Origin of the sequence: Pedobacter psychrotolerans (genome assembly GCF_004340665.1) — a bacterium.
Lineage (GTDB): Bacteria > Bacteroidota > Bacteroidia > Sphingobacteriales > Sphingobacteriaceae > Pedobacter > Pedobacter psychrotolerans.
The window spans coordinates 219,616-277,286 of sequence record NZ_SLWO01000001.1 but is presented as its reverse complement, the minus strand read 5'-3'; the positions used below and the strand labels follow the sequence as shown (position 1 = coordinate 277,286).

The following is a 57,671-nucleotide window of genomic DNA, read 5'->3' as shown; positions in this document are numbered from 1 at the left end:
AGTTCAATTCCTCAGAAGGAACAAAATTTCGTGAAACTGCAAACCAACTTTGAAGTTAACAACAAAGTCCGTTCCTATCTGTCAGAGAAAAAGTTGGAAGCAGAAATGAATGCAGCAGCTATTGTACCAGGGGCCTCTATTGTAAACCCAGCTTACCCCTCTTACTATGTCATCTCGCCAAACAGCAGCAAAGCCTATAGCATGGCTTTGATGATGGGATTAGCTTCCGGATTTGGTTTGATTTTATTGGTTCGCTTTCTTAACCCTTACATTTACGATAAGGAAACCGTTGAAGGTTTAACCCACACCCCTATTATTGGCGTTATTCGCAAATTCCCTGATTACATTGATCAGGATAGCAGACAGGCTTTATCAATATCGAAGCCAAAGTCGGTATTTGCCGAATCCGTTCGCTCTGTGCGAACAAACCTCAGTTTTTTAGCCAGTCATAAAGAAAGTAAAGTAATTTGTATCACCTCAGAAGTATCTGGGGAAGGAAAATCATTTGTAACCATTAACCTGGCCAGTACACTTGCGCTGATCGAAAAGCGGGTGATTCTAGTTGCCGCCGATTTAAGAAAATCTAAATTACACAAGGCTTTTGGCAGTGAAAACAAAAAAGGACTTAGTTCCTTATTATCAGGACAAGCTACTTTGGATCAGGTGAGGATTCATGATGATGTGCACCATATTGATTTTATTCCATCCGGGCCAGTGCCACCTAATCCTTCAGAACTCCTGCATACTGCAGCAATGAAAGACCTTTTGGCTACGCTGGAGCAAGAATATGATTATGTTTTAGTGGATACCGCACCTGTTGGACTCGTATCGGATGCAATTCCGCTGATTAGAACTGCAGATATAAACTTATTTGTCATCCGTTCAGGTGTTTCACAGCAAAGAGCTGCAAACATCCCCGAACGTTTATCAAGAGAATACGGTTTAAGTAATCTGGCCATCATCCTGAATGCATTTGGCGACGATGCCCTTCATGCAAATTACTATACCACAGATTATTCTCGCGGAGGCGGTAATAGCACTTATTACTATTCCGATTACAGTGGTTATTCAGGATCAGGATATTATGATGATGAAAACCGCAAGTGGTGGATGTTCTGGAAAAAGAAATAATAGAATGATCAGGCTTTAAGCTAAACATCCAGCCTCAAAAAATCCTTATTACAAACCCTTTCCCTTACTCGGAAAAGGAGCCGACAGGCATACTGATAGGGGATTTACGTCTTTACATATTGTTCTGTCATTCAGAGCGCAGCGAAGAATCCCTGCGTTTCTAACCACTTCCATATGCCAGGAACCAACTCTTTTTCAATCACCAGACTCAATAAATCCTTATTACAAGCCCTTTCCCTTACTCGGAAAAGGTGCCGACAGGCAAACGAATAGGAGCTTTACGTCTTTACATATTGTTCTGTCATTCAGAGCGCAGCGAAGAATCCCTGCGTTTCTAACCACTTCCATCTGCCATACCCCAACTCTTTTTCAATCACCAGCCTCAAAAAATCCTTATTACAAACCCTTTCCCTTACTCGGAAAAGGTGCCGACATGCGGATAGGGGCTTTACATATTGTTCTGTCATTCAGAGCGCAGCGAAGAATCCCTGCGTTTCTAACCATTTCCATCTGCCAGGCACCAACTCTTTTTCAATCACCAGCCTCAAAAAAACCCTTATTACAAACCCTTTCCCTTACTCAGAAAAGGCACCGCCAGGCAAACGAATAGGGGCTTTACGACTTTACATATTGTCCTGTCATTCAGAGCGCAGCGAAGAATCCCCTGCGTTTCTAACCACTTCCATCTGCCAGGCACCAACTCTTTTTCAATCACCAGCCTCAAAAAATCCTTATTACAAAACCTTTCCCTTACTCGGAAAAGGTGCCGACAGGCGGATAGGGGGCTCTTGACTTATCGCAATAAAAAACCATAAAAAATCATACCAGAATACCGTTAATTGAGTATTTTTGCAGGCATCCCCGCTGCTAACTATATTATATAAGATGACGTGCTTTAAAAGCTATGCCCTTTATTTTATTAAAAAGATCAATAGGAAAATTGATATAACATCCCCTGAATCAACTCCTTAAAGATTAATTAACAATATGATCGACAATAGTTATCGTTGGTATCCTGTTTACACACGTTCTCGGGCGGAGAAGAAAGCTTTTGATGAATTAAACAGAAAAGGAATCACGGCCTATCTACCACTCCACAAAACCCTCAAACAATGGAGCGACCGCAAGAAATTTATTGAAGAACCTCTGCTTAAATCATATCTGTTTGTGTATATTTCAAGCAAAGAATATGCAGAAGTACTAATGACGAACGGCATCGCCAGATTTCTGTACTTTTCAGGAAAGGTAGCATCAATGCCTGAGCAACAAATTGAGCATTTAAAAAGATTATTGGCTACCGAGCATGATTTAGAAGTTTTTGATTATGATATTAAACCAGGTCAGAAGGTTTTGGTAAAGGCCGGTCCCTTTAAAGATATGGTGGCAGAACTGATTTCCTTACAAAATAAACAGCGCATTATTTTGCGTTTGGCTAATATCGGCTATTCTATAGATATTAATACTTCCATCGCATTTGTAGAACCGATATAGAAAAGATACTGATATTTTAAAATAACAGCCTTAATTCTAAAATAAAGAATAACAACCAGTTGAAATACTTCTTTCCTATCGCTAGGTTTACATATGGATTTAGCATATTTGAAAGAATAGCAAATGGAAATGATCAGTAACATTTTCAACATGCACAATAGATAAGGATTAATAGTTAACAGCCTTATTGTTTATTTTGTAAATTGAACATCCTGGAATTGAAACGCCAGGTATATATTTTAAAACCACATATCAGCTCATTTTTTAAAAATAAAATGTGACTGAAGGGGCGAAGCTGTGCCACACCAACATTCAAATGACTTCCATAAACATCATTTATCTTCAAAATATTGGATAGCTTCCTTAAAACCGGCTACATTTAAACAATCGGTAAGTGTGTAGAATCGCAGGAATTCTTGATAAAAAAGCTCATCCGGAACAACTTCGGCAGGATGTACAGTACATGTGCGATGCCATGCAGCATGGGGGGCCTGATGATGAAGGTTTTCATGCTGATGAAACACTCGGTTTACAATTTGGCCACCGCAGACTGGCATTGATAGACCTCTCCGCTGGTGGACATCAGCCAATGTTAGGATGGGAAGATAAACTCGCCATTACCTTTAACGGGGAAATTTATAATTTCCAAGAATTAAAAAAAGAATTATCAGCAATTGGCTACCCCTTCCGCACACAAAGTGATACTGAGGTGATCTTGGCTGCCTACCATACCTGGGGCGTAAGTAGTTTCCAGAAACTTAATGGAATGTTTGCTTTTGCCCTGCATGATCAATCTCAACAGCTTACCTACCTCGTTCGTGATCAAGCGGGCATTAAACCCCTATACTATTCCATTCAGGATCAACAGCTAATCTTTTCTTCAGAAGTTAAGGCGTTTAAAAAAACCAGTTACACTTTTGTAGAAAACAAAAACTGGAAAACGTATTTCCTGGCTTTTGGACATATCCCCCAACCTTTTACCACATTGCAGGATGTATTTTCGTTGAAACCCGGGCATTACCTGAAATGGAATCATGAGCATCACGCTCATGAAATTATCTCATTTGAACCATTACCACCTTCAGCTTTAATTACATCTCCGTTGCAAGCTGCCGAAAACTTAGGTAAAAGCCTGGAAGATGCCGTTAAATGCCATTTAATTGCCGATGCCCCTATTGGCGTGTTTTTAAGCGGTGGGATAGATTCCAGCATTATCACCTTACTCGCCGATCAACACACTGGCAAAAACCTGAAAAGTTTATCCATAAATTTTACTGATCAGACTTTCTCTGAAGAAAAATATCAAAAACTGGTTACCGAGAAAACAAGCGGCATTCACCACACCTATCTGGTAGATGAACAAGATTTTAATGACAGTTTCGAGAAAATCATGACTGCCATGGATCAGCCCACCAACGATGGAATAAATTCCTGGTTTGTAAACAAATATGCAAAGGAAAATGGCTTAAAGGCTGTTTTATCTGGAATTGGGGCTGATGAATTACTTGGTGGATATCCATCATTCAGCCGAATGGGATTGATCAGGACACTTCAAAAATTGCCTGCTTTTATCTTAAGGTTTTGTGAACGATTGCCTTCAGAAAAACTGAAAAGAATTTACTACCTCAGCTATAAAAACCCAATTGGAGAATACCTTTTTCTAAGAGGATTCTTCATTCCGGAAACCATCGCCAAAATATTAAATATCAGTAAAAAAGAAATCGATTTATTATTTGAGGCTTTTCCCATTGATGAAAAAATAAATAATTTAAATGGTGCAGAAAGAGCTTCCTGGTTGGAAACTTCTATTTATATGCAAAACCAATTGCTTAAAGATACCGACTTTATGAGCATGAGTCACGGCATAGAAGTCCGCGTCCCATTTCTAGATCAGCATTTTTTAAAGACAATCAATGGTATAGCACCTCCTCAGCGCTTTCCAGCAGAGAAAAAAGGATTACTGATCCAGGCCTTTAAAAAGATCCTTCCCGAAGCGGTTTGGAATAGGCCTAAAATGGGCTTTAGTTTCCCCCTTGAACAGTGGTTTATGAAAGGTGGCCAAATTACAAAGGAGGAAATTTACAGTAAAAATCAAACAGCTCAAAAACTAATTGATCAGTTTAAAAAGGGGCAATTACATTGGTCTAAAGCTTTTGCTTTGTATCAGGTTTACACCTCAGCTCAAACGCCTATCCTCAAGGTGGAGTTAAAAAATCATAATAATGGTGCATAAAACATTAATACTTAAAATAGTTTCAACATAATGGTGGCCTATAACTTGTTCGTCTCTTGTTCGTCTTTCCTTCGTCTTCAATACCACCTTTAGCATATGAGATACATGTTAGAGAGATACCATATAAACATTAATTATTTCCCTGCTATAGTTAACGGTAATCCTATACTTAATGTTAAAGTAAAACAGGTGTTAAAAAAATGTTCCATCAATTTTAATTAATTTGAAACCCAGAAAGATACTTTTTTTAACCCTATATACTTTTAGCTTAACAGGTGGTATTGAAAAAGTTTGCAGCACTTTTATCAAAGTTTTAGCTGGCCTAAAAAAAAACAAAATAATTGGCAATAGTTTAACACTAGCCATGCATGATAAAGCCGATGAGATTTCTGATTATCTTGCTTTCAGCGGAAACAAGATTGGGTTTGGACTATCTGCAATTAGAAATGGTGCACAGGCAGACATCATCATTTTAAGCCATATCAATTTGCTAATCTTCGCCAAATTAGTTAGAACAATCAATCCATCTAAAAGAATTATTCTTTTTGCACATGGTATTGAAATATGGAAGCCTTTAGCAACATGGAAAAAAAAAATGCTCGCTACTGTAGAAATTTGGGCAGTAAGTAATTATACGGCGGTACAGATACATCAAAAACATCAAGTGCCTCAATCGTGCATCAAAGTATTAAATAATAGTTTAGCGAGCGATTTTCAATTCCAGGAAAAAGCAAAACCATTAATTCTTTTAGAAAAATATAGCATTAATGTACAACAAAAAGTACTGCTAACCATTTGCAGGCTCTCTTCTACTGAACAATATAAAGGTTACGACCTTGTATTACTTGCTTTGAAAGATTTAATAAAAATTAAACCAGACTTCATTTATTTCATTGTTGGCAAAGCTGATCAAACAGAACAAAAAAGAGTGGATGACTTGATCGCTGAATATGGATTACAAAAAAAGGTAATCTGTACAGGTTATGTATCTGAGGAAGAATTAAATAAGTACTATCAGCTGGCAGATATTTTTATAATGCCTAGTAAAGGAGAAGGTTTTGGATTGGTTTTTATCGAGGCTGCTGCAAATGGTTGCGATGTAATAGCTGGTAACGCAGATGGTTCTGATGATGCCCTTTTAAGCGGCGAATTGGGTTTATTGGTAAACCCAGATAATATTGAAGAAATTTATCATGGATTGGTTTGTCTTTTAAGTAAACCCCTTCGTCTGGATGAAATTAAATCGAGACAAAAAAAAGTAAAAGAACATTTTGGGTTTGAGCATTACAGCAGAAAGGTAGAAGAATTGTTAAAACACTGATTCTCCTTCTAAAAAAAAGTTAAGGATGAAAGACAAATTAAAATATGAGCATGAATCATAATGAGCAAGAGTGGACAATCGAATCCAAGTCTTCATTATTAGATCTAAAATTGAATGAAATTTGGGCCTACCGGGATTTGTTAGGTTTACTGGTTCGTCGCGATTTTGTATCCTTTTATAAACAGACAATTTTAGGTCCCTTGTGGTTTTTCATTCAACCCTTATTTACCACCATCATTTTCACTTTCATATTTGGTAATCTGGCAGGTATTTCTACCGATGGCTTGCCTAAACCCTTGTTTTATATGGCAGGCATTACGGCCTGGAATTACTTTGCAGATTGTCTGACTAAAACATCTACCGTTTTTAAAGATAATGCAGGCATCTTCGGGAAAGTATATTTTCCACGACTCATCATGCCTTTAAGCATTGTGGTCAGTAATCTTGTTCGTTTCGGTGTGCAGATGTTGCTCTTTATTTTGATGATGGCTTATTATTATTTTACAGATGCTCCTTTCCACATCACTTGGGCCATTTCACTGTTCCCCATCATTGTGGTGCTCATGGCTTTACTAGGTTTAGGTGCCGGAATGATCATTTCTGCCATGACCACAAAATACCGTGATCTGGCCTTTCTGGTTACTTTTGGCGTTCAGCTTTTAATGTATGCCACTACGGTGATTTATCCTCTATCTGAAGCCTTAAAAAAATATCCTGCTTATGCCTGGATCATTCAATATAATCCTATGACGCCTATTATGGAAACCTTCAGGTATGGTTTTTTAGGTGAAGGAACTTTTAGCTGGGGAAGTTTAAGCTATGCTATTGCCATTACCACTGCCCTACTCTTCTTCGGAGTTATCATTTTCAATAAAGTGGAACGAAATTTTGTGGATACGGTTTAGGAAAGAAGGTTAGATGAGGTTATGGGGTTAGAGAAGGGGTTAGAAAATTAGATGAATAAAATTGTATATTTAAATAATCATCCTTTATTTATTAATTCACTATTAAATAAAGATTATGCACATTTATTCATTCGAGAAACTGGAAGTATGGAAATTGTCTATGTCTTTTAGAAAAGACATCTACCGTTTAACCACAAAATTTCCAAAAGACGAAACTTTCGGATTAATCAGTCAAATTAAAAGGTCAGTGAGTAGCATTGGAGCTTGTTTGGCTGAAGGATCAGGAAAGATTACTTCAAAAGATAAAGCTCACTATACCAACATGGCTTACTCCACTACGCTTGAAACATTGAATCATTTGATTGCAGCTGTAGATTTGAACTATATCAACCAGGAAGATTATCTTTCTTGCCGAAATCAAATAGAAACCATCACGATTAAACTTACCAATCTTAGGAATACACAAATCAATAATAAAAGCCAGGTATTACCTTATAATCATACCAACACTAACCCCTAAACAATACTAACCCTATAACCTACAATAACCCCCTACCACTTGTCAAACAACGTTGCTATAAAAGTAGAAAACCTCTCAAAAGCCTACCAACTAGGCCAAATCGGCACCGGAACCATTAGTCGGGATTTAGAGCGCTGGTATGCACGGATGCGTGGAAAAGAAGATCCCTTTTTACGCATCGGAGAAAGCAATAATCAAAATACCCGCAGTAAAAGTGATGTGGTATGGAGCTTAAAAGACATCAATTTTGAGATTGAACAAGGTGATGCAGTGGGCATTATTGGCCGCAATGGGGCAGGTAAAAGTACACTTCTCAAAATTTTAAGCAAAGTTACCGCTCCTACTACGGGTAAAATTTCGGGTAAAGGCAGAATAGCCAGTTTGTTAGAAGTGGGTACAGGTTTTCACCCTGAATTAAGCGGTCGTGAAAATATCTTCCTAAATGGTGCCATCCTGGGCATGCGAAAAAGGGAAATCCAGCGTAAATTGGAAGAAATTGTAGATTTCGCAGGAATTGAACGCTATCTGGACACGCCTGTTAAACGTTATTCTTCTGGTATGTACGTTCGCCTGGCTTTTGCTGTAGCAGCACATTTAGAATCCGAAATCTTAATCGTTGATGAAGTATTAGCCGTAGGCGATGCTGAATTTCAGAAAAAGTGTTTAGGTAAAATGGGCGAAGTGAGTAAAGGCGAAGGCCGGACGGTGTTGTTTGTGAGCCATAATATGGATGCTGTTGCTACGCTTACAGATAAATCAATCTACTTAAAAAATGGGAAATTAGAATCCTATTTAGACACAGAAACAGTTATTCAATCCTATTTACAAACTGATGTTAATGAAGTGGGTGTCTATATTAAAGAACCTAAAGCTGATCGTCCTTCGATTACACGAGCTCAGGTAGTAACGTCAGAACTTAATGGTTTTCATATGAATGGTAAAGATTTATTGATAGATATTGATATCAACATGCCTGAAATTATTGAAGGGATGGCAATATCATTACAAATTAGCAATCCAAAAGAATTACCTATTATTTATACGTACATATTTGATACAGATACCAAAATATTACGAAAAGCAGGTATTAATCGGGTACGATGTACTATTCCAAATTGTAAGCTTTATGCTGATAAATATTATTTAGTTCTACATTTAGCGGAAAGCAAAGGCAGAACTAAGTTTGAGGAAATTCATAGAGTCTGTGAATTCGAAGTGATTATGCCTAATAAAATAATCGAATGGGGATGGCAGAAAAATGTCTGTGTATATACAGAAGATTTCGTATGGGCAAATTTATAATAGATGAGAACCAAAAGCCTTAGTCGTTTAAACAGTACAGATATTAAAATTGATAATTTATATTATCTTCATTATAAATACTATCACGCCGATTTATTTAGTGCCTTTGAAAAGTATGCATATGGTAGTTTATTAGATATTGGATGTGGCAACAAACCATATCAAGATAAATTAGCTGATAAGATTGTAAATTATATTGGAGTAGATATCATTCAGTCAAGTGAAAATAAAGTTGATTATTTATGCCCGGCAAATGAGATTCCTTTAGCTAATAATCTATTTGATACGATAATATCAACACAAACTATTGAACATGTTGAAGATCACCAAGGCCTGGTTAATGAAGCATATAGATTACTGAAACCTGATGGGGTATTTATTTTGAGCGGACCACTATATTGGCCCTTACACGAAGAGCCATACGACTTCTTTAGATTCACTAAACATGGTTTTAGATACATTTTAGAGAAAGCAGGATTCGAAATTTTAGAAATCAAATCAAATGGTGGTAAATGGTCAGTAGCAGGACAAGCATTACTACACGCAATTTTTCCACAAATTTATTCTATTTCAGGCTTGAAAGGAAAACTCATAAGGGCAACATTAAAGATCATTGGTGGTATCAAATCTTTAAATAAGTTTTTTGTGTTTCTGGATAATAATGGCACCATAGACTACTCTAATACCATGAATTACGTTATCGTAGCAAAAAAGGCAAAATGATATTATCAGTTGTAATTCCTTGCTATAATCACGGCCAATATATCCAAGATGCGATCGATAGTGTGCTTAGTTATAAGGATCAGCCAATCGAGATAATCATAGTCGACGATGGATCTACAGATATTTACACCATTAATAAAATGATGGAGTTAAAGTCACTTGGTTATCATGTAATTCAACAGAAGAATTCAGGGTTAGCAAAGTCAAGAAATATTGGCATTATGCAAGCAAAAGGTAAGTACATATTACCACTTGATGCTGATAATAAAATTAGGGAAGATTATATCAGAAAAGCGCTTCCTTTATTGGAAGCAAATAAATGTGATATCGTTTACGCCAAACCATTCTTTTTTGGAGATGACATCAAATCAAGGGAATTTGAAACCAAGAGTTTCAGTGGACCAGAGTTACTATTAGGCAATTATATAGATGCTTGCGCAATTTATCGGAAAGAAATATGGATAAAAAACGAAGGTTATGATTATAATATGCCTTTTCAGGGATTCGAAGATTGGGAATTTTGGATTAACAGTTACTTAAAGGACTTTAGGTTTCACTTTATTGAAGAAGAACTCTATGAATATAGAATTCTGGAAAACTCTATGATTTCAGATATATCGATTATCGGAAAATTTGATGATACATTTCGCTTTTTGCTAAAAAAACACGGAACAAATATTGTAAATGCCTTAGTAGATGCAAATGTGATAAATCAAATTTATTGGAATGATAGAAGGCATCCGTTTAGATCATCTATTAAATACCTTTATATAGGATTAAAAAAGATTCTAGGTTTTGAAAAAGATTCTTGACCATATTAAACGCCCTAAAGTATCTATTATAGTACCAAACTATAATCATGCGCCCTATCTAAGCCAAAGAATAGATTCTATACTAAACCAAACCTATCAAGATTTTGAACTTATCATACTGGATGATTACTCCACAGATGATAGCAGAGAAATAATTGAAAATTATCGCCATAACGTACAGATAGCCCAGGTTATTTATAACCAAAACAACAGTGGTAGCCCATTTAAACAATGGCAAAAAGGTCTTGAATTGGCTTCAGGTGAATATATTTGGATAGCAGAAAGTGATGACTGGTGTGATCCAAATTTCCTTTCCACTGCTCTGATTGGCATGGATGCCAAGTATGACCTTTTTTACAGCAAAAGTATATTTATTGATGAACATAATAAAAAAGTGAATTTATTTGATGATTGGCTTAATAAATCCAAGTTTACTAAATGGAATGAATCATTTATATGTGATACGAGGCACATAGCGTCACAATATCTTATTTATCATAATATTATTTTGAATACAAGTTCAGTCGTTTTTAAGAAATCTCTTCTTACCACTGATATGTTAACAAATCTCGCTTCATTTCGATATTGTGGCGATTGGTATTTATGGATATCTATTTTTTATAATAAGTGGAGGGTATGTTATAGCATTGAAACAAATAATTATTTTAGAATAACGAAGTCATCAACAGTTTCTTCAAATAAAGATAATTTTCAATGGAATCTAGAGATGATAAAAATTATTAAGGTCATTTTTCTTAATAATGAAAAGTCAAGTAAATCTTTCCATAATAAAATATATAATTTCTATAAAGAAAATTATTTTATGGATGTTCCTAGAAAAAAGATAATGCTTTATTTACAGCAATCGATAAGAATATTATCACTAAAAATGAATATTTCTAAATGGATATTGTAATTACAATTGACAATAATTATATTGAGTATTGTGCTACAATGTTAGTCTCTCTGATAGAGAAAAATCCTGACACAAATATTCGGTGTTTTGTAATTCATGAAGAAATAAAAGAAAGGTTATTATATAAATTCAATAAAACTTTTGAAAATTGTAGTTCAATTACTTTTATATTTGAATTAGTAGAACCTTCAATTTTACAGGCAGCGCCTATTAGTCATCATATCTCCATTGCTACCTACTTCAGGTTGCTCATTCCAGATATTTTACCATTATATGTTGAAAAAGTACTTTTTCTTGATTCAGATATATTAATTCAATCCTCTTTACAAGAATTATGGGACACCGATATTAAAGAACATTATTTAGCTGCAACTATTGCTGCAGGAATGGATGATTATCCTCAAGAAATTGGGTTAGATAAGAATTCGCTCTATTTTAATGCTGGTGTAATGCTATTAAATTTAAAAAAAATTAGAAATTTTAAATTATTTTCAAAAAGCCTTCATTTAATTCAAAATGAAAGTCATCGCATTAAATGGTGGGATCAAGATATTCTAAATATATTATTTCTAGATTCTTGGTTACCTATCAAATTAAAGTGGAATGTTCAGCCTTTTATTTTCAATAAAGAACTTAAAAATTCAGATAATCAAAACCTTATTGAGCGTTATGATAAGTTCGGGTATGAAGAGGCGATTAAGTTTCCAATAGTAATTCATTTCGCAGGTGGAAATAAGCCCTGGCTTATAGGTTATAATGGATTTAGCGAAAAAGTTTATAAACATTATCAATCAAAAACTGCTTGGAAACCAAATTTTATCAAAAAAATTTATGGCCAAATGATTTGGATGATTACAATTGTAAAAGCTAAAATTTAGGTTTATATCATGTGGATTAAAAAATTAGTTCAAAATACAAAAATATTATACTTGAGAGTTTTAGGAATTTCAATTAATTCTGATTGTAACTTACATTCAAATATCATCCTACAATTAAACAAATTGAATAATCGAAGTGGAGAAATCATCATTGATGAGAAATGCGAAATAGGTTATGGTTGCATTATAAAATCCTACGGAGGAAAAGTTCAATTAAAGCATAATGTTTTCTTAGGAGAATATGTAATAATATACGGTCATGCAGGTGTTTTAATAGGTGAAAATACATTAATTGCTATGCACACATGTATAGTTTCGTCAAATCATACTATACCGTTTAAAAATGAATTAATCAGAAACCAGCCAGATATTTTACTACCAGTGCAAATTGGTTCAGATGTTTGGATTGGTGCAAATTGTACCATTTTAGGAGGAGTATCTATTGGAAACGGCGCAGTCATTGGCGCAGGTACTATTGTGAATAAAGATATACCGGCTTATACCATAGCTGTTGGTAACCCAGCAAAAGTTATCAAATATCGCAAATGATAAAAATTTCTGTCGTTATCTCTACCTTCAACCCTAATATGCAGAGGCTTAATCAAACATTAGTTGGGTTAAAAAATCAAACATTTATAATTTATAATTGGGAATTATTAATAATTGATAACAACTCTGACAATCCTTTTACTGATCGTATAGATATTAGTTGGCATCCAAATGGAAAGATAACTAAAGAGCCTAAAGCAGGTTTAACGTATGCCCGCTTAAAAGGCTTCCAAGAGAGTCAAGGGAATTTAATTATAATGGTTGATGATGACAATATACTTTCCACAGATTATTTAGCCAATGCTTACAGCATATTTGAAAATGATAGTAAGCTAGGCGCTATTGGTGGTAAATCCTTACCCTTATTTGATTTTGAACCACCCTCCTGGTTAAAGAATTTCTATGGAAATTTAGCTCTAAGGGATTTAGGTGAAGAAATTATTATAGAAAAATGGCAAAATTGCTATCCAGAAAGCGCACCTATTGGAGCCGGAATGGTGATAAAAAAATCAACATTAGGCAATTATATCGATAAAGTCACAAATAAAAAATCCATTATTAAAGATAGAACAGGAAAATCATTAAGTTCTGGAGGGGATAACGATATTATTTTAGAGATACTAAAAGCTGGATTGAAAGTTGGATATTTCCCATCTCTCACTTTAAAACATATTATCCCTTTAGAGCGAACAACGAAAACCTATTTAGGTAGATTGAATAAGGACTCTACAAGATCCTGGATAGTTCTACTTAATGAACATAAAATCAATCCGTGGTATAAAATTTCCAGGTGGTCAGTTCCTTTAAGGAAAATAAAGGCTTGGTTTATTTACCGACCATGGAGTAATGAATCAAATTTTATTCGTTTCTGTGGTGCTTGCGGCTTGTATGATGCATTGTCAGAATTGAAATCTAATAAAAAGTAAATAAAGAAATTGATGCAATACCTAATCAATCATTTATATAGATACCCTGTTTCCAAATGGAAAACCATCCAACGTTTCGGTGGAATAATCAGTTATAGAAAAATGTTGGCTGGGAAGCAAGAAATGATCAAAGCTAGCACATTGCTTCCTCCTATTATCTCTAACCAAAAGGGTTATAAAATTTATTTCTTAACTGGCCAAAATTATCTTTACCAAACCCTATTTTGTGCATTTTCATTAAAAAAAGTTTCAAAAATACCATTTCAGTTTATACTAATAGATGATGGGAGCTTTGATCAAAAATTAATTAATCAGGCCAATGAACAAATGCCAGATGTAAAAATTATAACTAAACAAGAAGTAGAAGCTAACCTAGAATCGAAATTGCCAATTAAGGATTTTCCATATCTGCATTATAAAAGGAAAGTATATCCACACATTAAAAAACTGACTGACATCCACACTATTGGAGATGAAACTTACAAACTTGTTTTAGATTCTGATATGTTATTTTGGAATGAACCTTTAGAAATGATTAATTGGTTAAAAGATCCTGAAGGCTGTTTATATATGCTAGACACAGTTGAATCTTATGGATATGATAAAAAATTAATGCATGATCTATGTGGTTTTGAAATACCTAAACTATTGAATGTGGGCGTATTTGGTTCAAATTCTAAAAATATTAATTGGAGTAATTTAGAAAATTGGAGTCAAGAATTAGAGTATAAACAAGGAGGCTCTTATTTTTTGGAACAAGCACTATCTGCAATGCTTATTGCAAATGAACAAAAAACAATATTAAATAAAAAACAATATATTGTTAATCCTGAAGATAGCAAATCTGATGATGAAATTGCTAAACTAAAGCATTATGTAGATCTTTCAAAAAAATATTACTTTGAAAAAGCATGGAAAAATATTTAAATGAAATTAATTTCTTTTGGATAGGTAATAATATTTCGCCAACGGAACAGCTTGCATTTGCATCTTGTATTGCAAACCAAATGACACCAGTTTTATGGTGTTATAATGAAATCGACGGTGTTACAGATTATGTAATAAAAAAAGATGCAAGAGTAATTATGTCTAAAGATGAGTTGAATTATTATATTAATGACTTACGGCTACAATTACCTAATGTAAGTGATATTTTTAGATACAAACTCCTCGCTAAAGTTGGTGGAATATATTCAGATACAGATGTTATATTTATAAAAAACGTATACGAAATAGATATTGATGAATATTTTTGCTCTACTTTTGAATATAATTATGGATCGTGTGCGAGTAATTGCTTTATGAAGATTAAGAAAAATTCACTAACAGCAACCTATTTAATCGACGAACTCGAGAAGCGACTTGATAACTTTATTAATTTCAAAACAGAAAGTTTGAATTACTGTGAGTTTGGGCCATTCTTGGTACAAAAATGTGCTAGTAAAATACCAATAACAGTACTTTCTTATAATATAATTAATCCTATCTCCTGGAGATGGACAAATAAAATTATCGCTTTTGAAAAGTTAGACTACAAATTTTTGATCAAAAATGCATTAAGAAAAATCCTTAGCTTTAAATTAGAAAAACGTGGTTATTTCTTAACTGACCAAACCTATGCCATTCATCTTTGCAGTGAAATGTGGAAACGATATAACATTGACCCTCATGGAAAAATGCATAAAAGTTCTTTATTTCAAAAATTAAAAACAAAGTATAAGGCTTATTTACCTTAAAGAAACCGTGAAAGATTTCCCGCTAGTCTCTATATGTATCCCTGCATATAATGCTGCCAAATACATAGCCGAAACCTTAAACTCAGTCTTTCTTCAAACTTACGAGAATATAGAAGTCATAATAGTAAACGATGGTTCGGAAGATGATACATTAGAAATTTTAAATAATTATACCTCTAACAAGGTCATAGTCATTAACCAAGAAAATAGAGGGCAATGTGCTGCTGCAAACAGGGCATTTGAACAATCAAATGGCGATTATATTAAATTCTTAGATGCTGATGATTTGTTATCTGCTAATTTTATAGAGGACCAAGTAATTGCACTTCGAAATACCTCCAATGTTATTGCTTCTGCTTCTTGGGGCAGATTCTACAATAATGATGTAAATACTTTTAAATTGAGTACGGAGGAAGTTTGGAAAGATATGAAATCAATAGAATGGTTAAAAACTTCATTAGCATCTGGAAATAATATGATGCAATGTGGCTTGTGGCTAATTCCTAGGAATATACTTTTAATATCTGGTTTATGGGATGAGCGACTAAACTTAATTAATGATTTCGAATTTTTTATTCGAGTTCTATTAAAAAGTAAAGAAATCAGGTTTGTAAAAGATGCTATATTATATTACCGATCGGGCATTGAAAATTCGCTCTCAAATCAAAAAACCAAAAAAGCTTATGAGTCAGCTTATCTTTCAATTTCACTGGGTCTGGAATATTTGCTAAACTATGAAAATTCTAATCTGATCAGAAAAATAGCAGCAGATATCTATCAAAATTTGAGTTATGATTTATATCTCAACCATCCAAAATTATATACCTTAGTTACTCAGAAAATTAAACAGCTTGGTGGTTCACGCCTACCATTCCCTGCAGGAGATAAAACAAGGATACTTGTTAATATTTTCGGATGGAAATTAGTAAAATTCACAAAAAATTTGATGGGATTAAAATGACATCAAAATCTACTAAAATTCCAATTTTGGTTCCAACATTTCACAAAATGGAATCTTTGCTAACATTTTCACTAGAGTTATTATCCTACACCTGGCCCAATCACGGAAATATTTATATCATTAGTGACAGAAATAGAAAAAGTCAAAACCTTGATGCTTTCGCAACAAAGATTTATAGATTCCCTTCTGACTATTCCTGGGTAAAAATATTACATGAAGGAGTTCTATCATTTCAAAAAAACAACCCAACAATTGAGCATGTTTATTTGATATTAGATGATCTTTTACCACTTACAAAAATTGATGAACAAAGAATAAATAAAATTGAATTTGCTTTTCAAGCTGAGAATTGGAAATATTTATATTTCCCTCATTATGATAATGTATGTAATTATAATTTAAACATCGACTCAGAACTCTTCAGCAAAACAGAAAGAGATTATAAATATTTCACTCAAATAGGTGCAGGATTAATTAATGTAGTTTATCTTATAGAACTTTGCCAATTGGCTACCGATATGCTAATTAATTCACCTTGGCAATTCGAATTTTTAAAACCTCAATCTGAGCATATTATTGCGAAATACAGATGGCCAAGCGTAAGGGATGGCTATTCCAAAAGTAAGTTTATAAACCCACAGGCAATCAAGGCACTTAATTATCCAGAAGGTGTGTTCTTTAGAAAAAAATTGCAACGTACATTAGTTAATCAAATACCAAAAAAAATTCTTGCTTTTCTAAATCAGAAAATTAAGAATTTTAAGCATAAATATCTATAAGATAATTTCACCAACGGTTGAAACCTGCTAACCATAAAAAAGATTTAAATGAAGTTCATTTAATGCGTGCTTTTGCGGCAGTTTCTGTTACTATTTTTCATTTATCTCTTGGTAACCGGGCTTTATTTACTGATAAATCGATATTTACAACGACAACTGGTTTTGGGTATTTAGGTGTAGAAATTTTTTTCATATTGTCAGGATATGTAATTTGTTATTCCCTACCAGCCAATTATAATTATTCTAATACAACATCTTTTTTAGCGAAGAGGATAGTAAGAATTTATCCAGCATATCTTATTTCGATATTATTGGTGATTATTCTTAATTCACTTTCACATTATATTACCAATATCGAAAATCACTTAAGCATAATTGATCTGCTATCAAATATTTTTTTTCTCACAAATCTAGGTTTTGGCAATTATTTGAATGTAGTTTATTGGACACTGGGATTGGAAATACAATTTTATTTATTAATTGCATTAAGTTTCATGTTTATCAATAATAGCTACAAAGTTATGCTTTACCTGATCATATTATTGATTTTGAGTTCATTACCAAAAATCCATAATATGGATCTTGTTTTCCCAAATTTATCAGTATTTAGTATAGGTATATTAACCTTCTTTTATAAGATAAAACGGACGATAAATTTAAAAATCTTTCTTATACTTAGTGTGATTACCTTGATTCATATTTATTTTTTCTTAGGAATAGCAGTATTATTAGCAAGTTGTATTTGCCTTTTAATCCTACTTTTCTGGACTAAAACAAATGGGTTTATAAAGTTTTTCTCTAATATTTCATTTTCATTATACCTTATACACGTTACTATTGGAGGGAAGGTTATTAATCTAGGTTTAAGGTACGTTAGTACGCTGCAGGAAAGATACCTGTTGTTCATGAGTTCCTTTATAATCTCTATATTTCTATCTTACATCTTTTATTTGCTAATTGAAAAACCTACTCTTTTATGGTCGAAGAAAATAACCTATAAAAAAAATGTCACAACTTAAAATCGCTGTTATTGCTGATCCCTTTATTCCGGTTCCTCCTACCAATTATGGTGGAATAGAACGTATTGTTGATTTTTTAGTTACTGGATTAACAGAAAAAGGACATGAAGTTATTTTATTGGCACATGAAGATTCTAAGGTAGATGTTAAGTTAATCCCTTATGGGAAACAAGATGGTAAGCTTAAACATTTCAATAATATACTCAGGGTTAACGACATCAAAAAATTTAAACCAGATGTAATTCATAGTTTTGGTCGTTTAGCTTACTTAATTCCCTTTCTATATAGCACAATACCAAAAATCATGTCTTATCAGCGTGAACCGACCATTAGTCAAATCAAAAAGGCAATGCTTTTAGCGAAGAAGAATACGATAGCATTTACAGGTTGTAGCGCATATATAAGCAATCAAATATTACCTTTCGCCCCTGCAAATTCTATTTTTAATGGGGTTAATCTAGCTATTTATGATTTTGCTAAAGATATTGCTAAAGATGCTCCTTTGGTGTTTTTAGGAAGAATAGAACCTATTAAAGGAACTCATATAGCGATCAAGGTAGCGCTGGCTACCAATAAAAAACTGGTTATAGCAGGAAACATTCCAGATGAATATACCCGTTATTTTGAACAAGAAATTAAACCTCATCTATCAGAAAAAATTACTTATATCGGGCCGGTAAATGATCTACAAAAAAATAAACTTTTGGGTAATGCTTTGGCATTTTTAATGCCTATAGAATGGAATGAACCTTTTGGTATCGTAATGGCAGAAGCAATGGCCTGCGGTACGCCGATTATTGGTTTTAACAAAGGGTCGGTACCTGAAGTAATCATCAATGGAATAAATGGATATAGATGCGATACATTAGCAGAAATGATCAGCGCTGTTACTGATTTAGAAACTATCGATCGGAAAAAAGTTCGTGAGGATGCAGAAAATAGATTTTCATCTAAAATAATTATCTCCCAGTATTTAAATCTGTATCAATCTATGATAAACAATTTATGAATCTGATAAATAAAATACATAAAATTAAAATATTTCGTAAACTCGCAAAAAAAATATTTTTAGGTTTCCCTATAAAGCAGTCTTTTTATACTGGAATAATATTCATGGATGCTGTTGAGCATTCTTGGGCATGGACAGGAAAAAGAAGATACGAATCTTTCGATAAAGAGTTACAAGATAAGCTTTATGAAGTTTCATTATCTAAATCAAAATTTATAGATATTGGGAGTAATATTGGGGCAATCAGCTTAGGAATTTTATTGAGAAATAAAAATATAAATGTTATTGCAGTTGAACCTAATCCCTTTGCAATAAAATACTTTAAAAAATCACTTAAGAAAAACAAAGTATTAGATAGATGCTATATTATTGAAGCAGTGGTTTCTAGTAATAATATAGAAAAAGGCTTTGATATAACCGGGTCAGTTGTAGGTCATGTAGTAGATACGAGTGACTTTAAAGTTAAATCATTAATTTTTTGGGATTTCATAAAAGAGGTAGTGCATGATAATGAACCAGTTCTTATCAAAGTTGATATTGAAGGATATGAAACTGACATATTGAACAGTATTCCTCAAGATATTAGTAAACTAAAAAATTTAACTATAATTCTTGAATTGCATCCAAAAGGATTTAATAAAATTGGCGATCCTAACTTTTGCCTAAAACAGCTAAATGATTCTGGACTTAAGGCCTTTGATTTTAACGGTCAAGAAATAAGAAACGTGCAAGAAAATGAATTTTCTCAGATTATCGTTAACATTTAACTATGATTAATCAAGTAACACTTCAAATAAATATATCACCAGGAGATATAAATTATGCAGGTTTAACAATACCAGCTTTGGTAGCCAATCATTCTGATATAAAAAAAAGGCTTTTAATTGTAGATTGCTGCAGACCACAAAAAACAAAACTTGTAGATCCTGACTTAAAATTTCCTATTCATAATTTTGAAAAAAATGTTGAAAAAATAATCGAGATAAGTAAAAAGCTGTTAAAAGACAATATAGTTACCGAAGTCCATTATCTCTACCATGATAGTCCTCTATTTAAAGTTGTATCCAAAAAATATCTGAATAACCTTTACGATTGTACGCATGCCGCTGGTGGAACTGCAAATATGTCTTACTGGGTTGGTATAGAATTATGTAATAGTAAATATGTTTTACATTATGATGGTGATATAATATTATATCAAAAAAGCGATTATTCTTGGGTTGAAGAAGCTTTGAGTCTAATGTTAAAAGAAGAAAATGTTATAATAGCTGTCCCACGTCTTGCGCCTCCACCAAATGAAATAGATTATCCTTCATATCAAGAAGGTAGAGAAATAACTTCCTTTGAAAAATTTTGGATAAATGACTGGTTTTCAACCAGACATTTTTTATTAGACAAAGAGAAACTAAACAGCTTTTTACCATTAGTAATAGGAAAAGTTAAAGTAGAATTACTACTAAGGAAATATCTTAGGAGAGCTTTCCCAATTGATCCTGAAATGCTGTTATTTAAATCGCTTGGACGGAGGGGATGTAAAAGGCTTATACTCAAAAATAAAAATGCTTGGATTACACATCCTGCTGACAAACCAGAAAATTTCCTAAGGAATGTAAAAAAAATAATATCAGAAGTAAAACAGGGTAATTTCCCTTTAGAACAAATGGGCTATGAAAATATAAATTTAGATGCCTGGATAAATTTTATAGAAAATAAAGAAAGTGACTAAGAATATTGTTCTTATCACTTCAGGTCAACCATCTCTTAATCCACGCTTAGTTAAAGAGGCTGACTTCTTAACTCAACAAGGATTTCATGTTACAGTGGTTTATCAATACTGGAGTGAATATGCGACTAAGTTGGATCACAAACTATTAGCTAATAAAAAATGGAAAGCAATTCGTGTAGGGGGAACCCCATCAATAGATAAATTATACTATTGGAGTTTGCGGATTAGACATAAATCCTATGCTATTGTAGCACGGTATTTTTCTATGAAATGTGGCTTTGCCGAAAATACAATTGCAAGATCTAACAAATTGCTTTTAAAAGAAGGATTAAAAATAAATGCTGATCTATACATTGCTCACAATTTAGGCGCACTGCCTGTTGCCGTTAATGCAGCCAAAAAAAATAAGGCTAAATGTGGTTTTGATGCCGAAGATTTTCATAGGAATGAAGTCAGTAACGACTCTAATAACCCTGATGTTAGATTAAAAACATTTATCGAAGATAAATATTTAAAGCAAACAGATTATATTACAGTAGCAAGTCCATTAATCTACAAAGCATATAAAAGTTTATACCCAAATTTAAACCCTACTATAATCAACAATGTATTTGAGTTAAAACATCAGCCGAAGTTAAACTTAGGTACCAAAACAGGCTTAAAACTCTTTTGGTTTTCGCAGACCATCGGTAAAAACCGTGGATTAGAAGATATTATCGAAGCGCTTAATTTGATCAGTAATCCATTAATTGAATTGCATTTATTGGGGAGCTTATCAGTAGGAAATGCTAGTTATTTTAATCAGCTGGCACATTTTAAAATCAAATACTATAGTCCCATTTCTCCTGATCAAATCTTTGAATTGGCCGCTACTTTTGATCTGGGTTTAGCAATGGAACAAAATAGTCCACTAAATAGAGATATCTGTTTAACCAATAAAATTTTTACCTATTTGATTTCCGGACTTGCAATTATCGCTTCTGATACCCAAGCACAAAAAGAATTTATGACTTCAAACACCCTTATTGGTGAAATGTATCCAATAGGAAATGTCACTGCTCTAGCGAATATAATCACCAAATTATTTAACAATCGGGACTTATTAAATACTTACCGGAAAAATTCATACGAACTGGCAAAATCAAAGTATAACTGGGAAATAGAACAGCAAAAATTTTTATCCATTATCAAATCACTAATTAGTTGAAAAAGGTTCTAATTATCTCTCCCTATTTTCCTCCTATAAACGCGGCAGATATGCAGCGGATTAGAATTAGCCTCCCCTATTTTTCAGCATTTGGATGGGAGCCTACTGTAGTAATGGTAGATCCCAAATATACAGACCTGCCTACTGATATACTTCTGAATGAAGATATTCCTGCAAACATCAAAATTCACCAGGTAAAGGCATTACCAAAAAAATGGACGAGTAAGGTGGGTTTAGGTAGTATTGCTTTACGCGCTTTATGGTTCTATAGAAGAAAAGTTAACCAGTTGCTCAAGAAAGAAAAATTTGACCTCATCTATTTTAGCACTACGCAATTCCCTGTATTAATTCTCGGTGCCTATTGGAAGAAAAAATTTAGTATTCCATATGTTGTAGATATGCAAGATCCTTGGTATTCTACCTATTATGAAGATAAGCCAAAAGCAGAAAGGCCTGCAAAATATTGGTTTTCCTCTCGTTTAAACAAACATTTGGAACCTAGTGCCATGAACCATGTTGATGGTTTAATCAGTGTTTCACAGGCTTATCTGGATACGTTGAATAAACGTTATCCGCAGTTAAAATCATTGTCCCAACAGGTGATTACCTTTGGTGCTTACCAAAAAGACTTTGAACTGGCTCAAAAAAAACAGCATAAGTTTGAGTTGCCATTTCAAAAAACAGATGGTCTTACGCATTTGGTCTATGTAGGCAGAGGTGGTAATGATATGAGAGATGCGTTAACTTTATTATTTAAGGGCTTTAAAAAAGGACTGGCTGATCAATATGAACTTTTCAGTAAAATCAGGTTCCATTTTATCGGAACCAGCTATGCCCCGGCAGGAAAGGGCATTCAAACGATCATGCCCATAGCCGTTGTCATGGGCATTTCGGCATATGTGGAAGAGCAAACCGATCGCATCCCTTATTTTCAAGGTATTTTTACGCTTTTAAATGCAGATGGTTTAATAGTGATTGGCTCAAACGATGCCCAATATACAGCTTCAAAAATATATCCGTATATTTTGGCTGAAAAGCCATTATTGGCATTTTTTCATCCAGAAAGCAGCGCTGCTAAAATTATTAAAGAGTGTGAAGCCGGAGAGGTATTCTCGCTAAAAAATGAACATTTAGCAGTTGATGAAATTAGCCAAGAATTATATTTAATGCTTTCAGGAAAGAGAAAAATAATCATAAACTGGTCTGTATTTGAACAATACAGTGCTAAAAATCTGACAAAGAAACAATGTCAATTATTTAATAGCGTATTAGATGCAGGCAATCTACCGAACAATTAGTTTTATTAACAATCATCCGTTAGCCAAAAAAAAACTTATACTGGCTTACTATAGATTTTTTAAATGGCAATTCAATTCCATCATAAACAAAAATTTACAGCCTGTTAATTTTATTGGCGCTATTAATTTTTTAGCAAAAAAAAGATTAACAGGAATTACAGGAAATATCTATACCGGTCTGCACGAATTTAATGATATGGGTTTTTTATTGCATTTTCTAAAACAGGGTGACGTATTTTTTGATGTCGGGGCAAATGTAGGCTCCTATACATTATTGGCATCATTTCGTAAAGCGAAAACCATAGCATTTGAACCAATCCCAGAAACTTTTGAAATTCTCACAAAGAACATACAACTAAATAGTCTTCAATCTGATGTGACTTTGATAAACAAAGCTGTAAGTAGCAGGCATGGCGTTTTAAATTTCACAAACAATCAGGACACTACAAATCATGTAGTTAGACACTCTGATGAACAAACTACAGAAGTTGAAATGATATTGCTTGATGACTTTTTTGCAGAAGACAAACCTATCTTAATGAAGATAGATGTAGAGGGCTTTGAAACAGAAGTATTAAATGGCGCAAAAGGTTATTTAGCAGACACCTCTTTAAAAGCAATTATAATTGAGTTAAATGGTAGCGGAAATAGATATGGTTTTAAAGATGATGATATTCACGCTAAACTATTGAAGTATCATTTTAAACCTTATAGTTACAATCCCTTTAGCAGAATTTTAACTGAACTTAATACCTATGGTAAAGAGAATACCATTTATATAAGGGATATCGATTTTGTAAAAAAGAGAATTCGATCAAGTGAAGCATTTAAAATTTTGAACCAGGTAATTTAAAGATATATTAAACTTACACTATTTAATTAATTGAAGTCGCTCGCCATCATCGTCACCCACCCCATCCAGTATTACATACCTGTTTATCAGCAACTCGCAAAGGCATGCAAATTAAAGGTTTTCTACACTTGGGGTGAACAAGGCGCAGCATTGAAATATGATCCTGATTTTAAAAAACATATACAATGGGACCTTCCACTATTGGACGGCTATCCTTTCGAATTTCTAGAAAACACCGCAAAAGATCCAGGATCACACCACTATAAGGGTATAATTAACCCACAATTAGTTGAAAACATAAAAACCTTTAAACCCGATGCGATACTAATTTACGGCTGGGCTTATCAAAGCCATTTGGCTGTGATGCAGTATTTTAAAGGTAAGATTCCGGTTTGGTTCAGAGGAGATTCCAATCTTTTGGATGAAACTAGCAGGCTACGCAAAATACTAAGGAAATTATTCTTAACCTGGGTATATCAGCACATTGATTTGTCATTTTATGTTGGTAATGCCAACAAAGCTTATTATCAGGCCTTCGGTTTGAATGAAACAAAACTTGTTTTTGCACCACATGCAGTGGATAATGAAAGATTTTCAATTGATCAAGGACGGTCTGCGGAACAAATCAGAACGGAATTAGGCATAATGCGCCATGAAATACTAGTCTTATTTGCTGGCAAATTTGAATCAAAAAAAAATCCGTTACTCCTCCTGAAGGCATTTTCTGAAATTACATTAGATCACACTCACTTATTGTTTACAGGAAATGGAGAACTAGAAGCCCAATTAAAAGAAAGTGCCCAGCTGCATCATGAAAAAGATAAATTGCAGAAGGTGCATTTCATGGATTTTCGCAACCAAAGCCTAATGCCAGCCGTTTACCAGGCTTGCGATTTATTCTGTTTACCTTCGCAAGGCCCGGGAGAAACCTGGGGTTTAGCCATTAATGAAGCGATGGCTGCGGGTAAAGCTATTTTGGTTTCAGATAAGGTAGGTTGTGCACAAGACCTTATCATAAAAAAGAAAAACGGAGATATATTCACTTCCGGAGATCTAACTGACCTCAAGAATAAACTCAAGTTTTTATGTACAAATAGGGAAAGTTTATTTGCGATGGGACAGATAAGTAAAGAAATTATTCAAAACTGGACTTTTAAACATCAGGTTAACGTATTGATTAAAACATTAAATGACTAAGCACATCTATTATATTCTTTTATATATACCCTACCTGCTTAGCATAGCCCTGCGGTCGTCACCACACACTTCCTATCTCATTGCGTGGTTTGGTTCGTTCTTTATCTTTTGGGTCTGTTTTAAGGGAATCATTAAAAAACTTCCAAATGACCTTCCCCTGTTTGAACAACTATTAAGACCAGTATTTTTCCTGCATGTAATATTTGCAGGTTATATGGCTTGTACCTCGATATTTTATTATGTCAATACACTCGGATATGAATATTTCAGCTATGTTGGAAACCAAGAGTTTATGTTAGATGATATTTATAAATCAACTGCCCTCTGCCAGCGTTATTATGTACTAGGTCATGCCGCACTAATTCATGGCATTCTTGCAGGGATGAATTATCCACAAGAAAAGAAATACCATGTTTACGCACCATCCATGAGTAACTTGTTATTGGGTATTTCAGTAGTGTGTTTACCCTTAGGTTACTTATTCTCTAAAATTGGCAGTTTAAACCAATTTAGCATTCAGTTAAACGGACTAAGTTTTGTAGCAGGTAGTATTGCACTCGCCTTTGCCATTCGTGAAAATAAAAGAGTTAACTTTTTGGCATCAACAGGGCTATTTATATTAAACGTCATGGCGGCACTAAGTTCTGGATTTAAAGAGCCTATTATTGTATGCGTATTGCTCCTGGGCGTTTTTCTCCTGCCGGTTTATGGCAAAAAAGTATTGCCCGTGCTGATTCCAATCTTGATCTTATTATTTTTTGTACTGCCTACATTTATTGGAAACTTTAGAAAACTCTCATCTGAAGGAGCTGATGCCACCGTTGCCAGAAATAAAAGTATTGATAGAATCTTAAATAATGATAACCTGACGGATGATTTGCAGGAAGATAACTGGGCCTTTTTAACTGGTCGGTTGTCTGAGATCAATATGTTTATTAAATATACACAGTCTACTCCTTACTATATTCCCTATTACAAAACAAACCTGATCAAAAATGCTATACAAACCATTATTCCCCGAGCATTCTGGCCCGGAAAACCTGATGTAGAGCAGATGGTGATGGATCGGGTATATGCTGCCCGGGTAGTAGACAGAGAAAGTATTGTTTCTGCCAAGCCAGCATTTATTGTAGATTGTTACCTTTCTTATGGAGGGATTGGCATCTGGATCGGACTGTTTTTATATGGATATATCGCCCAGAACCTTTCAGCACTTGCAGAGCGAATGTTTGGTGGCTATTTTATGGGAACAGCTGTGATGTTTGCAGGGTTATTTCAAATTTTGTGGAGGGGAAACAGTTTCGAATTTATCGCTAATGCTGTTTTTTGGAGTTTGATGACCATGATGATTTTTCAAATGTATTTTAAAGCTAAAGGAATCCTCTATAAAACCAATTAGTCTTTTGAAAATTATTCACATTACAGCGTCCTACAAACCCGCCTATATTTATGGTGGACCTATCCAAAGTGTAAGTAAACTCTGTGAAGCCATCATGGCCGATTCGCATGATCTCCATTTAGAAGTCTTTACCACAACGGCTAATGGACCTGATGAATTACTAGTGGAAACCAAAATACCGATAACAGTTGATGGTGTTAGGGTAACTTATTTCGATAGATGGACGAAAGACCACAGCCATTTCTCGCCAGGCTTGCTCAGAAAATTGAGAAATGTGATTCAGCAAGCCCTGTATGAAAATGAAAAACTGATCATTCATATCCATGCTTGGTGGAATTTAGTAGCTGTGTTGAGTTGCTTTATTGGAAAATGGTACAACATTCCTGTTGTCCTGTCGCCAAGAGGGATGCTCACCGATTACAGTCAAAATAACCGACATGCCATTATCAAAAGTTTTTTTCATCGCCTGATTGGAAAACGCCTTTTAGAATACTGCCATATCCATGCCACCAGTACACAAGAAACAGAAAATATTCAAAGCATAATTCAACCTAAAACCATAACCGTTATCCCCAATCTTGTAAATATTCCAGATAATATCTTCAATCTGGATAAACTGCACATGGATAAGGTAAGTCTAGAATCAGTTGATACCTTTAAAATGATTTTCTTATCACGGATTGAAGAAAAAAAAGGCCTGCCCCTACTTTTTAATGCTTTGGCCAAAATTCAAATGCCATTTACCTTAACCATAGCAGGTACAGGAGAAGGTGAATATATAACAAGTTTAAAAAAGCAGGCAAATGTCCTAAAAATTAATGGGCGAATTAAATGGGTTAGCCAGGTTTCTAATGATGAAAAGTATAAACTGATGATGCAACATGACTTACTCGTACTGACATCTTATAACGAGAATTTTGCTAATGTAGTAATTGAAAGCCTGAGCGTAGGTACTCCGGTTTTAATATCAGATCAGGTTGGTTTATCTTCATATGTTGAAACAAAGCAATTGGGATGGGTGACCACCTTAAATCCCAATGATATAGTTCAATCCATCTCCGATGCTATTTTAGATGCTGAAAAACGAAATCTGATTCGCACACAAGCACCAGCGGTTATCGCAAATGATTTTAAGGACGCTGTTCTGGTTCAACAATATTTATACCTTTATCAAAATACGGCAAATTGAAAAGTCCAATCACGGTCATTATTCTAACCTTTAACGAAGAAAACAACATTGTTGACTGCTTAGAAAGTGTAAAAGACTTTGCAGCACAAATCTTCATCGTCGACTCCGGCTCAACAGATCAGACGCCAGAAATTTTAACTAGATATCCGGTACAAGTTTTTCATCACCCTTTCGAAAATTATAGTCAGCAACGCAACTGGTCATTAAAAAACCTGCCTATAAAAACTGAATGGGTTTTGAACCTGGATGCAGATCAGCGGTTAACAGACGAATTTAAAGCAGAAGTTCACCATCACCTGAGCAATGGAAAATTAGAAAATATAAATGGGTTTTTAGCCAGTAGAAAAACCATGTTCATGGGCAAATGGATCAAATATGGTGGCCACTACCCTACTTATCATGCCATGACTTTCAGGCTGGGTAAAGGACAATGCGAACAAAAACTATATGATCAGCATTATTTGGTAGAAGGCAACACGATTAAACTTAAAGGTGACGTAATTGACTTAATTACCGAATCTCTGAGCACCTTTACTTTAAGACATGACAAATGGTCAACACTGGAATCTATCCAACAATTTGACAGCGCGAATTCTTCTACTGAAACCATTATAGGAAAATTAAAAGGGGATGCAATGCAAAGGAGAAGATATTTTAAAAATTTGTATGAAAGGCTCCCACTTTTTGTAAGACCTGTTCTTTACTTTCTGGTACGATATTTCTTCCGTTTAGGATTTTTAGATGGAAAGCGAGGTTTGATCTTCCATTTTTTACAGTGCTTTTGGTTTCGATTCTTGATTGATGCTAAAATTTATGAACTTCGTAGAACAAACAAACAAATCATTCAGTAACATGAACGACACCACCGCTATAGAAGCCAAAAAACAAGCAGATAAAAAAGCCATCAAGTTCATCGTGATATTATTTATCCTGTATATTCTGTTTAGTCAGGGAAATTTGTTCATGTTTAGTGTAATGACGCCATCAGGGCGTTTTTATAACCCCTATATTGCCGAGCATTTCGATTACATTCAAGGTTTAAAAAGTGCACTGATTAAACCTGCCGTATGGATCATCAAATTATTTGGTTTCTATGCCATTCACAATGAAATGGACGTTTTAATTATCAATGGCCCCTATTTAAGAATCAATTATTCCTGTCTGGGTTTAGGTGTAATGAGTTTTTTGGCAGCTTTTGTACTCGCTTTTCCTGCACCTTGGAAATCAACGTTTAAAATGCTATTCATCGGACTCATTACCATTTATATTTTAAACATCCTGAGGATAGCGGGTTTGGGTGTACTATTTGCCTTCTTCCAGAGCCAGCGTAACTATTTTGAATACCATCATGAGATCTTCAATGTAATTGTATATATCATTATATTTATCATGCTCTATATCTGGATCAAAAAGAACACTAGAAAAGTTAGTCTTTAGTCTTTAGTCTTTAGTCTTTAGTCTTTAGTCTTTAGTCTTTAGGTCAAATTAGATTTAAATAAAAAGGTTTGTTAAAAACACAATTACAGAAAAATTTTGATACAGGAAATTTTCAAATCGGGGCTTCGGGTTTGAAACAGTTGCTTTGGTATTTTACTGATGCGTTTTTCTTCCGAAGTAAAATGATACCCTTTAGCAATATGCTTGTTTTTTTTCTCAGGGCATTTGGCGCTAAAATTGGCAAGGATGTACGCATTAAACCAGGCATACAGATTAAATACCCCTGGAAACTTGAAGTTGGCGATTATTCCTGGCTGGCAGATTGTTATATTGAAAACCTGGATTGGGTAAAAATCGGTAATCATTGTTGTATCTCTCAGCAAGCCATGCTGATGACAGGCAACCATAACTATAAAAAAATAAGCTTCGATTTAATGACTTCGCCTATTATTTTGGAAGATGGTGCCTGGGTTGGTGCAAGGGCATCGGTATGCCCAGGAGTGAAGTTTTATACGCACTCTATACTAAGTATGGGTAGTGTGGCGATAGGTGATCTTGCAGCATACAGTATTTACCAAGGGAATCCAGCCGTGAAAATCAGAGACCGGATATTTCATTAAATTTGATTTAAAAACTAACAAAAAAGCCACAATAAAGTGGCTTTTTTGTTTTTACAAACCTCGAATCTAGATTTAAGGCAATTATACGCCTAATTAAAATAAGTAAGGTATATCACATGTTAGTCAACAACAAAGTCTTATCTTCGGTTAAAAATATGCAGCTGTTAAACTTCGTAGTTGGCACTACGTGTTTTTTTCTTCTTTTATTTTCTGTGCATTTGTTTTTTGCAAAAAAAGGAAATAGAAGACAAAACATGTTGCTATCGGCTTTATTCTTTGCCCGGTTTGGGCAAATTTTAACATCTCTCCTGATGATCTCGGGTCATCAAAATTCTTTGCCTTTACTTTTTCAAATCTTTGTACCCCTGTATTTTGCAGCTCCAGCTTGTTTTTACCTCTACATCAAGGGGTTTATCCACAATCGTAAAACTTTAGCCTGGGATGAATGGCTTCATTTCCTGCCAGCACTATTGGCGGTTATCCATGTAATCCCATGGCCACACTTAGCTCCACTTAACTGGGATATTATTACCAAACAATTCTGTGAAAATGGATACCTTTCATTGCATGCTAAAAATGGCTTGTTTCCGTCCTATTTTCAATATATTGTACGGCCGCTCCTAATTATAAGCTACCTCGCCCTCAGCTGGTATGCTGTTATCCGGTCTAAAATAAGTGAGCGAATAAATATAGATGACCCTGGAAGAAACTGGATTTTGTTTCTGCTGCGGGTAGCCACATTTTTTCAGTTAACCAGTTTAATTCCAATCGTATTAAGGAGTATGAATATCCCGATTTACAATACTTTTTTTATCATTTTAAATTGTATAGTACTGTTGGTTATTCTCATGTATGCGCTTCACCATCCACACTTTTTTTATGGTTACCTGCTTGTTGCCACCGATTGGAATCAAAAAGATACCTTAAATAAGAGTTCTGTTCCTAAGCCTATATCAGATGATAACCAATTGCCGCTGAGAATTCTTCCACCAGAAGTTACAGCGCTTACTCAAAAGAAACTCAACCTACCCATTCAACAAATATCGCTCTACGCAGTGTTGATTAAGGATGCGATGGAAAAGGAGCAGCTTTATCTTCAGCCTGATTTGCAGATCATTGATGTGGCTAATCTGGTAAATATACCTGTTCACCATTGCTCATATGTGATCAATAACCACATTGGAAAAAATTTCAGAGATTGGATTAATAGTTATCGGATAGATCACTTTCTAAAAGAGTATCCACTTCAGCGGGAAAAAAAGACTATTGAAGCCTTGGCAAAGGAATCTGGTTTTAAAAGTCAGGCTACTTTTTATAATGCTTTTAAGAAAGAGAAAGGTGCTATGCCCACCAATTATTTTTTAAAAAACCAGGCTGATCGCTCTCCTTAAGACCAATTCGTATAACGATTGAATGGTTAGAGAGATATAAGCCACTATAAATGGCTTCTCAAGCTATATAAATTAACTTTGATGCTTGATATTGCATTTAAAACTTATTTGTTTTTTGCAATAAGCATAACAATTAGATGTAGCATATGAAAGCAGATACTGAAAATCATTTATTTTTACAACCGCTCTTTAATTACTTAGCGCAAATTCATCCGCTTTCTGAGCCATTTATAAACCATCACAAAAAGAATTGTGATCACTTACAAATTAAAAAAAACAAATTCATACTCTCTCCAATAGATAACAATGACTCCATTTACTTTTTGGTTAAAGGCCTCTTGAGGGCTTTTATAAGGGAAGGAGAGAATGATATTAGTACCCGGTTTGCTTTCGAAAATCAATTTATTGAAGCCATGCAAAAACCAGGGCATAAATCAAATTACTCCATTGAATATTTGCAGGCATTGGAAGATTGCGAGCTCATTCGCATACCTTATAAATTGATCGATTTCCTTAACAAGAATTATTTGGAAACACAGATTATTAACAGGAAACTACTGGAAAGAAGCTATCATGAGGCATTAGAAAGATCTCTTCTGGCTAGAATACCATCCGCCTTGGGCAGATATTTAAAGTTTGAAGCTAGCCATCCAGGTTTGAACCGGATCCCGCAGCGCTATCTTTCCAGTTACCTGGTCATGCGTTTGGAAACATTAAGCAGAATTAGAAATAAAGCGCTTGATACCAGACTTATAAAAATGACATAGAAGCATAGCTTCTTTTTTTACAATTTCCTTCTAAGCACTTCAATAAACTAGAACAATACAATGATTTTTCTGGGATAAATTATTTTTATTCCAGAAGTGTCTTACGCAATCAAAGACATCCATACTTAAAACCTTTACGGTTAAAAACTTCCCCTGTCATTCATATAAATCATTGGTAGAATTACGATAGTTACAGATTAAATACCTGTGTACCATCAGTATATTTACCCGTTTTTATCCCATTAAGGCATTTCTGCCTTTTATTCAAAAACCCTCCTAAAAGCTTTGGTGTTGTTTTCGCAATCACCCTCATTAAATCTTAACTAGTTTACCTATGACAGAGAATGAATTTTCCATCAGCGTGAAAGCACATGCCAAATCACTTATCTCGCATGCGCTTAAATTCACCAAGGACCTCGACGATGCGAATGACCTCGTTCAGGATACACTTGTTAAAGCTACCCGTTTTGCTTACAGGTGCGATTATCAAACCAACACCAAAGTCTGGCTTTTCGTAATTATGCGAAATACGTTTATCAATAATTATCATAAAAACGTTAGGCACCGAAGTCGGGTAGTTCGTGAAGATGAAGTTTCGGCAGGTCAGATGACTTATAGCGCTGCTGCTAATGGTGCTGAAACCAGTTTTGCCATGGACGACATTAAGAAAGCACTGAATAGCCTCCCTAAGATTTATTCCGTACCCTTTATCAGGTATTTCGAAGGGTATAAGTATCAGGAAATTGCCGACGAACTAAATTTACCATTGGGTACAGTTAAAACCTATATTCATCATGCCAGATTAAGATTAAAAAAGCTACTTAAGCAATACAATTAGAATGGTAAAGCTTAAATTCCAAATCGGGCATACTGAATAAATCATTCAATATGCCCGATTTTCTTTTAGTAAAAACTAAAAATCCTTGAGTATTATAATTCTTTAGGTGTAATGCCCATTGATTAAATAACAATATCTGAGATGGTAGGTGTCTCGCCAGTTACTGAGCCTGTATTAACCTGCGGTGTATTCTCATTATAAGAAGTCTCCAGGTGACTCAGGTATATTTTCAAATTTTGGATCTTTTCCCTTACCACTTCCTGCTGCGCCGCAGAATGCTCCGGAGCGCCATCCATAGCATTTAATACATCTACAGAATAATCCATAAAGTCTTTCAAATTTTCTGATAAAAGTTCTTTCTTTTCAATCATTTTAATATTGCTTTTTTATGAATAACAGGAAGAATAGAAAAAGGTTTATCGGAAAATTAATTCAACTTGAACTCCACCAATATTATTGCTTAATACTATTTATTTAGGTATGAGCAGTATTGAAATATCTAGTTTAATTTGCTTTCTATGTAACATTTTTGTATATTTATGTTCACCACAAAATTATAAGCCTATAAATAAAGACCTACTTAAATCATTATTAGAATCGTATCGCCTATGAGAAATTATGTTTTGGGAATCTCCGGTCTATTATTAATTGCAACTTGCTCCGTTTTTACTTCATGGAAAAATAGCGACACTAGGAAGGTTACGCAAAAGAATTTGGAAGAAGCTTCCTTAGAAACTGCCTATATCCATCATGCAAAATCACTTTACCAATCGGCACATTTAAAAGATTCCGGTCTTGCCTTTCCTGTGTTTGAAAAAGCACTTACTGGTTTTTATAATTTGAAGAAAGCTGGCCTGCTTTCTGACCATGCACTTTTAACCATTGCTGATTTTGACCAGCCCAGCACCCATAAGCGGCTATATGTATTAAACGTTGAGCAAAAAGATGTGGTTCTGAACACTTGGGTAGCCCACGGACAGCGAAGTGGTGAAGATCAGGCGGTAACGTTTTCGAATCAAAACGATTCGTTTACGAGCAGCATTGGATTTTTTGTTACCGGCGAGGAATACCAGGGTACACATGGCCGCTCATTAAAATTAGATGGCATGGACCCTGGCTTTAATGACAACGCCAGACTTCGTTCTATCGTGATTCATGGCGCTCCATATGTAAGCGAAGGTACCATTGCTGCTTTAGGCCGCTTAGGTAGAAGCCAGGGATGCCCTGCAGTCTCTCCTGAACTGGCTGATGCATTGATTTCTTCACTTGGAGAAGGTAGTGTACTTTTCATTAACAGATCTGCAGAAAAATACTCTTCTTCTTACTTAAATGAAGATAGTGCGTACCTGGCCGTTATGCCTGAAATGAAAAACAATAATCTCTACGGCAACAACATTGATTAGCTTCTGAAAAGATGTGTATATAATACGGCATCCAATCCATAAATATCCTTTGCAAATTTCAGTTCGCCCGCTGTATTCCGCCAACAGGTAAAATAGCTAAGGTATACTGGAATTTGCTTTGGAAGCGAAATATTTTCAGCTTTAGGATCTTTACTCATCATTCCGGTACTGATTCGGTCAAACTTATTTCCGGTACCAAAAAGTGCTTTAGCCAATTCCTCTGGCTGCTCTACCCTTACGCAGCCATGGCTTACCGCCCTAACAGGTTGATTAAAGGCGGCTTTAGCTGGTGTATCGTGCAAATAAACACTACTTTGGTTATTAAACAGAAATTTAATTTTACCAAGTGAGTTATCATCACCCGGACGCTGTTTAAAAGTATAGGTTTTGCCAACATCAGCTGCAGACCAGTCAATTGTTTCTGGATCTTCTACCAGTTTTCCTTTATAAAACACATCGATATTTTTATTACCCAAATAATAACGATCTTTTGCTGCGTATTTGGCAATCTCATTGCTTGCAATACTTTCTGGAATATTCCAAACTGGATTTACCTGAACACTATGAATCAAACTTTTAAGCTGTGGCGTTTCCCTGTTAAATGGTCGGTCCTTCTCTAGTTCATTATCATCATATTCAGTTAATGAAGGAGCCATATTTTGGTTCCGTCCTTCACCCACGCATACTTTCATGGCTAAAGAAACCTGGCCCTTTTCAATCACCTGTAATTGAAATTCGGGAATGTTTACCCATACATACTTATCTTCTGTAGGGTTATTCTGCCAGCGCAAACGTTCCAGGTTTACAGCAATTAATCGCTTGCTTTCTTCAGCAGAACGACCGGGTGCAAGCGTATGCTGCTTCAAGGCCTGTTGCAACATTTTATAATCTGCCCCCTGAGGCTGAATGCTATCTAAAAAGGTATTCAGGTTTTTAGTTTGATAAGGTTTTCTAAAACTCAATGAATCCGGCCTTTTGGTCTTGGTGTAATATTGTGCATAAATCTTTCGCGGACTAACCAACCCAAATTCCATAGCCTGACTATAGGTGGTAATGGTATAACTTGCGGCGAGTTCAAGATCAATAAGCGTTTGATAAGCCGCATCCAAATCTTTTACTTCAGACTTCTGATAAATTTTTTCCAGAATGGATTTAAATTTCGAAACCTTAAATTTTTCGGGAGATAAACCATGATCTTCAACCTGGGCAATGACATCTACCGCCTTTAAAAGCCCGCTATCTGGAAAATATTTCTCAACCAATATAGGTTCATATTGATGAGCGGCATATAAGGCATCAGTAAATTTAGGATTTTGTAGTGTTTTGGAACGGCTAGCAATTGCCAACTTTAATTTCTGCCCAAATTCTTCCATATCAATCTGACTAAAGATTTTGTTTCCGGTTTCTTTAGCCAGATGAGCACCAACCTGGGATTTATTTTTTCTGCAACTTGTGATAATAGTTAAGCTGAATAATGTCAGCACCAATAAGCCAGTTAAGGCCGGCTTTTTAAAACTCCATAAATACATGCGGATATAATCCCATTTATGTAGTATTTGTTTTACCAATTTTCATTTAACTAAAAATGAATGGATACATACAATTAACTTGCGAAGTTTCAAAGGCCAAGAGCTTAGTAGAACTTCGCCAGTTTTAAATAAAGCAATGCTAATGACGGATTTTTATATTTCGTCATTGCGAGTTGGCTTTTTTGCCTACGAAGCAGTCTATTTTAACGAATCAAATTGCTTCACTCCATTACTAAGCCCTACCCTTCAGTTCGCAATGACGGGTTTCATATTCCAAACGCTACATTCAGACTGACGAAGTTTCCCCTGCACACCATTCCACCGAAACTTCGTAAGTCGAGTTATCAACTTGCGAAGTTTCAAAGGCCACGAGCGTAGTAGAACTTCGCCAGTTTTAAATAAAACAATGCTAATGACGGATTTTTATATTTCGTCATTGCGAAGCAGATTCTTCATCTGCTGAAGCAATCTCCTTCATAAATTTCACAAAGTAGATTGCTTCACTCCATTACTAAGCCTGCCCTTCAGTTCGCAATGACGGATTTTCATATTCCAAACGCTACATTCAGACTGACGAAGTTTCCCCTGCACACCATTCCACCAAAACTTCGTAAGTCGAGTTATCAACTTGCGAAGTTTTAAAGGCCAATAGCGTGGTAGAACTTCGCCAGTTTTAAATAAAGCAATGCTAATGACGGATTTTTATATTTCGTCGTTGCGAGTTGGCTTTTTTGCCTACGAAGCAATCTATTTTAACGAATCAAATTGCTTCACTCCATTACAAAAGCCCTACCCTTCAGTTCGCAATGACGGATTTTCATATTCCAAACGCTACATTCAGACTGATGAAGTTGTCCCTGCCACACCATTCCACCGAAAGTTCGTAAGTCGAATGATCAACTTGCGAAGTTTCAAAGGCCAAGAGCGTGGTAGAACTTCGCCAGTTTTAAATAAAGCAATGCTAATGACGGATTTTTATATTTCGTCAACGCGAGTTGGCTTTTTTGCCTACGAAGCAATCTATTTTAACGAATCAAATTGCTTCACTCCATTACTAAGCCCTACCCTTCAGTTCGCAATGACGGATTTTCATATTCCAAATGCTACATTCAGACTGACGAAGTTTCCCCTGCGCACCATTCCACCGAAACTTCGTAAGTCGAATGATCAACTTGCGAAGTTTCAAAGGCCACGAGCGTAGTAGAACTTCGCCAGTTTAAGAAACCAAGCATCAATCCATTAAATCTATTTCAGACTGACGAAGTTTCCCCTGCACACCATTCCACCGAAACTTCGTAAGTCGAATGATTTAATTGCGAATTTTTAATATTCATTAAATCTTCATTTAGGATGTAGACATTTATGGAACAATTAACAAGGTTTAATAATTTATAAACTATAAGAAAATGAAAGCAATTAAAGTTTTAATGATCGCCCTAGTAGCAGCTTTTACTGTAAACACAGTTAGCGCACAAACTAAAACACCTGCAAAAGCAAAAGCTGATACTACACAGGTTAAAAAAGTGAAAAAAGCACATGGTAAGCACGCAGCAAAAAAAGCTGAAGCTAAAAAAGCCGAAGTAAAAAACTAGTACACAGCACAAATGAAACCAACAGCATGTCCACCTTGAATTAAGTTTCAAGGTGGACATGCTGTTATATAGCTATTTTAGCTGCTTAAAGATAAATTACTAAAAGAATCTTCTGTTAGTTTAAAGGCAATTCACCTAAGCCCTCCAGAAACCAACCTGATTGATATTCAAAAGTTACTTCCTCTTCACCTGATTTATCGATTACTTTTGAAGTAAAATCATGTGCAATCTCTTTCTTGCTTTCTAAAACCATTTTGGCTAATGCTGCAAATTCTTTCAGATCAACCCCGTCTTCCACGACGAAATAAGGTTCTCCAGCTTCAGTCCAGCGGGTTTCAAAAAGTCCTTCTTCAAATTTTTTCTGCTGTGCCTCAGTCAAGCGAGGAACATGTTTTTGATTATCCATATGCTGTTAATTAAAATTATCTAATAGTAAATGATTTAAAATAGTCTTCTGCGAAATGCACCAGACAAAAAAAAGACCGGCTTCTCACCGGTCTTCGTATAATAATACCTGGCTTACAATTTAAGCCGGAATTTTTCTTGGTACTTCCCTATCCCAGAATCTGTGCATCGCAATCATTTGAGCAAACAAATCTGTTAAAGTAGAAAGATCATCTGATACAATAATACCTTCTCTAAGTACTGTTTCGGCAGAATATTCTGCCGGAAGTTTCTTATGGAAATAACCCGCCTCCAATACTTGAATGGCAGCATCATCTGCAGCAATCGCCTTGCAATGTTTAAAGGCTTCATTCAGGAAATGAACAGCATTAGCTTCAGCTTCTAAACTCGCTACGCTATTCGTTCCTCCGGGAACATACACGGCATCATAAAGTACAGATGCAGCTGTTAGAAAACTTTCATCTACCTGAATATGCTGATCTTCTGCCGAGATGATCTCACCCAGCTTAGGTGCAATAATATGAACTACTGCGCCTTTAGCAACCAATGCATCTTTTACGGTGCTTAATGATTTTCCATCTACACCATCCGCAGCCAGAATGGCAATTTTTCTGGTTACAATCGAATCTTTGATGGTATTGGCCATACTTAAAGCTTCAGATTTAGCCAATGGACCTTCTTTCTTCTCAGATGCATAATCTGCAGGATCAGCATCAGCAGGAACACTTCCATTAAGTTCTGCTAATGGAATTTCAGGCACATGTAAACCAAGTGAATAAGCAACGGCGGCAGCAAGACCTTTATCAATATGTGCTAAAACGCCGAGCATACGCTCACGGATAGGCACCATTTTCACTTTCCCCAATTCAAAACAAAGGGCATCAATTAAGTGATTTTTTTCAGGGTCAGATTGGCTATCGAAAAACAATTTCGCCTGAGAAAAATGGTCTAAGAAACTTTTGCTCCTGGCCCTAATCTTTCTGGCATCTATTCTTTCATTATAACTGGTAAAACCGCCGTTTGCAGCAGTAGTTTGTTGTGGATCATTTGCAGCAATGGCATTTGGCCCGTAACTTGTTTTTCCACGATTAATGGTTTGGCGCATGTGGCCGTCTCGCTGATTATTATGGACAGAAATTACCGGACGATTAATTGGAATTTCATGAAAATTTGGTCCACCTAACCTAATTAACTGGGTATCCGTATAAGAGAAAAGTCTGCCTTGCAATAACGGATCATTGGTAAAATCAATTCCGGGTACTACATGACCAATGTGATAGGCTACCTGCTCTGTTTCTGCAAAAAAGTTATCTGGATTGCGGTTCAGCGTCATTTTACCGATTCTTTGCACAGGAACCAATTCTTCTGGAATAAGTTTAGTAGAATCTAAAAGGTCAAAATCAAATTTAAATTCATCTTCTTCCGGTATAATCTGAACACCTAATTCCCATTCGGGGAAAGCACCAGCTTCAATGGCATCCCAAAGATCTCTTCTATGAAAATCAGGATCCTTTCCAGAAATATTCTGAGCTTCATCCCACGCAACTGAATGCACACCTAAAAGTGGTTTCCAGTGAAATTTAACAAAACTCGCCACGCCAGAGGCGTTAACGAACCTGAAAGTATGTACACCGAAACCTTCCATCATGCGGTAACTTCTTGGTAAGGCACGATCACTCATAGCCCACATGATCATGTGTGCCGATTCAGGAAGTAGCGAAATAAAATCCCAAAAAGTATCATGTGCCGATGCAGCCTGAGGCATTTCATTATCAGGTTCAGGTTTTACAGCATGTATCAAATCGGGGAACTTTATGGCATCCTGAATAAAAAAGACAGGCATATTGTTTCCAACCAGATCGAAATTTCCTTCTTGTGTATAAAACTTAACTGCGAAACCCCTTACGTCTCTGGCCAGATCGGTTGATCCTCTTGATCCTGCTACCGTTGAAAACCTAACGAAAACAGGTGTTTCTGTACCCGGATCACAAAGAAATGCTGCTCTTGTAACTTCAGACATATCTTCATACACTTTAAAAACGCCATGAGCGGCTGATCCTCTCGCATGAACCACACGTTCTGGAATACGCTCATGATCAAAATGCGTGATTTTCTCCCTAAGGATAAAATCTTCCAGCAAGGTTGCTCCCCTGTCGCCAGCTTTTAAGGAATTCTGATCGTCACTAATTTTTACCCCATGGTTGGTTGTCAATTGTTGCCCTGTACTATCGGCAACAAACTCTTCCAGCTTGGTGGTTTTATCATTTTCAACCTGCGCAGGTTTACTGGTATTGTCTACTGATTTCTTCGCCATAATATTTTATCTTAAGCTTCCTCTGCTGCTTTGTAATTGATTTCGTTTCCAGCGATATCCGATAGTTTTGTATCCGCATTTTTCTCTTCAGACAGCGTCTCTTCCAAAATATCGCCCACTTCTGTTAAACCCAATGTGGTAGCCAGTTGAATTAAACCACTATAAGATGCAATTTCATAATGTTCTACTTTTTGAGAGGCCAAAATAATACCTACATCACGTGTGGCAGTACCTGGTTCTGTTTCTTCTACAATGCCTTCGCCTTCTTTAGTAATACCTTCCATGGCATCACATTTCTTTGCAATTGCTTTTTCTCCAAGTAATTCGAAAATCTGCTCTAATCTGGATACATGCGTTTTTGTTTCTTCCAGATGAGATTCAAGTGCAGAAACAAGTTTTGATGCCGTAGCCGCAGAAATCATTTTAGGCAATGCCTTAACCAGATGATTTTCTGCCCAATATAGATCGCGGATGCCATCGGTAAAAAGTTCCTGGAGCGCTGAAGAAGAATCTTTATTGGTTTTAGTACTTAACTTTGGTTCAGTACCGCTTTCCTGTTTTTTCATATTGATGTTTTGTTTAATTTGATGTTTGTGGACTGCATTAGAAGGATTTGGCAAGCGATCTGATGATCTGAGATATTTATATTTCATCATCAGGTAAACTCATTTATCCAAGGTTTCGTTTCAGCAGCATTATGTCTTAAGACAACCCATGCCGACACGAAATAGTTTTGAGAGTTTTACGGCGATAAATACTTTTATTTCAATGATATGCTAATAATAAAACCGCCGCTTCTTAAGGATAAAATACAACACCTATCAAAATCATCAAATAAACTGTTCATCAGGCAAACTTTGATGGGATTCTATGGTTTTGATTGCATGGAAAATATCGACCAGTTAATGATACCCGCCGCAAGAAAAGGCGAAATGGAAGTTTTACAGGAACTGATTCGCAGGAATGCCAATTTAAATGCACGCGATGAAAAAGGATTTACGCCACTGATTATTGCTTGTTATAACAATCAGTTAGCAGCTGCTAAATTGCTACTTGATGCCGGAGCAGATATTAATGTTGCCGATGATGGGGGCAATACGGCACTTATGGGGGTAAGCTTTAAAGGTTATATTGAAATTGCTAAACTCTTGGTTGAACGTGGCGCAAATCTCGACCTTCAGCATGGTAATGGTGGCACAGCACTGATGTTTGCCAGCATGTTTGGAAGAAACGATGTGTTGCAATTATTGCTTGCTAACGGTGCAAATACAGAAATGAAGGATGCCCGTGGACAGACTGCTGCAGACCTGGCTGTTATGCAAGGAAATGATGATGGACTAAAATTGTTAAATGCATCCTGATAACTTCCTGAATATAATTCAGGATTTATACATGTGTTAATTTTAAAGGTGCTGAATCAAGTTCAGCATGACGAGTGATTTATAGATATGATCACTTATATCATTAACCACCCCGCCTTTCAGGCACCCCTCCTTAAAAAAGGAGGGGAGTTGATGGGCTTAAATATTATTTTACACCAAAAGCCTTTAAGATTCGCTTAAAAATATCAGTATTTGGATAAACACCTGTAAATTTTTGTGATCCTGGGCCGTAGGCAAAAACCGGAACCATAATATTGGTATGGTCATCCGTACTGAAATTCCCGCGAACAGTACCTTTTTTATACGAGGCATCTAACAATGAAAGTCCGCCAGTTTCATGATCTGCTGTCACAATAACCAGTGTTTCCCCATTTTGGTCAGCAAAACGCATGGCTTCACCCACCATCCGATCAAAATCATGCAGCTCGGTAACCGCATAAGGTAAATCATTTGCATGTCCGCCATGATCAATTTGTGCCCCTTCAGCCATGATAAAGAAACCCTTTTTATTTTTGCCTAGTAATTCCATGCTTTTTACAAGTGATGTTTTAAGCATCTCGCCCCTACCCTTTAAAATACTTCGGGTAACAGAATCTTCCAATAGCACCAATTGTTTACCTGATGTTGCCGCAGTAAATTCATTCAGGTTATTTTGCAACTGGTAACCTTTGGCTTTTAATTTCTGCATTAAATTGACATCCTTATTTTCAAAAAAGCTTTTGCGCCTCGAACCGATCAGCACATCAACAGAACTGTTCTGAAAGTCGGCAGCAATTTCCTGCGACATGGTTCTTTCTATTTGATGCGCATAAAATGCTGCTGGAGTAGCATCTGTAATATCGCCACTGGTGATGATAGCCGTTTTTACGCCAAGTGGCGCTAAAATTTCTGTGATGGATGGTAAAGGCTTCCCATTCACATCCATGCTGATGTAACGATTATTGGTTTTCTGGCCGGTTGCCATTGCCGTAGCACCTGCTGCAGAATCAGTAAAATCAGAATTGGAAGCTTCTGTGAGGGAAAGACCAATATGTTGAATATTAACCATATTAAGTTGTCCGAAATTGGCACTTAAACCTGCCTGAATCTGGGCCAATCCCATTCCATCTCCAATTAAAAGAATCACATTTTTAACCTTTTTGGGCAAACCATCATTTTTATAGGTTGGTTGATAAGGCTGATACTTTTTGGTATTGACGTACTCCATTTTATCACGATTTTTATAAAACTCGCCTAAAGCGTTCGGCCGATCTGTTCCAATCCAATCTGCTCCCATTTGTTCCAATTCTTTCCAGCTATTCGGACTATCTTTTGTGGCCCAGAAACGAAAAGGTTTGCCCATCTGATGCGCTTCAGCAATCACCTTTTTCATCTTTTCCAAATCAGGTGGTGTTGGAGTACCCTTTCCATTCCATACTGAAAAATGCGAAAGATCATCACTGATCATCCCGATATGCTTCAACTGTTCATCAGTATAATTTCTTCCCGGACGGCCGTCAAAAAATATCATTTGCGGATATTGGCTAAACTGATCAGCTGGCGGTACGTCACCACTCATCACAATTTTAATAGCAGACGGGTTTTTGGACTGATCAAAAACAGATTCATAACCTTTCAACTGTTTGATCAGGGTGGCAAGCACATGCTGGTAATCTTCCTTAATATCAATCACCAGCTGAAGTTTTTGCGTGGCACTAACATAAGGTTGATTTCCATTTTCTTTAAACAAGGCGACCAGCGGATCAAGGTAACTCTTTTTTAAGGTTTTGCCTGGTTTAATCTCACTGCTTTCATGCGCTACATAAAGTTCACCATCGCGATAGAAAACGTCAGCTTCAATGGAGCCCATCCCTGCGTAATAAGCTTCCAACAAGGGGATTTGCTGTTTATAATCATTGTGACTATGGCCGTTATTGGCAGTCAGTTTCTGTTGTGCAGAAACTGACTGAATGCCAAAAAAGATGAATAATAAACAAATAAATTGAGTTCTTATTACCATCCTGCGTTTTGTTTAATTACGCCTGAACTGTTATCGATTTCTCGCTGTGGAACGGCCCAAACATCATGAACCTGTGGGTTAAACGTTCTGGCTGGCCAGATAACCGTACCATCATAATCATGTAGTGGTTTAGCATAAGTGGCTTGCGCATCTCCCCAGCGTACCAAATCGCGGTGACGATCGGCCCACTCACCAGCCAATTCATTCCGGCGTTCCCTTTTCAAATCAGTAATGGTCATTCCGGTTTTTGGTGACAGCCCTGCCCTTACCCTAATTTTATTTAGTTCGGTATCGCCTGCACCAGCGCCATTTAAATTAATCGCCGCTTCAGCTTTAATTAAAAGGACTTCAGCAAAACGCATTAAAGGCACATTTAAATCTGTTGTTCCATTATCTCCATTCGGATTTACATGTGTAGGAATTGGATTAGCATAACTGAAAGGCTCCATATATTTCTTAAACTGGTAATTTGAAGTCGCTCCACCATCTTTGGTAAAACTCCGTTCAGCGCCAAAAAACATAAACTTATCACCTGGCTTTAAAATAGTTACCTCACGACGCTGATCTCCTGTTTCAAAAGAATCATAAAGTTCTTTAGTTGGCAGGTAATAACCCCAGCCGTTGTAAATTCCCCAAGCTTTGTTGGTTAGCATTACGCCAGGCAACTTACTGCCCCAACCTGTTCCGCCGCCATTCGGTGTACATACAACAGACCAAATGTATTCTTTAGACCAGTTATTTGAGGCTTTAAATACATCAGCAAAGTTAGGTAATAAATCATGCTGACCTGAACTGATCACCATATCTGCATATTTTGCTGCATTGGCGTAATCTTTTTTGAACAGGTAAACTTTTGATAGATATGACCAGGCTGCAGTTTTGTGCGCTTTACCATAATCATCGGCCTTCATTGCTGAAAAATCAGGTAAATTATCTGCGGCTTTCAATAATAATGAAATGATGTAATCATAGTTCTCCGTCACATTTTTTGCCCTTGGAATGGCCACAGACGCATCAGCATCCGGAGTTACAATAGGTACACCAGCTTTATCATTACCATAATTAGAGGCCAGCTGGAAATAAACCAAACCAGCGTTAAAATAAGCATCACCAATAATTTGTTTCTTTAAAGACTCATCCATAGCAATGGCTGGCACATTGGTAATAATGTCGTTTGCCCTTTTTATAATGGCGTAACGCATGCTCCACTGTGATTCGGTATAACCACCGCCAATGTAACTTCTGTTAAAGTTTTTAATGTTATCGCCTTCAGGTTTGTTCCTACCCGTAACCATATCATCACTGGCATTGATAAACCAGAACATACCGCGACCGTAAAAATCTTCTGAGTTATAGTTTTCATACATGCCGGCTTCGGCTTTAATGGCATCTTCCTTTGTTTTCCAGAAATTTTGTGCCGATGGAGATCCTTCCGGCGTGATATCCAATTGTTTTGTACACGATGCAAAGGCAGTTAAGGCCAGCAGTGCAAAGAATTTTATATTCGTTTTCATGAGTTGTAGATTAAAGATTAACACTTAAACCAAAGATGAAGCTTCTGGCTTGCGGGTAACGCCCCACATCCAGGCCATTATTATCCATTCCAATTTCAGGATCGAAACCAGAATAATTGGTGATGGTGAATAAATTGTTGGCAGTGGCATAAACCCTTACCGCCCCGGTTTTAAGTTTACTGGTTAATGATTTTGGTAAGCTATATCCCAGTGTTACATTGCGGATACGCAGATAAGAACCATCTTCGATATAGAAATCGGAAGCATTAAAGTTTCCATTATTATCACTGGTAGAAATAATAGGTACTTTTCCACCCGGATTTTCAGGAGACCATGCATCTAAAATACCAACCAACTTATTGTATGATGGTCCGCTGGCACTATAAGTTGTTCTCTTTACCGCATTGAAAAGTTTATTTCCTTGTACTCCTTGTGCGAAAATATTGAAATCGAAATTTTTATAACTGGCGTTAAAGCTTAAGCCATAAGAGAAATCAGGATAGGCACTTCCAGCGAAGTAACGGTCTTTGCTATCAATTGATCCATCGCCATTAAGATCTGCAAATTTAAAATCACCAGCTTTAGCATTTGGCTGAATTTTCTGCCCATTTGCATTTTTATAATTATCGGCTTCTGCATTGCTTTGGAAAATACCTTCCGTTTTTAAAACGTAATAGCTATACAAAGGCTGGCCTACAGTAATGGCCAATGGAGCAAGCTCATTTCTAAAATTGGTACCTACGGCGATATTGGTTAGTCCTGGCGCCAATTCTTCTACCTTGTTGTTCACTTTGGTTAACGTTGCATTTACAGAATAGGTAAATGCCGTATTTTTAGCACTGTTATAAGTTAAACCAAGTTCAATACCTTTATCCTTTACTAAGCCTGCATTGATGGTTTGAGAAGTTAATCCCGCAGTTCCTGGCAAAGAGCGGGTAAGAATCATTTTATCCGTTTCCTTAATAAAATAATCTGCCACCAAACTTAAGCGATCAAGAACCGTTACATCCAAACCAATATTGGTTTGTTTACTTTCTGCCCAGGTCAAGTTTTTGTTGGCAAGAATAGTTTGAACATAACCGTTTTGCAGGGTTGGTGTTTGACCGAAATAACTTTGTGTTGCAGCCAGTAACGGATTTACTGCTGATGAAGATAAACTCCCCAGGTTACCTAAAATACCATAACTTCCTCTCAGCTTTAATTCATTTAACCAGTTGGCTGATTTTAAAAATTCTTCTTTGTTAATAGACCATCCTGCAGAAACAGAACCGTAATTTCTAAACCTGTTTTCTTTAGCAAGCATAGATGAACCATCTCGTCTGCCGATAAATGACAGTAAATATTTTTCTTTATAATTATAATTGGCCCTTAAAAACAATGATGAAATGGCTTTGGCATCATAATAACTGGTGGAAGGTTGAATGATGGTGGCATTGGTTAAATAACGGTATTGATCAGATTCATCATCAAAGCCAGATCCAGAAGTATACAAGCCATTGCTTTTTGTTTTCTGAAAGGTATAACCACCTGTTAAATCAATTTGATGAACTCCGATGGTGGTTTTGTAGTTTAATACCTGTTCAGCTAAAAAATCATTCACGGCATCAGTTCTTTCTACCAAACTGTTGCTCAGTACGGGCTTTCCAACTTCCGGACGTTTCGGTGTAAAACTTTTAAATTGAGCATCTGATTTGGTGATGCTCAGGTTTGATCGAAAGCTTAAACCTTTAGCCAACTGAAGGGTAGCATAAGGATTAACCACCAACACATTGACAGGATTGTTGATGTCAATTCTTTTTAATTCAGCAACAGGATTAACAATATCACCATAGTCACCAGCATATTGTCCGCCCGGTAAACCCGCAAAGCTGCCATCAGCATTGTAAGGCGTACCATTTGTAGGATAATAAATGGCTGATAAAAGAGCGCCTGTATAATCACTGCTGGTATTGGCGCCATTTCCGTTGACACTGCTATAAGACAGGTTTTCACCCACTTTTAACCAAGGCGTGAGTTCATGCTCAGAATTGACTCTGAAATTATAGCGTTTGGTTTTGGTATTCAGCACAATCCCTTCCGCATCACGGTAATTGAAACTTAAATAGAAGGTAGATTTCTCACTTCCTCCATTAATGGCTGCATTATAATCCTGAAGCAAGGCATTTCTGAATACCTCATCCATCCAGTTGGTTCTGGTGGTTTGTCCATCAGGATATTTAGCAAGATCAAATGCTGGCAATATGGTTGTTCCGCCATTTTTAGCTGCAGTTGCGGCTACCTCTGCCCGTTGTTGAGCATTTAATGTTTCCAGTTTTTTCCAGGCACTTTGTTCTCCAACTTTGGCATCAAAGCTGATCTGCATTTTACCTTTTTTTCCTTTTTTAGTGGTAATTAAAACTACACCGCCAGAAGCACGTGCACCATAAATGGCGGCAGATGCATCTTTCAAGACAGAGATTGATTCGATATCATTTGGATTCAGATTTGGTGTACCGAGAAAGATAGATCCGTCAATCACGTAAAGAACACTTTCTCCGTTAATCCCGCCTGCTCCTCTGATATTTATTCTGGGCGATGAAGTCGGATCTCCACCTTCATTGGTCACAATCACGCCTGGTGATTTACCAGCCAATACTTCTCCAACACTATTTACAGATCTTGATGACAGTTTATCCAGTGAAACCAAACTCACTGCACCTGTTAATGTTTCTTTCTTTTGGGTTCCGTAACCTACCACCACCACATCTGCCAACATGGATCTTTCCTCGTTCAGTATGATGTTAATAGAAAGGTTATCACCTACCGTTACCTCTTTGGTGCGGTAACCAATCATGGAGAAGGAAAGCACCGTTTGTGCACCTACTTCAATGCGGTATACGCCATTTGCATCAGTGGTGGTACCGCTTTGGGTGCCAACAACTTTAACTGATACGCCTGGCAAAACCAAACCGGTTGAATCTTTCACCACACCTGTTACAATCCGGTCGGGTTTATTGAAAGTAGCATTATTTAAAATCACGTAGTTACCCTTTTCTTCTACGCTAAGACCTAATTTATCCAGCAAAGAACGTACGGGTTCCATGTGGAAATCGCCGCTGAGCTGAGTATTTGATTTTTGAAGAAGATCTGGATTGTAAACAAAGCTTAAACCTGAAATGCTTTCGATTTCCCGGATAATCTCATTGAGTTTACGGCCTTTGCTGATCTTAATGTTCACTTTGCTTTTGGCCAATTGCTGGGCCATGCCGGGCGAAGCCAAAAGTGAGCTGCAGAATATGCAGATGATTGAAAATGTTAAGCATGAATATTTCATGATCTGATAGAGAGATAAGGTCCTCCTGGACGAGGTTGTTTTCATTTGTTTGATTGCTTATAAGAATTAAAATAGTAATGAATAGTCTATTGAATGCAACAGACAGTTTATGAATGATTTAACTGTACATTATTTGTGGATTTTAAATGTTTGATGATTTTGATCTGAACTGAATTTAAGGTGGTGCAGCGAGCAAATGATGTCGAGAATCTCTTCCGGGCGCTGTGCACTGTTAAATGTTGCCGTTGTTTTTAAGTTCGCGAAAGATGTTTGATGCAATTGAATTTTAATATTGTAAACGTATTCCATCTGCCGGATAACCTGCGTTAATGTGACACCATTGAAATTGATTTCCACAGGGCGGATATCATGAACAACGTTGAGGGTAGATTTGCCGGTTACCTTATTAAATAAAAGTTTTTGATTTCTAATTAGCGTTCCCAGCAGTTTCTCATCATTTTTAATGGCCACCTTACCTGTTGAAACGGCAACTTCTACTTCTTTCCTTGCTTGGTAGGCACGGATGAGAAATGAAGTTCCCAATACAGAAACATTTAAATGGTTCGGAAGCTTCACACGGAAAGGCCTTTTCTCATCATGCGCAATAGAGAAAAATGCTTCCCCTTCTATAATAGATACCTCGCGAGAGCTGGTATGGAATTTTTCAGGGTAAGTGATTTTTGCTAAAGGGGCCAAAGTAATTTCCGAGCCATCGCTCAGTATAATTTTTTTACGTTCGCCAGCTTGGGTTGAGGTCGTAATTTGGGTATTAGAGATTCCAGACCCTATATGCTGTTGCCAAAGCCAGAAAGTAACAGATGTAACAATTACAAGGGCGGCAGCAATTTTGATCCAATGTTGCAAAAAGAAAGGTTTCCTCGCCTTTTGATCAGCGATAGCCAATTGCAGATTTTGAAACATAGCCTCACTAATAGCTGATTTTCGTTCACCTGTAAGCGCTTTTTGATCGGTGTCTAAGGCATCATACCAATTCGCTACCTGATCACACTCTTCAGGACTTGCCGCACCATCTAAATATTTTGTCAACAGTTGTTTTGCCTTTTCTTCGCTCATTTGTATAGATGTCGTTTCAAAAAGAAAAGGGTACTAACCAAAAATGTTATCAGTAAGTTAAGTTCTGGTTAAGGCTAAAAAAAATGAAGAAAAATCAGGACTGGAGTGAGTTAAAGCCTGAAAAATACGATGAGCAATAAATAGGATAAGTTTTCCCGAAGTATTTTCATTGCTGAGGTAATCTGATTTTTTACCGTCTGTACAGAAATATTTAGTTCAGTTGCAATTTCCTTTACTGTTTTATCCTGTTCCCTGCTCATCGAAATCACCAGGCGCATCCGCTCTGGCAAGAGTTGCATTACAGCCTCCACTTCTTTTGCCGTATCCTGAAAGATTAAATGTTCATCAGGAGCAACTTCCCTTTTTTGATTCATCAGGATGGCATATTCTGTCTGATGACCATCTTTAATGGAACTGGATCTGTAATAATCGATAACCCTATTTTTTACAGCGCCATATAAATAGCCTGAAAGATTGCCGGTTAAATCAAGTTTTTTACGTTTTTCCCATAGAGAGATGAAGATTTCCTGCGTCATATCTTGCGCAAGTGTTTCATCGCCCAGCTTTTTAAAGGCTAAATCAAATACCTTTTCCCAATGGATATGGAAGATTTGCTCCATTGCAAAAGGATCATCGTTTTTTAATGATGCAATTAATATGTCGCTCAATGCTTTTAGTTTGCTGCAGCAAAGCTAGTGAGCCAATATTCACTCCATATTAACTCATTATAAAGACTGATGTAACAAATGATTTCTGAGCGAAACATATTTTGATGGGTATCTCTTTAACGATTTTACGATTAATGCCACATTAAACAAAACCTAAAGCATTGACCATCAGTGTAAAATAAAATAACTTAAACATTCTGTAATTATATATTGTTGGCTCTTTAAATCGAAGATAATCTCGGTTATTATACTTTATTATTAAATCATTTATCATGAAAAAAATTTTTATCTCAAGTTTATTCTCAGTAGCATTATTTATGGGTGTTGCTCAGGCACAAATCCAAAAAGGCAATGTAATGGTTGGGGGAAACCTGGCAAATATCAATTTAGGTTTGGATGATCCTAAAATTTTCAGTGTAGACATTACCCCTAAAGCAGCTTGGTTTATCCAGGATAACCTGGCATTGGGTGGATATGTAAACTTTGGTTTAGAAACCGCAAAAAATTCAAACACTACTACTTCATATGGCGTAGGTGCATTAGGCCGTTATTATGCTGGTAAAGACGTAGAGGTATTGAACCACGGACGTTTATTTGCTGAAGCAACTGTTGGTATTGGTGGCGTTAATGTTAGTAAAGGCGGTGGTAACACTAACGGCTTAAACTTAAGCGTTGGACCAGGTTTCGCTTATTTCATTACACCAAACATTGGTTTAGAAACCTTGTTAAAATACAATGGCTTGGTAGGATTTGGTTCTTCAACTACCCAAAGTAATTTAAATCTTTCTTTCGGTTTCCAGATTTATTTACCCGGACAAAGAACGGCTAACAAAGTAAAAGGCGATATTCGTAACTAATAACGAATACGACAAAAAAATGCCGGTATCTCATCGATACCGGCATTTTTTATGTTTGCTAATTATTAATGATGCTATCTAAGTTATTAAGCTGATAACTCTAAAACAGCTAATAATTCCTTTTCATCATCATCCTCCAACTGAACAATTTCATTCAGCAGGTTAAAAATTCCTTCTTTCTCATTAGTCTTTAGCGCCAGGTCGAATAAGCGGATCATCATTTTCTTTTGATCAATGCTTAAGCTGCTGAATAATTTTGGTTCTACTTCATACAAGACCTTAATCAGGTTAATTAATTTGGGTTTAATGAGCCCTTGCTCCCGATCGGTTATATATTTCGGAAAGATTCCATCCTGATCAAAACCATCTATTAAACGATCTGCATATTCACGCAGAAATGGCTTGCGCTTATTTTTCAGGTAATCATTTAGTTCTTTAATTAAAAAGCGATATTCCGCGGCAGATTTTGCGGCACCAAACAACGCCACCTGGCCTTCATTTTCATAACTTTTAAAATCAAAATCCCTGAAAAAGTCGCTATTGATGTAAACGCTATGAAAATAATCATCACTTTTTTTATTTAGTGTGGTGTAATTCTTATAAATCTCTTCCCCACCCGCCAGAAAGTAATATTTAGAAAGTTCCTTATGCAAACTCTCTTTCCAATGTACATATTTGATCTGAAACCTGAAACCAGTATCCTGATAAACGAGTTCAAATTCCTCCGTGCTTTTAATATTCGTAGAAAAATCCAGGGCCTTCCCGTTGACCAATACCTGCATATTCTTATGCTTGTTCAACTCCATGAACCAACAAAACTCATTAATTAAAAAGGGAATTACAACCTGTTCAAAATCAAGCTGACCAATATGCAGATTCGTAAAGGTCACAACGGTACCAGTCTTTTGATCAGCATTTGAATGTTCAGTTGCTTCGTAATGATTTAATCCCCCAGCATGGGTTTGTATGGTTCCCTGATGAAAACCTTTCTCATCCTGGTAAGTCGTATTCCAGCTAGCATTGTAAGCAAAAGTAAAAAAGGTAAGCCGGCCAACGCCATTCCGCCCATGCATTTTGGAAGTATGCTTAGGTGCAACAATCTGAATGGCCTTTTCGGATTCAAAAAATGGATCAAACTTCTGTTTCAACCTGTCAAAATTAATCCCGTAGCCATTATCCGTAATTTGAAGACTATCCAACCGTCCGAGTTCATTGGATACATAATCAATCTTGATGACATCGGCATTGGCATCAAAACCATTCCAAATGTATTCAGCTATCGCTTGTTTTTCATTATAATTTCGAAGTACTTTTTGAATACCTTTTGAGGTAATGTTAACGTTTTCAGACATTTATTACTAAATTAATTAGCAAATTTACTCAAACATTTATATAAACGTAGCTGTTCATCCCTATTGAATTTGTTAACATATTTATTAGGGATTTTTTTAATTGGACACTTTTAAAATAGGCCTTACGAAGTTAAAACCCAATATGATGATCAATTATCCAACTGAAAGCGCATCATTTATTTTTAAATAGACGCTGATAATTTGCCTTTTTTATATTTATAATTGTAAATTTTATTCAAATTTTTCCCCAATGAACATTGAGAATATTTATGGCGATCAAAAGTGGAACTCCTTTGGTGGACAATCACCACTAATTGAGGTTTTTAAATCTTTTCATCACCTTAGTCCAGAAATTGAGGATGTAATCAATGACCAAACTTTTCCGGTTCATTTCGCAAAGAATAAACACATCGCATCGCCTTTAAAGCGAAATAAATACATTTACCTGATTCTGCAGGGGGCTGTTCATGGTTATATTAAAATGGGCAGCAAAAAAATCACCACCTGGATTGCAGCTGAAAATGAGCTTGCAGGCACCATTAGAAACTTGTGGGAAGATGTAACTACTGATGAATATGTAGAGACAATCGAAAACGTAGTGGCCATTGCCGTTCCAAATAGCATGATTAAGCTGCTGTATGAGCAATATCCGGTAGCCAATTACGTGGGTAGAAAAATGACCGAAATTTATATTAAAGGCGCATCTGAAAGGGCTTTTATTGTGAGATTACCTACAGCGCTGAAACGCTACCAAAGATTATTAGTTTCTTATCCGCACCTGATGAACAGGATCCCAATAAAATATATTGCATCTTTTATCGGTATGCGCCTTGAAACACTCAGCCGGATGAGAAATAAAGTATAACCGAATAACGCATATTTCAAATCAAAATATAATGAATATTATCCTTGCCTCTACTTCTACCCTTTTTGGGGGGACCTACCTTACTTATCTCAAAAAAGAGATTGTTAGTCTCTTTGATGGGATTGAAGAAATTATCTTTATTCCATTTGCCAGACCAGGCGGGATTTCATGTGATGAATACACGGATAAGGCTAAAGCTTTTTTTGCTGAACTTCAGATTAAGGTTCGCGGACTGCACGAATTTGATGACCAGACCAAAGCCATTCAAGAAGCCAAAGGCTATTTTACCGGTGGCGGAAATACATTTCTACTGGTTAAAACGCTCCATGAAAATGGTTTGATGGAGGTTTTAAAAAGCAATGTAGAAAATGGTAAAGCCTATTTGGGCTGCAGCGCAGGAAGCAACATTGGTGGGCTCAATATGAAAACCACGAATGATATGCCTATTGTTTATCCGCCATCTTTTGATTGCATGGGATTGGTTCCCTTCAACATTAATCCTCATTACCTTGATCCAAATCCTGATTTAAAACATAATGGCGAAACCAGGGAAACAAGAATTATGGAATTTTTAACCCAAAACGACATTAAAGTAATTGGTTTAAGAGAGGGCAGCTGGATCAGAAGAATAGGTGACCGAATCAGCACAGAAGGTACTGAAAAAACAAGAATTTTTGAGAAGAATAAAACGCCATATGAACTTGAACCAGGTACAATTCTTTAATTTTTTTGCATACTTTAAAGTTAATATTTAACACCTGATATGCCTAAAATTTTAGATATGAATTGTATTTTAAATGACTGGAAATAAACAATATAAACTTTGCTTTTAATATTGACTTTCTGTAAATTGGTAATACCAAATATAGAAATCATGAAAGTGCTCAAGAAAATTGAAAACTGGGGAGATCAGCATCATCCTCAATGGATTGATTATTTCAGAATATTGTTAGGCATCATTCTCATCTGGAAGGGAGTTGATTTTTACATCAACATGGAAGCCTTTAACCATTTAATGCGAGGCGCTATGCTGGGTACGGCATTTAGCATCAGCCTGGCGGCCCACTTTATTATTTTAGTTCACATTATTGGTGGGGTTGCTATTGCCCTGGGCACACATACCAGATTATTTTGCCTGGTTAACCTGCCCATATTAATTGGAGCTGTCTTTTTTATTAATATCTCGGCCGGTATATTTAAACCTTATTCAGAATTCTGGTTTTCATCGCTGGTATTAATCGGACTGATTTGTTTTATTGTAGAAGGAAATGGAGTGCTGGCTGTTGACAAAACGCAAGCCGTTCCTCAATAATTGACGCTGAATAGGACCTGAATCATCCTGAAAAACGAATGAAACCGCAATATTTTGCAGATTTTGACTGATTTATCTTTAAAAATCAAACGCTAACTTAATGGTTAACAAGCGTTAATGTTTTTTATTAAATATTATAGTTAAAATCATTTGCAGATTACGATCAACTTTGTACTTTTGCAGCGGAGAGTTGGCAGAGTGGTCGATTGCGGCAGTCTTGAAAACTGTTGACTTGTTAAAGGGTCCGCGGGTTCGAATCCCCCACTCTCCGCAGAATTAGTTTTAAAGTGCTTCAAAAGCCCGCAAATCGTATGATAGCGGGCTTTTTGCTTTTCCGGGATACCATTCTATTCGCTCACTGAGATAATTAAAGTGAGAGATTCGGTGAGTTCCAAAGGGAAATTCAGAATACTCACCGAATACGACTTAAACCGTTATCTATCAAGCTTTTTAGAAAGTAAACATCTTGACTTTATTTGCCTGCAAAGTTAGATTTGTTAACCATTAAGATGAGTACTATGAAACTAATTTTAGCTTACTCTTTTATTTAAAGAGGCAAAAAAACTATCAATTTGGACCTGTAGCTATCTACATGCAGATTACTGTTAACGGAAAGCGGAGATGACATCCGGAAGATCCTGTAAACTCAGTCAATGGAATACTGTAAATGGTTGGAGCAGTAGAAAGAAAGAAGACTCGAAATCACTCAATGTCTACCTGAATGATCTTCAATTTAAGATCCATGAGGCCTATCGTCAGTTGATGCTTAATGATGAGGAAATAACAGCAATATCTATCAGGGATAGATTTCTTGGAAAACTGGAAAGCCATTATACTATAATAGGCGTACTTAAGGAATACAACAGAAAGTTGGAAATCCTCGTCGGGTCAGAATATACGAAGGGAACCGCTGAGCGATATCGCACTAATTATCCAGCGATTATATATTTGTCGGAACGAGGTCAACTAGATTAGTTTTTCCAGCCTGGCCTATAATTTATTTTTTTAAATAGCCTTGTTCACATAAGCCCTAATAGCAAAGTTTAACTTACTGAAGATAGATTTTCAATAACCAGCACCTCCATTTTAATTAGAAGTTTCGAAATATGTCATGAATAGATTACCTGCTAACCAAGAGCACATTTAAACTACATATTTAGATTCTAGAATTATCCCGCCTCTATGCACTTTGACATAGTGATGATAGTTTAAAATTACCCTCGAAAAGAAAGTAATGTTTCTAATTGAACAACTAGGAAATCCAGCCGTTAATTTCCTTTTCGTACCGATGGGAATGCACCCAAGCTGTTCCAATTTCATATATTTTGTTTGATAGCTGAGTTAGTACTTCGTGGGCTGGATGACCTATTAATTTCGGAACCATTTTTTTGATAAAATCGATACTGATTTCTAATCTGATATTATGCTCAACCGAAAGCTTTTTCACTTCTTCGGCCAGTTCGTCCAACACTTCAATGGGAATAAGGTCCGTTTTGCTGTGTGCAACTAGTACCGAAAGAATGCATAAATCGAGGGGGCATCGGTTTACGATACAATCCATAAACTCGCCCTTAAAGAATTCGATTATGTCGTCTGCTTCAAAGCGCTGTAGCGCTTCGATTACTACGATAACTTTGTCCGCCAGTCGGTCAACTTCACCGGCCTGAGTATATGCGAAAATCAATTCCTGCCAAAGATAAGTGCTCGGAGGTATGGACGGGTTGGACTTAGCATTTTCAAGAATGAGTGCATCGGATAGTTGGTCAAGCAGGCTTTCTTGTGCGCACATAGTTTTCCAAATATTTTTATAGTTATCGCTCCACTCACGGGCGGGCCCATTGATCACGTGCAGGATGAATTCACCAAGGCAAAGTTCGAAATTTGGGTTCAAGCCATTTTTTAATACTTCTTCAATGATCTTTTGCCACTTTTCGTTTCGGGTATGTGAAATGCCCAAGCCGCTAATTAGGTGAGATTGACCAATGAATATCTCTAAAGCATCGCTTAACAATTGGGACGGGATTTTGGCGATGATTTCATTTGGAGGTAAATCCAGGAAATCGTCTTTCCCGAAAATTAGTTGCTGAATTTCAGTTGGTACATGACTACGTGTGATAGCTGTTGCAATAATCCAACGCTGATCAATCCTACCAGAGCTAAAGAGATCTAAGATAATTTGTTTTTCAGCTCCACTTAATATTTCCCAATCAGAAATTGCCCAGGATACTGAATATAGCATCAAGTTTGTTTTTGGATATTGCAGTATTTTTTGAAAAAGCGGTAAACGCTTCTGATGATCATCAACAATATCCAATAAAAACGAGACAATACCCATTTCGTAGGTATCTAGAAACTTTCCGGCACTTACCCTATTGTCAACCCATTTATAGAAGGCTTCCGCGACCCTGAATCCAGCCTCTGTGTTTTTGAGATACTTTTTACTTTCGTTGAGTGTTACGTCAAACCGTCCGGAATTGTTGATTTCAACATTGATTGGCATATTTTCCATGAATGTCGGAAAGATGTCACCCCACAATTCCCACATGGGTTGTTTGTTTTGGTCCTCTATGTTTTCCCAATCAATGTGCTCTATTCCATAATCAATCCCAAATGAGCTTAAGAACGTTCTGATTCTTGCGATAACAAAATTATTGTTTAGGGATTTTTGGATTAACTGGACTAAACGCTCCCTTTCAGCCTGAGAATGATGGGGATATCCCAGGATTGTACCTTTTATGCCTTCAACTACCACCCATGGGTTTGGATCTGAAAAAATCTGATCGATAATATTTGCGCTTAATGCTGGTGTACGTTTAAGTACAATGTTTGCCATGGTTGAGCGGATAAAAGTTTCCGGGGCATTTAAGATTTGAAGGATGCCTTCTTTATTTGGAAAATCTGTAACCGGAAAATCGTGACGCGACAACAAGTTAACAATTGACCATAAGGTTAATGATGA

53 protein-coding genes and 1 tRNA gene (2 of these 54 only partly in view) are annotated in these 57,671 nt (G+C 36.2%); 42 read left to right on the top strand and 12 right to left on the bottom strand.

Going from position 1 to position 57,671, the window contains the following annotated elements:
* The 33 genes from EV200_RS01175 to EV200_RS01015 all read left to right on the top strand — a co-directional run.
* Window positions 1-1,131: the 3' portion of a GumC family protein gene (locus EV200_RS01175; protein ID WP_165877833.1), read on the top strand. Its footprint begins 1,272 nt before the window's first position; 1,131 of the gene's 2,403 nt are visible here — the last part of the coding sequence; the start codon falls outside the window, past its left edge; its stop codon occupies window positions 1,129-1,131.
* Between the two features lie 987 nt (window positions 1,132-2,118).
* A complete protein-coding gene (locus tag EV200_RS01170; protein ID WP_132528994.1) occupies window positions 2,119-2,622 on the top strand; it encodes a UpxY family transcription antiterminator in 504 nt (167 codons plus the stop codon).
* Window positions 2,623-3,016: 394 nt separating this feature from the next.
* Window positions 3,017-4,855 carry an asparagine synthase (glutamine-hydrolyzing) gene (gene asnB, locus EV200_RS01165; RefSeq protein WP_132528993.1) on the top strand — a complete coding sequence of 613 codons (1,839 nt, stop codon included), beginning with the start codon at window positions 3,017-3,019 and terminating at the stop codon, window positions 4,853-4,855.
* Window positions 4,856-5,078: 223 nt separating this feature from the next.
* Window positions 5,079-6,176, top strand: a complete 1,098-nt coding sequence (locus tag EV200_RS01160; RefSeq protein ID WP_132528992.1) for a glycosyltransferase family 4 protein — start codon at window positions 5,079-5,081, stop codon at window positions 6,174-6,176.
* A 50-nt stretch (window positions 6,177-6,226) separates the two neighbouring features.
* Window positions 6,227-7,081: an ABC transporter permease gene (locus EV200_RS01155; protein WP_132529500.1), complete on the top strand. Its 855-nt coding sequence runs from the start codon at window positions 6,227-6,229 to the stop codon at window positions 7,079-7,081.
* Window positions 7,082-7,196: 115 nt separating this feature from the next.
* Window positions 7,197-7,601 (top strand): four helix bundle protein, encoded by a 405-nt coding sequence (locus tag EV200_RS01150; protein WP_132528991.1) that lies wholly within the window; start codon window positions 7,197-7,199, stop codon window positions 7,599-7,601.
* Between the two features lie 39 nt (window positions 7,602-7,640).
* Complete coding sequence (locus tag EV200_RS01145) at window positions 7,641-8,903, top strand: ABC transporter ATP-binding protein (protein ID WP_132528990.1); 1,263 nt, start codon at window positions 7,641-7,643, stop codon at window positions 8,901-8,903.
* 3 nt (window positions 8,904-8,906) lie between these two features.
* Entirely contained in the window at window positions 8,907-9,626 is a 720-nt protein-coding gene (locus EV200_RS01140) for a class I SAM-dependent methyltransferase (RefSeq protein WP_132528989.1), read from the top strand.
* Window positions 9,623-10,438, top strand: a complete 816-nt coding sequence (locus EV200_RS01135; protein WP_132528988.1) for a glycosyltransferase family 2 protein — start codon at window positions 9,623-9,625, stop codon at window positions 10,436-10,438. The genes EV200_RS01140 and EV200_RS01135 overlap by 4 nt, the downstream gene beginning before the upstream one ends.
* Window positions 10,422-11,354 (top strand): glycosyltransferase family 2 protein, encoded by a 933-nt coding sequence (locus tag EV200_RS01130; protein ID WP_132528987.1) that lies wholly within the window; start codon window positions 10,422-10,424, stop codon window positions 11,352-11,354. The genes EV200_RS01135 and EV200_RS01130 overlap by 17 nt, the downstream gene beginning before the upstream one ends.
* Window positions 11,342-12,232 (top strand): glycosyltransferase family 8 protein, encoded by an 891-nt coding sequence (locus EV200_RS01125; protein ID WP_132528986.1) that lies wholly within the window; start codon window positions 11,342-11,344, stop codon window positions 12,230-12,232. Before EV200_RS01130 ends, EV200_RS01125 begins: the two co-directional genes overlap by 13 nt.
* 9 nt (window positions 12,233-12,241) lie before the next feature.
* On the top strand, window positions 12,242-12,781 hold the full coding sequence (locus tag EV200_RS01120; protein ID WP_132528985.1) for an acyltransferase: 540 nt from the start codon (window positions 12,242-12,244) through the stop codon (window positions 12,779-12,781).
* Window positions 12,778-13,707: a glycosyltransferase gene (locus tag EV200_RS01115; protein ID WP_132528984.1), complete on the top strand. Its 930-nt coding sequence runs from the start codon at window positions 12,778-12,780 to the stop codon at window positions 13,705-13,707. The genes EV200_RS01120 and EV200_RS01115 overlap by 4 nt, the downstream gene beginning before the upstream one ends.
* A 12-nt stretch (window positions 13,708-13,719) precedes the next feature.
* Complete coding sequence (locus EV200_RS01110; RefSeq protein ID WP_132528983.1) at window positions 13,720-14,634, top strand: glycosyl transferase; 915 nt, start codon at window positions 13,720-13,722, stop codon at window positions 14,632-14,634.
* On the top strand, window positions 14,619-15,443 hold the full coding sequence (locus EV200_RS01105) for a glycosyltransferase (protein WP_132528982.1): 825 nt from the start codon (window positions 14,619-14,621) through the stop codon (window positions 15,441-15,443). The genes EV200_RS01110 and EV200_RS01105 overlap by 16 nt, the downstream gene beginning before the upstream one ends.
* A 7-nt stretch (window positions 15,444-15,450) precedes the next feature.
* The gene (locus EV200_RS01100) at window positions 15,451-16,404 is read left to right on the top strand and encodes a glycosyltransferase family 2 protein (RefSeq protein ID WP_165877832.1); all 954 of its coding nucleotides are present in this window, start codon (window positions 15,451-15,453) and stop codon (window positions 16,402-16,404) included.
* On the top strand, window positions 16,359-17,183 hold the full coding sequence (locus EV200_RS01095) for a hypothetical protein (RefSeq protein WP_132528980.1): 825 nt from the start codon (window positions 16,359-16,361) through the stop codon (window positions 17,181-17,183). Before EV200_RS01100 ends, EV200_RS01095 begins: the two co-directional genes overlap by 46 nt.
* A gap of 62 nt (window positions 17,184-17,245) precedes the next feature.
* Window positions 17,246-18,202 (top strand): acyltransferase family protein, encoded by a 957-nt coding sequence (locus tag EV200_RS22180; RefSeq protein ID WP_373287836.1) that lies wholly within the window; start codon window positions 17,246-17,248, stop codon window positions 18,200-18,202.
* Window positions 18,189-19,211, top strand: coding sequence for a glycosyltransferase family 4 protein (locus EV200_RS01085; RefSeq protein WP_132528978.1), 1,023 nt, complete (start codon window positions 18,189-18,191; stop codon window positions 19,209-19,211). The genes EV200_RS22180 and EV200_RS01085 overlap by 14 nt, the downstream gene beginning before the upstream one ends.
* Window positions 19,208-19,978: an FkbM family methyltransferase gene (locus EV200_RS01080; RefSeq protein WP_132528977.1), complete on the top strand. Its 771-nt coding sequence runs from the start codon at window positions 19,208-19,210 to the stop codon at window positions 19,976-19,978. Before EV200_RS01085 ends, EV200_RS01080 begins: the two co-directional genes overlap by 4 nt.
* Before the next feature lie 2 nt (window positions 19,979-19,980).
* Window positions 19,981-20,937 carry a hypothetical protein gene (locus EV200_RS01075; protein WP_132528976.1) on the top strand — a complete coding sequence of 319 codons (957 nt, stop codon included), beginning with the start codon at window positions 19,981-19,983 and terminating at the stop codon, window positions 20,935-20,937.
* Window positions 20,930-22,144, top strand: a complete 1,215-nt coding sequence (locus EV200_RS01070; RefSeq protein ID WP_132528975.1) for a glycosyltransferase family protein — start codon at window positions 20,930-20,932, stop codon at window positions 22,142-22,144. Before EV200_RS01075 ends, EV200_RS01070 begins: the two co-directional genes overlap by 8 nt.
* A 50-nt stretch (window positions 22,145-22,194) precedes the next feature.
* Entirely contained in the window at window positions 22,195-23,442 is a 1,248-nt protein-coding gene (locus EV200_RS01065) for a glycosyltransferase (RefSeq protein ID WP_165877831.1), read from the top strand.
* Entirely contained in the window at window positions 23,417-24,295 is an 879-nt protein-coding gene (locus EV200_RS01060; RefSeq protein WP_132528973.1) for an FkbM family methyltransferase, read from the top strand. Before EV200_RS01065 ends, EV200_RS01060 begins: the two co-directional genes overlap by 26 nt.
* 30 nt (window positions 24,296-24,325) lie before the next feature.
* Complete coding sequence (locus EV200_RS01055; RefSeq protein ID WP_132528972.1) at window positions 24,326-25,492, top strand: glycosyltransferase family 4 protein; 1,167 nt, start codon at window positions 24,326-24,328, stop codon at window positions 25,490-25,492.
* A complete protein-coding gene (locus tag EV200_RS01050; RefSeq protein WP_132528971.1) occupies window positions 25,485-26,891 on the top strand; it encodes an exosortase Y-associated Wzy-like protein in 1,407 nt (468 codons plus the stop codon). Before EV200_RS01055 ends, EV200_RS01050 begins: the two co-directional genes overlap by 8 nt.
* A gap of 4 nt (window positions 26,892-26,895) precedes the next feature.
* The gene (locus tag EV200_RS01045; RefSeq protein ID WP_132528970.1) at window positions 26,896-28,080 is read left to right on the top strand and encodes an XrtY-associated glycosyltransferase XYAG1; all 1,185 of its coding nucleotides are present in this window, start codon (window positions 26,896-26,898) and stop codon (window positions 28,078-28,080) included.
* Window positions 28,077-28,931: a glycosyltransferase family 2 protein gene (locus EV200_RS01040; RefSeq protein WP_132528969.1), complete on the top strand. Its 855-nt coding sequence runs from the start codon at window positions 28,077-28,079 to the stop codon at window positions 28,929-28,931. The genes EV200_RS01045 and EV200_RS01040 overlap by 4 nt, the downstream gene beginning before the upstream one ends.
* Entirely contained in the window at window positions 28,894-29,517 is a 624-nt protein-coding gene (gene xrtY / locus EV200_RS01035; protein ID WP_165877830.1) for an exosortase Y, read from the top strand. Before EV200_RS01040 ends, xrtY begins: the two co-directional genes overlap by 38 nt.
* A gap of 68 nt (window positions 29,518-29,585) precedes the next feature.
* A complete protein-coding gene (locus EV200_RS01030) occupies window positions 29,586-30,137 on the top strand; it encodes a WcaF family extracellular polysaccharide biosynthesis acetyltransferase (RefSeq protein WP_132528967.1) in 552 nt (183 codons plus the stop codon).
* Window positions 30,138-30,472: 335 nt separating this feature from the next.
* Entirely contained in the window at window positions 30,473-31,528 is a 1,056-nt protein-coding gene (locus tag EV200_RS01025; RefSeq protein WP_188754089.1) for a helix-turn-helix domain-containing protein, read from the top strand.
* Between the two features lie 146 nt (window positions 31,529-31,674).
* The gene (locus tag EV200_RS01020; RefSeq protein ID WP_132528965.1) at window positions 31,675-32,295 is read left to right on the top strand and encodes a Crp/Fnr family transcriptional regulator; all 621 of its coding nucleotides are present in this window, start codon (window positions 31,675-31,677) and stop codon (window positions 32,293-32,295) included.
* Window positions 32,296-32,629: 334 nt separating this feature from the next.
* On the top strand, window positions 32,630-33,133 hold the full coding sequence (locus EV200_RS01015; protein WP_132528964.1) for an RNA polymerase sigma factor: 504 nt from the start codon (window positions 32,630-32,632) through the stop codon (window positions 33,131-33,133).
* Between the two features lie 122 nt (window positions 33,134-33,255).
* Here EV200_RS01015 and EV200_RS01010 read toward each other — a convergent pair whose 3' ends face one another.
* Complete coding sequence (locus tag EV200_RS01010) at window positions 33,256-33,504, bottom strand: hypothetical protein (protein ID WP_132528963.1); 249 nt, start codon at window positions 33,502-33,504, stop codon at window positions 33,256-33,258.
* Between the two features lie 237 nt (window positions 33,505-33,741).
* On the opposite strand from EV200_RS01010, the gene EV200_RS01005 reads away from it, so the two are divergent.
* Window positions 33,742-34,536, top strand: a complete 795-nt coding sequence (locus tag EV200_RS01005; RefSeq protein WP_132528962.1) for a murein L,D-transpeptidase catalytic domain family protein — start codon at window positions 33,742-33,744, stop codon at window positions 34,534-34,536.
* On the opposite strand, the gene EV200_RS01000 is transcribed toward EV200_RS01005, so the two are convergent.
* Window positions 34,533-36,104: a L,D-transpeptidase family protein gene (locus EV200_RS01000; protein WP_229676709.1), complete on the bottom strand. Its 1,572-nt coding sequence runs from the start codon at window positions 36,102-36,104 to the stop codon at window positions 34,533-34,535. The genes EV200_RS01005 and EV200_RS01000 overlap by 4 nt on opposite strands.
* A gap of 1,367 nt (window positions 36,105-37,471) precedes the next feature.
* Here EV200_RS01000 and EV200_RS00995 point away from each other — a divergent pair.
* On the top strand, window positions 37,472-37,657 hold the full coding sequence (locus EV200_RS00995; protein WP_029286619.1) for a hypothetical protein: 186 nt from the start codon (window positions 37,472-37,474) through the stop codon (window positions 37,655-37,657).
* Between the two features lie 115 nt (window positions 37,658-37,772).
* Here EV200_RS00995 and EV200_RS00990 read toward each other — a convergent pair whose 3' ends face one another.
* The 3 genes from EV200_RS00990 to EV200_RS00980 form a co-directional block, all read right to left on the bottom strand.
* Window positions 37,773-38,063, bottom strand: coding sequence for a hypothetical protein (locus tag EV200_RS00990; RefSeq protein WP_132528961.1), 291 nt, complete (start codon window positions 38,061-38,063; stop codon window positions 37,773-37,775).
* Window positions 38,064-38,183: 120 nt separating this feature from the next.
* Window positions 38,184-40,376: a catalase gene (locus EV200_RS00985; protein ID WP_132528960.1), complete on the bottom strand. Its 2,193-nt coding sequence runs from the start codon at window positions 40,374-40,376 to the stop codon at window positions 38,184-38,186.
* An 11-nt stretch (window positions 40,377-40,387) separates the two neighbouring features.
* Complete coding sequence (locus EV200_RS00980) at window positions 40,388-40,942, bottom strand: YciE/YciF ferroxidase family protein (RefSeq protein WP_132528959.1); 555 nt, start codon at window positions 40,940-40,942, stop codon at window positions 40,388-40,390.
* Between the two features lie 318 nt (window positions 40,943-41,260).
* Between EV200_RS00980 and EV200_RS00975 the strand changes: the two genes are divergently transcribed.
* Window positions 41,261-41,737, top strand: a complete 477-nt coding sequence (locus EV200_RS00975) for an ankyrin repeat domain-containing protein (RefSeq protein ID WP_132528958.1) — start codon at window positions 41,261-41,263, stop codon at window positions 41,735-41,737.
* A 166-nt stretch (window positions 41,738-41,903) separates the two neighbouring features.
* Here EV200_RS00975 and EV200_RS00970 read toward each other — a convergent pair whose 3' ends face one another.
* The 5 genes from EV200_RS00970 to EV200_RS00950 form a co-directional block, all read right to left on the bottom strand.
* Window positions 41,904-43,757: an alkaline phosphatase gene (locus EV200_RS00970; RefSeq protein ID WP_132528957.1), complete on the bottom strand. Its 1,854-nt coding sequence runs from the start codon at window positions 43,755-43,757 to the stop codon at window positions 41,904-41,906.
* Window positions 43,751-45,271, bottom strand: a complete 1,521-nt coding sequence (locus EV200_RS00965; RefSeq protein WP_132528956.1) for a RagB/SusD family nutrient uptake outer membrane protein — start codon at window positions 45,269-45,271, stop codon at window positions 43,751-43,753. The genes EV200_RS00970 and EV200_RS00965 overlap by 7 nt, the downstream gene beginning before the upstream one ends.
* A 10-nt stretch (window positions 45,272-45,281) precedes the next feature.
* A complete protein-coding gene (locus EV200_RS00960; protein WP_132528955.1) occupies window positions 45,282-48,584 on the bottom strand; it encodes a SusC/RagA family TonB-linked outer membrane protein in 3,303 nt (1,100 codons plus the stop codon).
* 129 nt (window positions 48,585-48,713) lie between these two features.
* The gene (locus EV200_RS00955; protein ID WP_132528954.1) at window positions 48,714-49,658 is read right to left on the bottom strand and encodes a FecR family protein; all 945 of its coding nucleotides are present in this window, start codon (window positions 49,656-49,658) and stop codon (window positions 48,714-48,716) included.
* Between the two features lie 110 nt (window positions 49,659-49,768).
* Window positions 49,769-50,326 carry an RNA polymerase sigma factor gene (locus EV200_RS00950; RefSeq protein ID WP_132528953.1) on the bottom strand — a complete coding sequence of 186 codons (558 nt, stop codon included), beginning with the start codon at window positions 50,324-50,326 and terminating at the stop codon, window positions 49,769-49,771.
* A 272-nt stretch (window positions 50,327-50,598) separates the two neighbouring features.
* Here EV200_RS00950 and EV200_RS00945 point away from each other — a divergent pair, with 272 nt between their 5' ends.
* The gene (locus tag EV200_RS00945; protein ID WP_132528952.1) at window positions 50,599-51,183 is read left to right on the top strand and encodes a porin family protein; all 585 of its coding nucleotides are present in this window, start codon (window positions 50,599-50,601) and stop codon (window positions 51,181-51,183) included.
* Window positions 51,184-51,269: 86 nt separating this feature from the next.
* On the opposite strand, the gene EV200_RS00940 is transcribed toward EV200_RS00945, so the two are convergent.
* Window positions 51,270-52,535, bottom strand: a complete 1,266-nt coding sequence (locus EV200_RS00940) for an ATP-binding protein (RefSeq protein ID WP_132528951.1) — start codon at window positions 52,533-52,535, stop codon at window positions 51,270-51,272.
* A gap of 250 nt (window positions 52,536-52,785) precedes the next feature.
* On the opposite strand from EV200_RS00940, the gene EV200_RS00935 reads away from it, so the two are divergent.
* The 5 genes from EV200_RS00935 to EV200_RS00915 all read left to right on the top strand — a co-directional run bounded on the left by EV200_RS00935 (window position 52,786) and on the right by EV200_RS00915 (window position 55,687).
* On the top strand, window positions 52,786-53,400 hold the full coding sequence (locus tag EV200_RS00935) for a Crp/Fnr family transcriptional regulator (protein ID WP_132528950.1): 615 nt from the start codon (window positions 52,786-52,788) through the stop codon (window positions 53,398-53,400).
* Window positions 53,401-53,431: 31 nt separating this feature from the next.
* On the top strand, window positions 53,432-54,124 hold the full coding sequence (gene pepE, locus EV200_RS00930; protein WP_132528949.1) for a dipeptidase PepE: 693 nt from the start codon (window positions 53,432-53,434) through the stop codon (window positions 54,122-54,124).
* Between the two features lie 150 nt (window positions 54,125-54,274).
* Window positions 54,275-54,712: a DoxX family protein gene (locus EV200_RS00925; protein ID WP_132528948.1), complete on the top strand. Its 438-nt coding sequence runs from the start codon at window positions 54,275-54,277 to the stop codon at window positions 54,710-54,712.
* A gap of 184 nt (window positions 54,713-54,896) precedes the next feature.
* A tRNA-Ser gene (locus EV200_RS00920) sits at window positions 54,897-54,983 on the top strand.
* Window positions 54,984-55,333: 350 nt separating this feature from the next.
* Entirely contained in the window at window positions 55,334-55,687 is a 354-nt protein-coding gene (locus EV200_RS00915; protein WP_132528947.1) for a hypothetical protein, read from the top strand.
* A gap of 277 nt (window positions 55,688-55,964) precedes the next feature.
* Here EV200_RS00915 and EV200_RS00910 read toward each other — a convergent pair whose 3' ends face one another.
* On the bottom strand, window positions 55,965-57,671 hold the 3' portion of the coding sequence (locus tag EV200_RS00910) for an nSTAND3 domain-containing NTPase (protein WP_132528946.1). Its footprint extends 1,683 nt past the window's final position; 1,707 of the gene's 3,390 nt are visible here — the last part of the coding sequence; its start codon lies beyond the right edge, outside the window; its stop codon occupies window positions 55,965-55,967.

Coding starts and splice junctions, on each gene's coding strand:
- EV200_RS00990 (WP_132528961.1), bottom strand. CDS start 38,063: ATGGATAATCAAAAACATGTTCCTCGCTTGACTGAGGCACAGCAGAAA.
- EV200_RS00975 (WP_132528958.1), top strand. CDS start 41,261: ATGGAAAATATCGACCAGTTAATGATACCCGCCGCAAGAAAAGGCGAA.
- EV200_RS00925 (WP_132528948.1), top strand. CDS start 54,275: ATGAAAGTGCTCAAGAAAATTGAAAACTGGGGAGATCAGCATCATCCT.
- EV200_RS00985 (WP_132528960.1), bottom strand. CDS start 40,376: ATGGCGAAGAAATCAGTAGACAATACCAGTAAACCTGCGCAGGTTGAA.
- EV200_RS01095 (WP_132528980.1), top strand. CDS start 16,359: ATGGAAATTAGTAAAATTCACAAAAAATTTGATGGGATTAAAATGACA.
- EV200_RS01125 (WP_132528986.1), top strand. CDS start 11,342: ATGGATATTGTAATTACAATTGACAATAATTATATTGAGTATTGTGCT.
- EV200_RS22180 (WP_373287836.1), top strand. CDS start 17,246: ATGCGTGCTTTTGCGGCAGTTTCTGTTACTATTTTTCATTTATCTCTT.
- EV200_RS01110 (WP_132528983.1), top strand. CDS start 13,720: ATGCAATACCTAATCAATCATTTATATAGATACCCTGTTTCCAAATGG.
- EV200_RS01140 (WP_132528989.1), top strand. CDS start 8,907: ATGAGAACCAAAAGCCTTAGTCGTTTAAACAGTACAGATATTAAAATT.
- EV200_RS01135 (WP_132528988.1), top strand. CDS start 9,623: ATGATATTATCAGTTGTAATTCCTTGCTATAATCACGGCCAATATATC.
- pepE (WP_132528949.1), top strand. CDS start 53,432: ATGAATATTATCCTTGCCTCTACTTCTACCCTTTTTGGGGGGACCTAC.
- EV200_RS01015 (WP_132528964.1), top strand. CDS start 32,630: ATGACAGAGAATGAATTTTCCATCAGCGTGAAAGCACATGCCAAATCA.
- EV200_RS01005 (WP_132528962.1), top strand. CDS start 33,742: ATGAGAAATTATGTTTTGGGAATCTCCGGTCTATTATTAATTGCAACT.
- EV200_RS01085 (WP_132528978.1), top strand. CDS start 18,189: ATGTCACAACTTAAAATCGCTGTTATTGCTGATCCCTTTATTCCGGTT.
- EV200_RS01060 (WP_132528973.1), top strand. CDS start 23,417: ATGCAGGCAATCTACCGAACAATTAGTTTTATTAACAATCATCCGTTA.
- EV200_RS00935 (WP_132528950.1), top strand. CDS start 52,786: ATGAACATTGAGAATATTTATGGCGATCAAAAGTGGAACTCCTTTGGT.
- EV200_RS01150 (WP_132528991.1), top strand. CDS start 7,197: ATGCACATTTATTCATTCGAGAAACTGGAAGTATGGAAATTGTCTATG.
- EV200_RS01065 (WP_165877831.1), top strand. CDS start 22,195: ATGCAGCGGATTAGAATTAGCCTCCCCTATTTTTCAGCATTTGGATGG.
- EV200_RS00980 (WP_132528959.1), bottom strand. CDS start 40,942: ATGAAAAAACAGGAAAGCGGTACTGAACCAAAGTTAAGTACTAAAACC.
- EV200_RS01020 (WP_132528965.1), top strand. CDS start 31,675: ATGAAAGCAGATACTGAAAATCATTTATTTTTACAACCGCTCTTTAAT.
- EV200_RS00965 (WP_132528956.1), bottom strand. CDS start 45,271: ATGAAAACGAATATAAAATTCTTTGCACTGCTGGCCTTAACTGCCTTT.
- EV200_RS01050 (WP_132528971.1), top strand. CDS start 25,485: ATGACTAAGCACATCTATTATATTCTTTTATATATACCCTACCTGCTT.
- EV200_RS00945 (WP_132528952.1), top strand. CDS start 50,599: ATGAAAAAAATTTTTATCTCAAGTTTATTCTCAGTAGCATTATTTATG.
- EV200_RS01075 (WP_132528976.1), top strand. CDS start 19,981: ATGATTAATCAAGTAACACTTCAAATAAATATATCACCAGGAGATATA.
- EV200_RS01010 (WP_132528963.1), bottom strand. CDS start 33,504: ATGATTGAAAAGAAAGAACTTTTATCAGAAAATTTGAAAGACTTTATG.
- EV200_RS01170 (WP_132528994.1), top strand. CDS start 2,119: ATGATCGACAATAGTTATCGTTGGTATCCTGTTTACACACGTTCTCGG.
- EV200_RS01120 (WP_132528985.1), top strand. CDS start 12,242: ATGTGGATTAAAAAATTAGTTCAAAATACAAAAATATTATACTTGAGA.
- EV200_RS00960 (WP_132528955.1), bottom strand. CDS start 48,584: ATGAAATATTCATGCTTAACATTTTCAATCATCTGCATATTCTGCAGC.
- EV200_RS00915 (WP_132528947.1), top strand. CDS start 55,334: ATGACATCCGGAAGATCCTGTAAACTCAGTCAATGGAATACTGTAAAT.
- xrtY (WP_165877830.1), top strand. CDS start 28,894: ATGAACTTCGTAGAACAAACAAACAAATCATTCAGTAACATGAACGAC.
- EV200_RS00955 (WP_132528954.1), bottom strand. CDS start 49,658: ATGAGCGAAGAAAAGGCAAAACAACTGTTGACAAAATATTTAGATGGT.
- EV200_RS01080 (WP_132528977.1), top strand. CDS start 19,208: ATGAATCTGATAAATAAAATACATAAAATTAAAATATTTCGTAAACTC.
- EV200_RS00995 (WP_029286619.1), top strand. CDS start 37,472: ATGAAAGCAATTAAAGTTTTAATGATCGCCCTAGTAGCAGCTTTTACT.
- EV200_RS00940 (WP_132528951.1), bottom strand. CDS start 52,535: ATGTCTGAAAACGTTAACATTACCTCAAAAGGTATTCAAAAAGTACTT.
- EV200_RS00970 (WP_132528957.1), bottom strand. CDS start 43,757: ATGGTAATAAGAACTCAATTTATTTGTTTATTATTCATCTTTTTTGGC.
- EV200_RS01105 (WP_132528982.1), top strand. CDS start 14,619: ATGGAAAAATATTTAAATGAAATTAATTTCTTTTGGATAGGTAATAAT.
- EV200_RS01115 (WP_132528984.1), top strand. CDS start 12,778: ATGATAAAAATTTCTGTCGTTATCTCTACCTTCAACCCTAATATGCAG.
- EV200_RS01155 (WP_132529500.1), top strand. CDS start 6,227: ATGAATCATAATGAGCAAGAGTGGACAATCGAATCCAAGTCTTCATTA.